The sequence below is a fragment of the Mucilaginibacter inviolabilis genome (assembly GCF_011089895.1).
GTDB lineage: Bacteria > Bacteroidota > Bacteroidia > Sphingobacteriales > Sphingobacteriaceae > Mucilaginibacter > Mucilaginibacter inviolabilis.
In genome coordinates, this window is the sequence record NZ_JAANAT010000001.1 from 3,516,659 (window position 1) to 3,574,329 (window position 57,671).

The 57,671-nt window shown below is 42.4% G+C and carries 47 protein-coding genes and 2 tRNA genes (2 of these 49 running past the window's edge); 25 read left to right on the forward strand and 24 right to left on the reverse strand.

The features are described 5' to 3' along the window. The 3 genes in view from G7092_RS14510 to G7092_RS14520 are tightly spaced (at most 47 nt apart) and all read left to right on the forward strand, a layout consistent with a single transcriptional unit that may run on beyond the window. Window positions 1–120, forward strand: partial view of a sensor histidine kinase gene (locus tag G7092_RS14510; RefSeq protein WP_166090491.1) — the 3' portion only. It extends 996 nt beyond the left edge of the window; the window shows 120 of its 1,116 coding nt (coding positions 997–1,116); the start codon falls outside the window, past its left edge; its stop codon occupies window positions 118–120. Beyond that, entirely contained in the window at window positions 117–848 is a 732-nt protein-coding gene (locus tag G7092_RS14515) for a LytR/AlgR family response regulator transcription factor (protein WP_166090492.1), read from the forward strand. The genes G7092_RS14510 and G7092_RS14515 overlap by 4 nt, the downstream gene beginning before the upstream one ends. A gap of 47 nt (window positions 849–895) precedes the next feature. Further along, the gene (locus G7092_RS14520) at window positions 896–1,813 is read left to right on the forward strand and encodes a helix-turn-helix domain-containing protein (RefSeq protein WP_166090493.1); all 918 of its coding nucleotides are present in this window, start codon (window positions 896–898) and stop codon (window positions 1,811–1,813) included. Between the two features lie 417 nt (window positions 1,814–2,230). On the opposite strand, the gene G7092_RS14525 is transcribed toward G7092_RS14520, so the two are convergent. Beyond that, entirely contained in the window at window positions 2,231–2,548 is a 318-nt protein-coding gene (locus G7092_RS14525) for a hypothetical protein (protein ID WP_166090494.1), read from the reverse strand. A 94-nt stretch (window positions 2,549–2,642) separates the two neighbouring features. Between G7092_RS14525 and G7092_RS14530 the strand changes: the two genes are divergently transcribed. Beyond that, window positions 2,643–4,379 (forward strand): thiamine pyrophosphate-dependent enzyme, encoded by a 1,737-nt coding sequence (locus tag G7092_RS14530; RefSeq protein WP_166090496.1) that lies wholly within the window; start codon window positions 2,643–2,645, stop codon window positions 4,377–4,379. Window positions 4,380–4,476: 97 nt separating this feature from the next. Here G7092_RS14530 and G7092_RS14535 read toward each other — a convergent pair whose 3' ends face one another. The 7 genes from G7092_RS14535 to G7092_RS14565 all read right to left on the reverse strand — a co-directional run bounded on the left by G7092_RS14535 (window position 4,477) and on the right by G7092_RS14565 (window position 12,206). Continuing rightward, entirely contained in the window at window positions 4,477–6,462 is a 1,986-nt protein-coding gene (locus G7092_RS14535; RefSeq protein WP_166090497.1) for a M1 family metallopeptidase, read from the reverse strand. 178 nt (window positions 6,463–6,640) lie between these two features. Further along, window positions 6,641–6,991: a Spx/MgsR family RNA polymerase-binding regulatory protein gene (locus tag G7092_RS14540; RefSeq protein WP_166090498.1), complete on the reverse strand. Its 351-nt coding sequence runs from the start codon at window positions 6,989–6,991 to the stop codon at window positions 6,641–6,643. Between the two features lie 62 nt (window positions 6,992–7,053). Beyond that, window positions 7,054–9,501, reverse strand: a complete 2,448-nt coding sequence (locus G7092_RS14545; protein WP_166090499.1) for a TonB-dependent receptor — start codon at window positions 9,499–9,501, stop codon at window positions 7,054–7,056. Between the two features lie 109 nt (window positions 9,502–9,610). Then, complete coding sequence (pth, locus tag G7092_RS14550) at window positions 9,611–10,171, reverse strand: aminoacyl-tRNA hydrolase (protein ID WP_166090500.1); 561 nt, start codon at window positions 10,169–10,171, stop codon at window positions 9,611–9,613. A 144-nt stretch (window positions 10,172–10,315) separates the two neighbouring features. Continuing rightward, entirely contained in the window at window positions 10,316–10,900 is a 585-nt protein-coding gene (locus G7092_RS14555; RefSeq protein WP_166090502.1) for a 50S ribosomal protein L25/general stress protein Ctc, read from the reverse strand. A gap of 138 nt (window positions 10,901–11,038) precedes the next feature. Further along, window positions 11,039–11,983, reverse strand: coding sequence for a ribose-phosphate pyrophosphokinase (locus G7092_RS14560; RefSeq protein ID WP_166090503.1), 945 nt, complete (start codon window positions 11,981–11,983; stop codon window positions 11,039–11,041). A 152-nt stretch (window positions 11,984–12,135) separates the two neighbouring features. Further along, window positions 12,136–12,206 (reverse strand) — tRNA-Gln (locus tag G7092_RS14565). 216 nt (window positions 12,207–12,422) lie between these two features. On the opposite strand from G7092_RS14565, the gene G7092_RS30655 reads away from it, so the two are divergent. Next, window positions 12,423–15,575, forward strand: a complete 3,153-nt coding sequence (locus tag G7092_RS30655) for a DUF2723 domain-containing protein (protein WP_235953828.1) — start codon at window positions 12,423–12,425, stop codon at window positions 15,573–15,575. 654 nt (window positions 15,576–16,229) lie between these two features. Here G7092_RS30655 and G7092_RS14575 read toward each other — a convergent pair. From G7092_RS14575 to kdpF, 9 genes are all read right to left on the reverse strand, one after another. Further along, window positions 16,230–17,186: an acetyl-CoA carboxylase carboxyltransferase subunit alpha gene (locus tag G7092_RS14575; RefSeq protein ID WP_166090504.1), complete on the reverse strand. Its 957-nt coding sequence runs from the start codon at window positions 17,184–17,186 to the stop codon at window positions 16,230–16,232. Between the two features lie 46 nt (window positions 17,187–17,232). Further along, the gene (locus G7092_RS14580) at window positions 17,233–17,739 is read right to left on the reverse strand and encodes a hypothetical protein (RefSeq protein ID WP_166090506.1); all 507 of its coding nucleotides are present in this window, start codon (window positions 17,737–17,739) and stop codon (window positions 17,233–17,235) included. A 545-nt stretch (window positions 17,740–18,284) separates the two neighbouring features. Further along, complete coding sequence (locus tag G7092_RS14585) at window positions 18,285–19,997, reverse strand: HAMP domain-containing sensor histidine kinase (protein ID WP_166090507.1); 1,713 nt, start codon at window positions 19,995–19,997, stop codon at window positions 18,285–18,287. Window position 19,998: 1 nt separating this feature from the next. After that, window positions 19,999–21,129, reverse strand: coding sequence for a sensor protein KdpD (locus tag G7092_RS14590; protein ID WP_166090508.1), 1,131 nt, complete (start codon window positions 21,127–21,129; stop codon window positions 19,999–20,001). A gap of 201 nt (window positions 21,130–21,330) precedes the next feature. Further along, complete coding sequence (locus G7092_RS14595) at window positions 21,331–22,665, reverse strand: outer membrane beta-barrel protein (RefSeq protein ID WP_166090510.1); 1,335 nt, start codon at window positions 22,663–22,665, stop codon at window positions 21,331–21,333. A gap of 304 nt (window positions 22,666–22,969) precedes the next feature. Next, window positions 22,970–23,536, reverse strand: coding sequence for a K(+)-transporting ATPase subunit C (locus G7092_RS14600; RefSeq protein WP_166090511.1), 567 nt, complete (start codon window positions 23,534–23,536; stop codon window positions 22,970–22,972). Window positions 23,537–23,673: 137 nt separating this feature from the next. Continuing rightward, window positions 23,674–25,704: a potassium-transporting ATPase subunit KdpB gene (kdpB, locus tag G7092_RS14605; protein WP_166090512.1), complete on the reverse strand. Its 2,031-nt coding sequence runs from the start codon at window positions 25,702–25,704 to the stop codon at window positions 23,674–23,676. 2 nt (window positions 25,705–25,706) lie between these two features. After that, window positions 25,707–27,422 carry a potassium-transporting ATPase subunit KdpA gene (gene kdpA / locus G7092_RS14610; RefSeq protein WP_166090514.1) on the reverse strand — a complete coding sequence of 572 codons (1,716 nt, stop codon included), beginning with the start codon at window positions 27,420–27,422 and terminating at the stop codon, window positions 25,707–25,709. Between the two features lie 11 nt (window positions 27,423–27,433). After that, on the reverse strand, window positions 27,434–27,511 hold the full coding sequence (gene kdpF, locus G7092_RS30975) for a K(+)-transporting ATPase subunit F (RefSeq protein WP_076377293.1): 78 nt from the start codon (window positions 27,509–27,511) through the stop codon (window positions 27,434–27,436). A 608-nt stretch (window positions 27,512–28,119) separates the two neighbouring features. Between kdpF and G7092_RS14620 the strand changes: the two genes are divergently transcribed. After that, complete coding sequence (locus tag G7092_RS14620; protein WP_166090515.1) at window positions 28,120–28,974, forward strand: helix-turn-helix domain-containing protein; 855 nt, start codon at window positions 28,120–28,122, stop codon at window positions 28,972–28,974. Window positions 28,975–29,049: 75 nt separating this feature from the next. Further along, window positions 29,050–29,760, forward strand: coding sequence for a ferredoxin reductase domain-containing protein (locus G7092_RS14625; RefSeq protein ID WP_166090516.1), 711 nt, complete (start codon window positions 29,050–29,052; stop codon window positions 29,758–29,760). Here G7092_RS14625 and G7092_RS14630 read toward each other — a convergent pair. Next, the gene (locus G7092_RS14630; protein WP_166090517.1) at window positions 29,735–30,118 is read right to left on the reverse strand and encodes a DoxX family protein; all 384 of its coding nucleotides are present in this window, start codon (window positions 30,116–30,118) and stop codon (window positions 29,735–29,737) included. The genes G7092_RS14625 and G7092_RS14630 overlap by 26 nt on opposite strands. Before the next feature lie 94 nt (window positions 30,119–30,212). Between G7092_RS14630 and G7092_RS14635 the strand changes: the two genes are divergently transcribed. The 5 genes from G7092_RS14635 (at window position 30,213) to G7092_RS14655 (ending at window position 37,772) form a co-directional block, all read left to right on the forward strand. Continuing rightward, window positions 30,213–30,611 (forward strand): winged helix-turn-helix transcriptional regulator, encoded by a 399-nt coding sequence (locus tag G7092_RS14635; protein ID WP_166090518.1) that lies wholly within the window; start codon window positions 30,213–30,215, stop codon window positions 30,609–30,611. 50 nt (window positions 30,612–30,661) lie between these two features. Next, window positions 30,662–31,231, forward strand: coding sequence for a Crp/Fnr family transcriptional regulator (locus tag G7092_RS14640; protein WP_166090519.1), 570 nt, complete (start codon window positions 30,662–30,664; stop codon window positions 31,229–31,231). A 368-nt stretch (window positions 31,232–31,599) separates the two neighbouring features. Continuing rightward, complete coding sequence (locus tag G7092_RS14645) at window positions 31,600–32,898, forward strand: glucosidase family protein (RefSeq protein ID WP_166090520.1); 1,299 nt, start codon at window positions 31,600–31,602, stop codon at window positions 32,896–32,898. 211 nt (window positions 32,899–33,109) lie between these two features. After that, window positions 33,110–36,184 carry a SusC/RagA family TonB-linked outer membrane protein gene (locus G7092_RS14650; protein ID WP_166090521.1) on the forward strand — a complete coding sequence of 1,025 codons (3,075 nt, stop codon included), beginning with the start codon at window positions 33,110–33,112 and terminating at the stop codon, window positions 36,182–36,184. Window positions 36,185–36,263: 79 nt separating this feature from the next. Further along, window positions 36,264–37,772 (forward strand): RagB/SusD family nutrient uptake outer membrane protein, encoded by a 1,509-nt coding sequence (locus G7092_RS14655; RefSeq protein ID WP_166090522.1) that lies wholly within the window; start codon window positions 36,264–36,266, stop codon window positions 37,770–37,772. 74 nt (window positions 37,773–37,846) lie between these two features. On the opposite strand, the gene G7092_RS14660 is transcribed toward G7092_RS14655, so the two are convergent. Beyond that, window positions 37,847–40,621 (reverse strand): ABC transporter permease, encoded by a 2,775-nt coding sequence (locus tag G7092_RS14660; protein ID WP_235953829.1) that lies wholly within the window; start codon window positions 40,619–40,621, stop codon window positions 37,847–37,849. A gap of 296 nt (window positions 40,622–40,917) precedes the next feature. Between G7092_RS14660 and G7092_RS14665 the strand changes: the two genes are divergently transcribed. The 5 genes from G7092_RS14665 to G7092_RS14685 all read left to right on the forward strand — a co-directional run bounded on the left by G7092_RS14665 (window position 40,918) and on the right by G7092_RS14685 (window position 44,808). Continuing rightward, a complete protein-coding gene (locus G7092_RS14665; RefSeq protein ID WP_166090523.1) occupies window positions 40,918–41,523 on the forward strand; it encodes a DUF998 domain-containing protein in 606 nt (201 codons plus the stop codon). Window positions 41,524–41,534: 11 nt separating this feature from the next. Further along, the gene (locus G7092_RS14670; RefSeq protein ID WP_166090524.1) at window positions 41,535–41,897 is read left to right on the forward strand and encodes a hypothetical protein; all 363 of its coding nucleotides are present in this window, start codon (window positions 41,535–41,537) and stop codon (window positions 41,895–41,897) included. A 235-nt stretch (window positions 41,898–42,132) separates the two neighbouring features. After that, the gene (locus tag G7092_RS14675; RefSeq protein ID WP_166090525.1) at window positions 42,133–42,519 is read left to right on the forward strand and encodes a chorismate mutase; all 387 of its coding nucleotides are present in this window, start codon (window positions 42,133–42,135) and stop codon (window positions 42,517–42,519) included. Continuing rightward, window positions 42,519–42,806 (forward strand): hypothetical protein, encoded by a 288-nt coding sequence (locus G7092_RS14680; RefSeq protein WP_166090526.1) that lies wholly within the window; start codon window positions 42,519–42,521, stop codon window positions 42,804–42,806. Before G7092_RS14675 ends, G7092_RS14680 begins: the two co-directional genes overlap by 1 nt. Before the next feature lie 541 nt (window positions 42,807–43,347). After that, complete coding sequence (locus G7092_RS14685; protein ID WP_166090527.1) at window positions 43,348–44,808, forward strand: glycoside hydrolase family 30 protein; 1,461 nt, start codon at window positions 43,348–43,350, stop codon at window positions 44,806–44,808. Between the two features lie 42 nt (window positions 44,809–44,850). Here G7092_RS14685 and G7092_RS14690 read toward each other — a convergent pair whose 3' ends face one another. Both G7092_RS14690 and purU read right to left on the reverse strand, forming a co-directional pair. Continuing rightward, window positions 44,851–45,732, reverse strand: coding sequence for an endonuclease/exonuclease/phosphatase family protein (locus tag G7092_RS14690; protein WP_166090528.1), 882 nt, complete (start codon window positions 45,730–45,732; stop codon window positions 44,851–44,853). Window positions 45,733–46,076: 344 nt separating this feature from the next. Beyond that, a complete protein-coding gene (purU, locus tag G7092_RS14695) occupies window positions 46,077–46,901 on the reverse strand; it encodes a formyltetrahydrofolate deformylase (protein ID WP_166090529.1) in 825 nt (274 codons plus the stop codon). 138 nt (window positions 46,902–47,039) lie between these two features. Here purU and G7092_RS14700 point away from each other — a divergent pair, with 138 nt between their 5' ends. After that, window positions 47,040–47,441 (forward strand): hypothetical protein, encoded by a 402-nt coding sequence (locus G7092_RS14700; protein WP_166090530.1) that lies wholly within the window; start codon window positions 47,040–47,042, stop codon window positions 47,439–47,441. A 17-nt stretch (window positions 47,442–47,458) separates the two neighbouring features. Here the strand turns inward: G7092_RS14700 and G7092_RS14705 are convergent, their stop codons facing one another. Beyond that, window positions 47,459–47,824: a cupin domain-containing protein gene (locus tag G7092_RS14705; protein WP_166090531.1), complete on the reverse strand. Its 366-nt coding sequence runs from the start codon at window positions 47,822–47,824 to the stop codon at window positions 47,459–47,461. A 262-nt stretch (window positions 47,825–48,086) separates the two neighbouring features. Between G7092_RS14705 and G7092_RS14710 the strand changes: the two genes are divergently transcribed. Continuing rightward, complete coding sequence (locus G7092_RS14710; protein ID WP_166090532.1) at window positions 48,087–48,620, forward strand: hypothetical protein; 534 nt, start codon at window positions 48,087–48,089, stop codon at window positions 48,618–48,620. A 76-nt stretch (window positions 48,621–48,696) separates the two neighbouring features. On the opposite strand, the gene tamL is transcribed toward G7092_RS14710, so the two are convergent. Then, entirely contained in the window at window positions 48,697–51,072 is a 2,376-nt protein-coding gene (tamL, locus tag G7092_RS14715; protein ID WP_166090533.1) for a translocation and assembly module lipoprotein TamL, read from the reverse strand. On the opposite strand from tamL, the gene G7092_RS14720 reads away from it, so the two are divergent. From G7092_RS14720 to G7092_RS14735, 4 genes are all read left to right on the forward strand, one after another. Further along, the gene (locus tag G7092_RS14720; protein ID WP_166090534.1) at window positions 51,063–51,812 is read left to right on the forward strand and encodes a TrmH family RNA methyltransferase; all 750 of its coding nucleotides are present in this window, start codon (window positions 51,063–51,065) and stop codon (window positions 51,810–51,812) included. The genes tamL and G7092_RS14720 overlap by 10 nt on opposite strands. A gap of 50 nt (window positions 51,813–51,862) precedes the next feature. After that, window positions 51,863–51,933: transfer RNA gene (locus G7092_RS14725), tRNA-Cys, on the forward strand. Between the two features lie 32 nt (window positions 51,934–51,965). Then, on the forward strand, window positions 51,966–52,142 hold the full coding sequence (locus G7092_RS14730; protein WP_166090535.1) for a spore protein: 177 nt from the start codon (window positions 51,966–51,968) through the stop codon (window positions 52,140–52,142). Window positions 52,143–52,717: 575 nt separating this feature from the next. After that, window positions 52,718–54,679, forward strand: coding sequence for a glycoside hydrolase family 30 protein (locus G7092_RS14735; RefSeq protein ID WP_166090536.1), 1,962 nt, complete (start codon window positions 52,718–52,720; stop codon window positions 54,677–54,679). 314 nt (window positions 54,680–54,993) lie between these two features. Here G7092_RS14735 and G7092_RS14740 read toward each other — a convergent pair whose 3' ends face one another. Continuing rightward, entirely contained in the window at window positions 54,994–56,034 is a 1,041-nt protein-coding gene (locus G7092_RS14740) for a quinone-dependent dihydroorotate dehydrogenase (RefSeq protein ID WP_166090538.1), read from the reverse strand. Between the two features lie 304 nt (window positions 56,035–56,338). On the opposite strand from G7092_RS14740, the gene G7092_RS14745 reads away from it, so the two are divergent. Both G7092_RS14745 and G7092_RS14750 read left to right on the forward strand, forming a co-directional pair. Continuing rightward, the gene (locus tag G7092_RS14745; RefSeq protein ID WP_166090539.1) at window positions 56,339–57,124 is read left to right on the forward strand and encodes an SGNH/GDSL hydrolase family protein; all 786 of its coding nucleotides are present in this window, start codon (window positions 56,339–56,341) and stop codon (window positions 57,122–57,124) included. 184 nt (window positions 57,125–57,308) lie between these two features. Continuing rightward, window positions 57,309–57,671, forward strand: partial view of an ABC-F family ATP-binding cassette domain-containing protein gene (locus G7092_RS14750; RefSeq protein WP_166090541.1) — the start only. Its footprint extends 1,560 nt past the window's final position; only the first 363 of its 1,923 coding nucleotides appear in the window; its start codon is at window positions 57,309–57,311; the stop codon falls past the right edge of the window.

The window sequence follows — 57,671 nt, forward strand, 5'->3', positions numbered from 1 at the left end:
TTGCTTTATCCAGCTACCTCAAAATTAAAGATCATGAATGAGGATGACACTTTTCTGATTGTATTTGATATGCAACTCAATGTGGTTAAACACACCGAAAAACAATTGGTAAACGCATGAAAATCCGTACACTGATAGTTGATGATGAACCCCATGCCATTGAGGTGTTGGAAAAATACATATCCCAGTTTAACCAAATGGAACTGGTGGGTAAATGCGGGGATGCTATACAGGCTTTTCAGGTGTTGCAACAAAAACCAGTCGACCTGATGTTTCTGGATATCAAAATGCCGGGCATCAAAGGTACCGACTTGCTCCGGAGCCTCAAAAACCCACCAAGGGTAATTTTCACCACCGCTTACAGCGAATACGCGTTGGAAGGTTTTGAACTAAACGCGGTTGATTACCTACTGAAACCCATTTCGTTCGAGCGTTTTTTGCGTGCCGTTGATAAAATTTACCAGTTAGCAGAAAGTAAACCCCGGCCAGTGATCACGCATGAAGCCCCGGTAAGCGACCATGAAACATTTATCTATCTTAAGGTTGAACGCAAAACCGTTAAAGTAAATGTGAATGACATTTTATGGATTGAAAGCCTGCGCGATTATGTAAAAGTAGTGATCAAAGATCAGGTGTATATTACCCGGCAAAAGATTAGCATGCTGGAAGAAATGTTACCCGAAAATAAGTTTGTACGGATTCATCGGTCGTTCATTGTGGCGTTGGGTAAAATTGATTCTTTTTATTCCTATAGTATCGAAATAGCGGGTCATGAATTACCCATAGGTCGTAACTATAAACAGGATGTCCAAAAAAAGCTAAAAGCCGAGCGACTGCAGTTTGATTAGCATCAACGAATCATAATTTTGCCTTATATTTGACTTACCATCCCCATATGAGTAATAAAGTAACTGTTTTTGATATTCCCTCAACGCTTAAACGCCACATCACCTCTCCCAATATTGCCAAACCCGATTTTGGTATTGTTAGCAACAATTGGAACCAGGACGATTTTGCCGTATTAAGTAATGAAACCGGTTTGCAGCATGGCTTGCCCATTAAAACAGATTATTACTCAGTTATTTTATGCCTTAGTGGTAGTTGTAAAAAAACTATCGGTCATTTTGTTTTTGAGGTTTATCCAAACTCTATTCACCTGGTATCGCCTGCATATATTACTTCTTTTGAAGATGCTTCAGACGATCTGTTATTATACCAGGTGTTGTTTAAGAAGGAGTTTTTATCCCATAATTTTTTGAAAGAAAATATCCTGGATAACCTGCTGGAGGTAAATCCTGATTATCCGCCTATTTATGGCTTACCAAAAAAGGGAGTAACATCCCTAAAAGCTTTGTACGAAAAAATAAGTGATGAGTGCCGGGATCAGGGAGCATTCCATTTGCAGATCTTGCGCCTGCTGCTAACCGACCTGTTATACGAAATGAACCGCGCCTGCGAAAGTTGTTTATTGAATTCAACCCGCCATTTAAGTAAACAGTATCAGCTGGTATATAAATTCAAAAAGCTGGTGGAAGAAAAATTTCTGACTTTGAAAACCGTACAGGAATATGCTGATGAACTCTTTATATCGGCTAAGTATTTAACCGAAATAGTTAAAAACGAAACGGGGCAAAATGCACTGTATGTTATCCATAACCGATTATACCTGGAGGCCCAGTATCTGCTATCATCATCGGGGCTTAGCATTAAAGAAATTGCCGAGCGGCTTAACTTTGATAACAGTTCTCATTTCAGTCGTTTTTTTAAACGCTTTGCCGGTTATAACCCTTCGGAGTTTAAGCAGCTGCAATAAAAGCCGATCACTTTTTCTGCGTAAAACACCTCTCATGACAGTCATTTGACGGAGAAACATCTCTATCGGAAAAATTGGTTCTTAAAACCGATTTATTGAGATTGATACGCCTTGCTAACCGCAGTACCTTTGTTATGTCAATAAGAAATAAAGGTCATGAAAAAACAAAACTTAAACTTAATAAAAGGCAGGTTGCTACAGCTCTACTGGGAAACCTATCAAATTTTAACCGTCATTTACAGATAATATTTTATCGCTGTAAATTCTATCATATATCATACATTACGTATTGATTGAGGAAACATTCATCCTTAATCAATACAAGAAATCAACAGCCGCTTAAGGCTTCTCTATATATTGACACAGAAAAACAGGCAGACTCTTTGAAGTCTGCCTGTTTTGTTTTAAAGTATGGGTTTAATCTACCGGTGTAAATTCGGCAAACATATTTGCCGTTTCGCTTAAACTATTCAAACTTACATAATCGCAAACATCGGCATACTCGGCCCACATTTCATGAACGGCTTTATTTTGATGGGCCTTATTAATGGCTTCGGTGCTTAACCATTCAAAAACTTCAATAATGGTTCCATTGGCGCTTTCCATGATAATAGGTTCACGATCGGTCACTAAACCTTCTGCCCTAAGCCGGGGTACATGAGCTTTTGTAAGCCGCTTTAAAGCGGCTGCGTTGCCCGGTTTTGGTTTATAAGCTACAATAACTATTCGCCCCATAATTGTCATATTTTACAGCAATTTACAATTTTTAAAACCCACGTCATATTCAATGGTTAGCTTTATAAATATCAAAACATAAATCAACCTAACCATGGCAAAAAACGTTGCAGACCAACTGGTAGAAATGCTGGCGAACGCTGGTGTAAAAAGAATATATGCCGTTACCGGCGATAGCCTTAACGAAGTAAATGATGCCGTAAGACGAGCAGGCAATATACAATGGGTACATGTTCGTCATGAAGAAGTTGGCGCCTACGCAGCTGGTGCCGAAGCGCAACTGAATGGCCTTGCCTGTTGTGCGGGCAGCAGCGGCCCGGGCCATGTACATTTGATTAACGGATTGTATGATGCTCACAGATCCGGCGCGCCGGTTATCGCCATTGCTTCAACCATAGCCACATTTGAATTCGGTACAGATTATTTCCAGGAAACCAATACCATAAAACTATTTGATGATTGCAGTTATTACAATCAGGTAGCCGCCACTCCCCGCCAATTGCCACGTATGCTACAGGCCGGGATACAAAGTGCCTTGCATCAGAAAGGCGTAGCCGTAATTGGTCTACCCGGCGATATTACCAGCATGGATGCAGTGGAAATCAACACATCCACTCAAAACTTTAATTCTGCCCCTGTGACCAGACCTTCAGATGCCGATCTGCAAAAGTTATCTGCCCTGATCAATCAGCATCAGAAGATCACCATTTTTTGTGGCATAGGCGCAGCCGAAGCGCATGATGAAGTAGTAGCCCTGTCCCAAAAACTTCATGCTACCGTGGCTTACTCCTTCCGGGCTAAAATGGACATTCAGTATGATAACCCTAATGAAGTGGGCATGACCGGCCTTTTAGGTTTACCATCGGCTTATCATAGCATGCACGAAAGCGATCTGTTGATATTGTTAGGTACTGATTTCCCGTACACGCCGTTTATGCCTACCGATTGCAAAATTGTGCAGGTAGATATTAAACCAGAGCGTATCGGTCGCCGGGCTAAAGTTGATGTGGGTTTATGCGGAAATATCAAAGATACACTAACAGCTTTGCTCCCCTTGATCGGTCAAAAACAGGATGACAGCTTTTTAAGGGCCCAACTAAAAGTATATGCCGATGTAAAAAGCAAAATGCAAACCTACGTTGACGACAGCGGCGAACAGGAAAAGATACACCCCGAATTTGTAGCCAGTGTATTAGACAAATTAGCTGCCGACGATGCCATATTTACGGTGGATACTGGCATGTCATGCGTATGGGGTTCCCGCTACATTAATGCCACAGGTAAACGAAAAATGATAGGGTCTTTTAACCATGGCTCTATGGCTAATGCTATGCCCCAGGCTATTGGCGCAGCGCTGGCCCGTCCGGGTCAGCAGGTAATAGCGCTTTGCGGTGATGGTGGTCTGTCGATGCTACTGGGCGATCTGGCGACCATTGTTCAATACAAATTGCCGGTTAAGGTCATCGTTTTTAACAATCGTTCCCTGGGCATGGTTAAGTTGGAAATGGAGGTTGCCGGGCTGCCCGATTGGCAAACCGACATGTATAATCCAGATTTCGCTTTAGTAGCTCAGGCTATGGGGATCAAGGGGATCAATGTCAAATACCCGCAGGATATTCAAGAGGCAATTACTGAAGCATTGGCTTTTGATGGCCCGGCATTGGTCAATGTATTTACCGACCCTAATGCGCTGGCTATGCCACCCAAAATTGAGTTTGAACAGGTAAAAGGCATGGCTGTATCGATGACCAAACTCATACTCAATGGTCATATGGACGAGGTACTGGATACCGTAAAATCAAACTACAAACATTTGAAGGATTTGTTGTAGGCTTCACTAAAGACTTACGAAGTTTTAAAAACTTCGTAAGTCTGAAAAAATACGCGATGTCATAATAAGAAAGGCCCGGTTAACCGGGCCTTTCTTATTATTTCTTCCAAACGTTATTGTCTGGATTATAATCTGGTAGTACCTTATCAGGGTCATAAGTAACCGATTCAATTTCTTCGGTTGATGGATACTTGAATGTAAATGAAGCAAAACGCTCCCAAATTTCAACCGGCAGCTTAACACGCTCGGCTTTACCACTTTTGGTTTTTATCTCCAGAATAACGGGCATTGTCATTTTACCCAGGTTATCCAGGGTGATCAATGCACCTTTTGAAGCATCGCCATCTACATATTTAACATCACTAACTGCAACATCCAGGCGCCAGTTGTTCAGGAACCAACCTCTCCAAAACCATTGCAGACTTTCGCCTGATGCATTCTCAATAGTACGGAAAAAATCATCAGGTGTTGGGTGTTTAAATGCCCATCTATTAATGTAGGTTTTAAAAGCAAAATCAAAACGCTCGGGACCTAATATCTGCTCACGCAATAAAACAAGACCCGCGCTTGGTTTTGCATACAGCAATGTACCTGTGTTTCTTTCTTTCAGGTTAGCTGGCTGGCTCATTATTGGCTCCAACTCTGGTTTGGTGAAAAAGTCGCCGGTACGGTGCATATCCATGGTACGGGTGCTTTTGTACTCACCGTTGTTAAAATTGGCAGTTGAAAGTGTATTGATAAAAGTATTAAAACCTTCGTCCATCCAGCCGTACATACGCTCATTTGAACCTACGATCATCGGGAACCAGGTGTGGCCGAATTCATGATCATTTACCCCCCAAAGTCCATTTTTCTTTGCAGTATATCCACAAAAAACAATACCAGGGTACTCCATACCACCCACTATACCCGCAACAGCGGTAGCCGCTGGATAAGGAAACTCAAACCATTTGGCAGAATTATATTCAATTGATTTTTTAACATACTCAGTAGAGCGGCCCCAGGCGTCATTGCCATCACTTTCAACCGGGTAAGCCGAAATAGCTATTGATTTTTTACCGCTTGGCAAATCCATTTTAGCAGCATCAACAATAAATGCAGCTGACGAAGCCCATGAAGCATCACGCGCATTTTTTATTTTGAAATGCCAGGTCAATTCTGTTTTTCCGCTCGGGCGCGATTTAGGGTCTTTAACCTCATCAGCAGTACGGATCATTACCGTTTTTTCGCTTTGCGCGGCTTCCGCCCAGCGTTTTTGCTGTTCCGGGGTGTAAACTTCCTGCGGGTTTTGCAGTTCGCCAGACGCTAATACAATATGATTTGCCGGAGCAGTAATACTCAGATCAAAATCGCCATATTCCAGGTAAAATTCACCCGGGCCTGTGTATGGCAGGGTATTCCACCCCATTACATCATCATATACGCACATACGTGGGTACCACTGAGCGATAGTATAAATTCTGCCATTCTTGGTATTAAGGTACCCCATACGATCAGATCCGTAATTTGGAGGAACAAATGAGTACTCGATTTTAAGTTTAACCTGCCCGCCATTGGCTGTTACCTCTTTAGGTAAAAAAACCTGCATACGGGTATCGCTGATCAGAAATTTAGCTTCTTCAAATTCACCTTTACCAACAGCATATTTTACTGATTTGATTTTGAAACCGGCATCAAATGCTTCACCACGGCCCCAGTTACGACTGCCTGTTGGCGGTACAATAGCAGTCCCGCGTGAATCTAATTTAAACAAGTTTTGGTCAAGCTGCATCCATAAGAAACCAAGGTTTTGGGGGCTATTATTGGTATAAGTTAAAACCTCAGAACCGGTGATCTCATTAGTTTGATCGTTTAATTTTGCAGCTAGTTGATAATCAGCCCGGTTTTGCCAGTATTTAGGTCCTGGTTCACCGCTTGCGGCACGGTATTCTGTACCATTTTTGGTATAAAAACCAGGTCCGAAAGTTTCATGGTAATTGTAATCGGAAGCAGGCGCATTAGTTGAAGCGGCCTGCTGAGCATCACTTACATTAACCGCCAACATAAAGGCCATGCTGAAACCGGCCATCAGTTTTAAATTCATTTCAATATTTTTTGTATGTATACAGCAAGTATACTACAAAAAAACGTTTTTGAACGTTCGGGTAAAACGATTGTTACCAGAATATTAATTACCGATTTAATAAAGACAAAGCCTATAAATCAGGTAGATATACGAGATTTATAGGCCTTAAATTGAATAATATGAAAATATTTGAGCCCTATTTGTTTAAAAAATGGGATTGGTAAACCTTTTCATCAAAACCAAAAAACAAAAAGTCGCCATCTTCAATAACCGGCCTTTTGATCATGCTGGTTTTTTGTTGTAACAGGGTAAGTGCATCGGCACTAGTTTTTACGCTTTCTTTTACCTGCGGATCAAGCTGCTTCCAGGTAAGGCCCTGCTTGTTTAAGAATTTCTCATAGCCAGCTTTGCTGTCCCACTCCTGCAATTTCTCGGTGCTTACACCCAGCTTTTTGAAATCCTGAAAATTATAATCTACCTTATTCTCTTTTAACCAGTCAAGCGCTTTCTTAACTGTGTTGCAATTGGTTATTCCGTAAACTTTCATGAGGCTAATTTATCCTTTTTGTGCCAAAAGTATGTCAGGTGTTTTTAATCTAATACACCATCTTACTGACTGGCCCCGCTACTTTTGCTACCGTTTTTGGTATCATCGTTATTGATACTGCGCTGGTTCTTTTTAATATCGCTGCTCAACTTACCAAATTTATAATTAACCCTGATAGCAAAGTGGCGGTATGGGTTTTCCCTGCTGATGGTTTGAGAAAAATCGGGTGTGTTGGTAGTATTGGTAAATGCCCTGTATTTACTATAAGGGTTATTAGCTACAAGGGTTACTGTGAATTTTTTCTTAAACAAATCCTTGGCAACGCTATAAGAGTTATAGATAAAGTTGCTTGATTTACCTTGCAGGGTTACATCACCACTAAAGAAACCGGCATTATAACCAAACCTGTAAGTATCGCCCAGTTTATAGGTAAAACTGGCAAATGCATTACCAATGTATCCTCCGTTTTTAAAGAACTGGTCGTTGTAAACACCTTTTAACCACACATGTGAAATTTGCCCGTTTAAACTAACAGTAAGAGGCTTGATGATAGAAAAATTGGTATTGACATTAAAACCCAGCGTACGGTTACTGCCCAGGTTTTGATAAGTAGTGTAGGTTACCGTATCGCGCAAACTGCTTATAGTTTGGATAGAGTTATTGGAGAACGCGTAACTTAAACCCACCGTAACAGATGCCTTTTTAAAATTACTATAAGTAAGATCAAAAGTATTATTTAATTCGGGGCGCAGATCCGGGTTACCGGTACTGATGAATTTAGGATTTGAATTATCAACGAAGGGGTTAAGCTGGTATATACCGGGACGTTGTATACGCTGCGTAAAACCGAAATTAATACTGCTGCTGTTAAGGCTGCGTTGTATGGATATAGATGGTATCAGGTTGTTATAGCCCTTATCAAGCGGCGTGCCTACAAAATCAGCCGTAACTTGGGTATGTTCAATACGTAAGCCTGCTTTTACTGTCCATTTAGTTAGTTTTAATTGATAGGAATTGTAAAAACTGGTCACATCCTGATGATAATCAAACGTACTGGTTTGCCCCGTGTTAACCACATATTGGTTTGTATTAGGATCCAAATCATCACGTCCGAAATCACTGAAGTTATTCCGTAAGATGGCTTTACCTCCAGCTTCGATACTCAATTTTTTAAGCGGATATACATAATCAAGCTGAATGGTATGCTCCCGGTTACCAGCATTATTACGTTGTCTGAAATCGGGATTATTCACTGCATCATAATTAAATCTGTCGGTAAATGCGTTTGAACTTGTTTGGTCACTTGGCGAATAGCTGTATTTGTAAGACAAGGTCAGCAGCTCATCCTTATGATTTTTGAAGTTTCGCTGGTAATTGATGGCGATGTCGGCTCCTTTATCTTTACTGTTACTGGTAGTAATATTACGATAAGCTTCATCAAGTGTGCCTACATTGTTAACCCGGTTTGACTGAAGGGAGCCACTTTGGTCAAAATGCCCCTGGAAGATTTCAAATGAACCTGTGATCAGATCAAGACTATCTATTTCATAACTTAATTCGGCATTAGCATATTTATACTTACCACCAAATGTCCTGCTACCGTCTTGGTTTAATATACTTGATAATGAATTATTTACAAATTGCGTTTGAATATTGTGCGTTGACCCGGTTACATCTTTTTGTGTACCAAAACCTGCATAACCAGAAAGACCAAACTTACCCTGTTTCACGGTAGCGTTAAGATTATACCCCGGTCCCCAAACAGAATTGTAGCGTGCATTAATACTTCCGTTATATCCCTGATCAGCGTTTTTCTTGGTAATGATGTTGATAATACCTGTTAAGCCTTCCGCATCGTATTTAGCAGGTGGTGTAGTGATCACCTCAATCTTTTCGATATTCGTTGCCGGCATCGCTTTCAATACATCCGACGGGCTTTTGGCCATCAATGCCGATTCTTTTCCGTTGATCAGGATTTTATAATTACCGCTTCCCTTCAGTTTGATATTGTCATCTCCGTCAACCGATAAAAGTGGCACTTTACGCATCATATCTAAAGCCGATACAGCTTTACTTTCAGGATCAGCTGTTACATCATAAGAGAGGCGGTCGACCTCTTGCTTAAGGGTTGGTCGCACTGCCGTTACAGTAACTTCTTTTAATTCTTTGTTAGATGGGGCTAGTAAAATTTTACCAGCGTTAAATTCATTACCAGTCAACTTTACAGGTAAAATCTTGGTAGCATAGCCGATAAAAGCAACTACCAGCTGATAAGTTTTACCATCAGGGGCTTTTAATTCAAAACTTCCGTCGTCTTTGGCAAGGGTACTTTTTACGGGGGTATGTGTAGCAGCATCTTGCAGCGCTACCGTAACATAGCCTAAGGGTTTGTTTAATGCCGAATCAATTACAGAGCCCTTAACAGTTATGTTTGTTGGCGAATTTTGTGTTTGGGCAAAGCATATCGCCGAAATATAACAGGAAAGCAGGGTCAGTAAAAATTGTTTCATAAGGATTTAGTGATAAGACGTCATTAGTTATTCAACTGTTGCATACAGCAAAAACTATTTAATAAATCTTAACTAAGCAATTAGTTTACACCTGAAACGAAGGGATGTATTATTTATTATACCGGGTCATGGTTAATTCTGTACCGATGGTAGCGAAGCCCTTGATCATTTCGATTGAGCGATCAATCAATGCAGGAAGCTCAGGCTTTTCATCGTCGTCAAAACCACTTAATACATAATCAACCTGGCGGCCTTTGGGGTAATTGTCGCCCACGCCAAACCGGAGGCGTGCATAGTTATTGTGACCAAGCGTAGTTTCGATATGTTTTAAACCATTGTGCCCAGCGGCGCTACCTTTAGGTTTTAAGCGTAGGGTGCCTAAGGGAAGAGCAATATCATCAACCAATACCAGTACATTTTCAACAGGTATTTTCAACTCCTTCATCCAATGATTCATGGCTTTGCCACTTAGGTTCATATAAGTAGTTGGTTTAATAAGATGCAGCGTACGGCCTTTGAACGACACTTCGCTGTAATAGGCCAGGCGCATGTGGTAAAACTTGGCGCCTTCTTGCTTAGCCAACTCATCCAGTATCATAAACCCTATATTATGCCTAGTATCAGCATATTCGGGTCCTATATTTCCTAAACCAACTATAAGATATTTCATGCCCCCTAGCCCCCTGAAGAGGGAATTTTTGATTTACTTAAATTAAAGTGCGAAGATATTATTTTTAAACAAAAACAGCGATAAGTTACCTTATCGCTGTTTTAATAGTTCCCCTTTTATTCCCTCTTCAGGGAATTAAGGAGCTTACTTTTTACCTGAAGCAGCTTCCTGCTCAGCCTGACGTAATGCACGTGAAGTAGTTACAGATACGATAGTATCTTCCTGAGCATTGGTGATAGTAAGGTTTGGCAATTTAATTTCACCAACTTTTACTGATTTACCAACTTCCAGAGCTTCAATGCTTACTTCAATAGCATCTAAATGATCTTTAGGCAATGCTTTGATGCGCAGTTTCCTTAATTTCTGAACTAATTTACCACCCACTTTAACACCTGGAGATGTACCGGTTAATTTAACAGGGATCTCGATAGTGATTGGCTTTTTCTCGTCAAGCAATAAAAAGTCAACGTGGATAATTTGTTCAGTTAAAGGATGAAACTGAATATCTTTAATGATAGCTTGTGATTTAACACCAGCAATTTCAAGATCGATGAAATGAACAACCGGAGTATAAACAACGGCTCTCAAATCAGCTGCGGACACTGCAAAGTGGGATTGTGTTGGCCCACCGTAAAGTACTGCAGGCACTAAGCCTTGATAACGCAGTTCTTTAGCGTCTCTTTTCCCTACGTTCTCTCTTGGAGAACCGCTAATAGCAATTGATTTCATTATTTGTATTTATTTATTTGTTAAGTTCATGGTTCATAGATCATTGTTCATGGCATCTAATCCGCACAAATATTTTTATTCTATTCAAAATCCATGTTTCCGGCTATGAACCATCAACCATGAACTATAAGCTTTCTATCAATCTACCCTAAACAACTGGCTGATAGAACCGTGCTCGTTTACATTACTGATAGCCTTTGCAAACAGTTCAGCAGTTGATAATACCTTTATTTTAGGGCTTGTTTGCTTTAACGGTATAGTATCAGTAACTATCAGTTCAGTTAAAGCCGAATTTTCGATAGTTTCATAAGCTTTGCCTGATAGTACCGGATGTGTACAAACCGCGCGTACGCTGCGTGCACCACGTTCCATAATCAATCCTGCTGCTTTAGCCAATGTACCGGCTGTATCACAGATATCATCAATCAGCACAATATCCTGATCGGTAACATCGCCAATAAGCGTCATGGACTCAATTTCATTAGCACGTTTACGACGTTTATCGCAAATTACAACCTCTGCATTAAAGAACTTCGCGAAACTGCGTGCCCTGTATGAACCACCCATATCCGGTGATGCAATGGTTAAATTTTCTAAACCCAGGCTTTTGATATAAGGTACAAAAATGATAGAAGCATCCAGGTGATCAACCGGTATATCAAAAAAGCCCTGTATCTGCGCAGCGTGCAGATCCATGGTCATGATGCGGTTAATACCTGCAGCAACCAACAAATTGGCTACCAGTTTAGCACTAATAGCCACACGAGGCTTATCTTTCCTGTCCTGACGGGCCAATCCAAAATACGGAATAACGGCACTTACATAATGTGATGAAGCACGACGGGCGGCATCAATCATCATCAGTAATTCCATCAGGTTATCAGTGGGCTGGTTGGTACTCTGGATCAGGAATACATCGCATCCCCTTACAGATTCATTAAAGTGTGGCTGAAATTCACCGTCACTAAAGCGTGAAAGCACCACGTCACCTAATTCGCGGCCATAAGCATCAGCAATTTTTTGCGCCAGCTCTTTAGAGCCTGATCCTGCAAATAACTTAACCGGATTAAATTGTAATGGCATCTTCTTGTTTTGGATTTGGGATCTTCGATTTAGGATTAGCCTTAATCTTAAATCACTTTACACTTACAACCTGTATAAAAAACAATTCGGATTTCAATTTTCTATCAGACCTAAATCCGAAATTGAAAATCAGAAATCCGAAATTTTCATTGTTGCCCGACCAGGATTCGAACCTAGACAAACGGTACCAAAAACCGTCGTACTACCATTATACTATCAGGCAATCTCCTTTGGTTTGTTTTTACTCCCCGAAAAGGAATGCAAATATAAGACGATTTTTTAACTCTCAAAAAGAATTTTAAAAAAGTATTTTCTATTGCCTTTTAACGTCTAAAACGGGCTAAAAAAGTGTTAATCCACCGCTTTTGATTTTAACATCATAATACTTTTACTAATTTCGGGCTGCATTCAACCCTTTTTTCTATCGTAAAATTCAGACATGGACTACAAAAAGATCAATAATATATTTGGCTGGGTAGCCTTTATCATTGCTTCGCTAACTTATATTTTAACTTTAGAGCCCTCTTCCAGCTTTTGGGATTGCGGCGAGTTTGTTGCCTGTATTTACCGTTTACAAGTGGCCCACCAACCCGGCGCCCCCCTGTTTACCATGATAGGAAAGGTGTTTACCTTACTTTCGATGGGTAATAATACCAAGGTAGCTTACTGGGCAAATATGGCTTCGGCGCTGGCCAGTGGAGCAACCATTATGTTCCTGTTTTGGACTATAACCGCCCTGGCTAAAAAACTATTGGTTAAAAAAGCCGAAGAAATAAATACTACAAACCTGATACTGATTATAGGTGCGGGTTTGGTTGGAGCCCTTGCTTACGCTTATTCGGATACTTTTTGGTTCTCGGCAGTAGAGTCTGAAGTTTACGCGCAATCATCCTTATGTACAGCTATCGTATTCTGGGCAATATTAAAATGGGATGCTCATGCCGATGAGCAACATGCTGATAAATGGATAGTATTTATTGCCTATGTGATGGGCTTATCTATAGGTATACACCTATTAAACCTGTTAGTAATACCCGCTATAGCGCTGGTGATATACTTCCGCAGAGCGAAAAACATCACTTCCAAAGGTACTTTCTGGGCATTTTTTGCTGGTATAGTGGCAGTAGCCTTTGTACTTTGGGGCGTTATTCAATATACCGTAAAAGGTGCGGCCTTTTCCGATCTGCTTTTTGTAAATACACTGGGCTTCGGCTTTGGCAGCGGGGCAGTAGTGTTTTTTGTTTTACTGATAGCCACCATCGTATCGGGTATATATTATACTATTAAACCCCTAAAACCGGCTATTATCGTAGCGGCGGTATGCTTTATACTGGCATTAGGTATCAGTGCAGGGATTATTGGTGTAGTGGTAGGCGCGGCAGTACTCGCATTGTTAGAATATGTGGTTAAAATACGCCAGAAACGTTTCGCTTTAAATACCTTTTTAATTTGCCTGCTGTTCATCCTTTTTGGTTACAGCTCATTTGTGATGATCGTGGTTAGGGCTAAAGCTAACCCGAACTTAAATAACAGCGATCCTGAAAACGCATTTGCGCTTAACAGCTATTTGAACCGCGACCAGTATGGTGATACACCTCTGCTTTATGGTCAATTTTTTGATTCAACACCAACCGAACAAACCGAAGGCGCCACTATTTACCGTCGCGGCGAAACCAAATATGAGGTGGCTGGTAAAAAACTAACCACTGTTTATGATCGCAATACCCCATTCCCGCGTATGTTTAGCGACAAGGCCGGTCACCCTGATTTTTACAGGGCTTGGAGTAAACTGGGCCAAAGCGAACACCCTACCTTTGCCACCAACCTGGGTTTTTTTGGCACCTGGCAGGTAAACCAAATGTACACCCGCTATTTTTTATGGAATTTTGTTGGTCGTGCCAATGATCTTGACGGTCAAACCGGTGCTATTGATGGCAAAGGCGGTATAGATGGTTCCTGGTTAAGCGGCTGGGATTTCAGCAAACCCCTGCCTTATGCTGTTACCGAAAGCAAAAGCTATAACCGTTTATTCTTTTTACCGTTGATCATTGGCCTTATCGGCTTATTCTTCCATTTTTGGCGCGATCAGCGAAATGCAGGTGTGGTATTGGTACTGTTCTTTTTTACAGGCCTCGCCATTGTGTTATACCTCAACCAGGACCCATTACAGCCACGTGAGCGTGATTACGCTTATGCAGGTTCGTTTTATGCCTTTGCCATTTGGATTGGTTTGGGCGTACTGGCTATCGCCGATTTTCTGTCTAAAAAGATCAACGCTAAAACAAGCGCTATTATAGCTACGCTGATTTGTTTACTGGCAGCGCCCGTGCTAATGGCCAACCAGGAATGGGACGATCACGACCGCTCTACCAAGCTTACACCGCACGATATGGCTTATAACTACCTCAACTCCTGCGCCCCAAATGCTATTCTATTCACCTACGGTGATAATGATACTTACCCGCTTTGGTATATACAGGAGGTTGAAAATGTACGCCCCGATGTACGTATTGTGAACTTAAGCTTACTGGGTACCGACTGGTACATCCGCGGTATGAAAAATAAAATGAACGAATCAGAGCCATTGCCTATCAGCATGTCTAATGACAAGTTTAAACCCGGTGTGCGTGATGTTATTTATTTTAACGACCAAAAATTGGTCGGTGCTACCGAACTGAAAGAGGTTTTTGATTTTATGACCTCTGATGATAAGTCAACCATGGTAGAGTATAACAATGGCGATGTGGCCAACTACCTGCCTACCAAAAACTTCAAATTGACTATTGACCCTAACCAGGTGGTACAAACCGGTACCGTTCCGGCTGCTGAGAAAGATAAGATAGTGCCCGAAATGGACTGGACCTTTAGTGGCCGCTATGTAACCAAAGATGTTTTGGCCATGATGGATATCCTATCGCACAATAACTGGAAACGCCCAATCTATTTCTCGGTAACCGTGCCTAACGATAATATGATAGGTCTGGACAAATATTTATACAACGAAGGCTTCGCTTATCGCTTAATGCCATTGAAACCAGATACCGCATCAAACGCGCTCGAAAACAGCAATACCCCAGTGATGTATCATAACATGATGACCAAGTTTAAGTGGGGTAATATGAAAACCGCGCGTTACCTTGACCACGAGTCCATGACCATGTTTTACCCGTTGATTACCAGGCTTTACTCTAACCTGTCTGATAACCTGATGAAAGAGGGGCATAACGACCTGGCCAAAAATACATTGAAGAAATATGACGAAGTAATGCCGGGCATTATCAATTCAACCGAGGTTGCTGTACGTAAATTTTATATGATTGAGAGTTCATATCGCCTGGGAGATATCCCACTGGCCAACAAGCTGTCCAACCAGGTTGACGATTATGTAAACAACCTGCTTAATTATAACTATGCGTTGTTACAACGTAATGAAATCAGTTTGGATAACAATCGCGATGTGCAATACTCCATACAAATTTTAAGCGGTCTGGTAGGCTTTACCAAAGAATTTAAACAGACGGAGTTAAACACCAAATTCAGTGCACAACTGAAGGGCTTTGAAGCGAAGTTTGGTATCAGCGCAAAGCGATAGAAAGAATAATTAATAAAGCAGGGCTGTCACCCTGAGCACCGTCGAAGGGTAGAGCGTAGAGGCCTGCCCACCATACTTCGACAAGCTCAGCATGACAGCCTTTTTTTGGTTAAAAAGTGGGTTTACATGGGTTTACACTTTTTACGGTTAACATGAGTTTATATATCTGAAAATCAATACATTATATAATTTTAGCGTAAAAAAGTGTAAACCCACTTTTTGTTTGTTTAAAAGCTCATTTACGCCGCCGCGAAGGGGATGTCACCCTGAGCTCCGTCGAAGGGTCGAGCGCAGAGGCCCCTGCACCATGCTTCGACGGAGCTCAGCATGACACCCGTTAAAAGAGCTGACGTAAGCTGGAAGCTTACCACATGCCACCCATGGGATACGCTACGCTAATCTCGCGGGAGCAAAACATCTCTCCATTATGTCATTGCAAGGTACGAAGCAATCTCCTCACGTTCTCATTGGTAAGAATAGCTACGAGATTGCTTCGTACCTCGCAATGACATATCTTTTATAAAACTGATGAGACCTTAATTAAACGCGTCATTTCACCCTTAGAGGCTCCTGATTTCACAACTCAGCATGATAGCCTTTATCGTTAAACAAAAAAAGCGGCATAAGCCGCTTTTTTATATAGATCAGAATTTTTTATCCTTCGTTTACAACGCCCATGTTGCAGAACTTATCAATACGTTCGGTAACCAGTTCATTGATATCGCGTTCGCCCAGTGTTTTCAAATCTTTTAGCAATTGCTTTTTCAGGATGGCAGCCATAGCCACGGGATCCTGATGTGCACCGCCAAGTGGTTCTTTGATTACACCGTCAATCAGCTTATTCTTATACATTTCTGTCGAAGTTAATTTCAATACTTCGGCAGCACGTTCTTTATTTTCCCAGGTTTTCCACAGGATGGTTGAGCAGTTTTCCGGAGATATTACCGAATACCAGGAATTATCCAGCATCAGTACCCTATCGCCAATACCTATACCCAATGCACCGCCAGACGCGCCTTCGCCTATGATCACACAAATTACCGGCACTTTCAACACAGCCATTTCCAGCAGGTTACGGGCAATAGCTTCGCCTTGTCCTCGCTCTTCAGCTTCCAGACCTGGAAATGCTCCCGGGGTATCTATCAGCGTAACTACAGGCTTATTGAATTTTTCGGCCATTTTCATCAGCCTTAATGCCTTGCGGTAACCTTCGGGATTAGCCATACCAAAGTTGCGGTATTGACGCTCTTTGGTATTACGCCCCTTCTGGTGACCGATGAACATCACGGTTTGCCCGTTCAATGTTCCAAAGCCACCAATGATGGCCTTATCATCGCCTACAGTCCTGTCGCCGTGCAATTCAATAAAATCATCGCACATTAACTCAATATATTGAAGCGTATAAGGCCTTTCAGGATGACGGGAAATCTGCACCTTTTGCCAGCCGGTAAGGTTTGAATATATCTCCTTTTTAGCAGCATCCAGCTTGGCTTCCAACTCGGCTACGGTTGCAGACATGTCGAGCTTATTTTTATCCTCCACCTGCTTTACCTTTTCAATCTGCTGTATCAGTTCAGCCAGTGGCTTTTCAAAATCAAAAGTAATCTTCATACTATTTATTTGGGCCGCTAAATTAAGTAAATCCTACGGTATATTATCAATTAGGGTTTTGTAAAGTTTCCAGCTTCTTGATTTGCTGCGGCGCCAGCAGGTCGCCGGTGCTTAAGCAAGCCTGTAAAATGGCGTTTCTGAGCTCGCCATAGTACAATCCGGAACGCGTGGCATAAAATATTACATCACCATTAGTTAAGCGCTGTTTACGAAAAAGTTCATCTAAAGTTTGTTCGTTCTTAATAATGAACGAACCCATCTCTACTCTTTTCCGGTGCAGTTCGGTGGCAATTGCGGTAATTTTTATCACCTGGTTCGGGCTCAATCCCAATTCTTTTTTAAACCTAATCGCCTGATCGGGCATGGGATAATGATTGATCTGGGCCGGTAATGCCATGTTATTATATATATCGTCGCCATTGAGCAAAGCGGTATATTGTTTATCGCTGAGTGTTTTTACCGTCGATTTTTTCAGCGTGCTATCCGCCTGCTGCGCCCTGAGGGTGCCGCAAAAGAGCAAAATAGCAATAAGTGAAAGTATTGATCTTAGCATGTGGCATTTTACGAAAAAACCTCAACTTTTATACCATGAGTTATTAAAAGTTAACCAAAATTTAATTCACTCCGCTTCCATAATTTTAGAAAAATTCAAACAACCCAGCACTTCTTAAACCTTTATTTTAACAATTTTATAGTCAGAAACAGGATAAAAACATTCAAAAATTCATGCAAAATCATCGGTTTTAACACGTTTAACAAATTGCAACACCGTTTTGAGCAATTTCAAAAACTTTAAAAAGTATTGATTAACTGATAGTCAAATAACGGCAGTGGGTGTTGCTTTGCAAAAAAGAGGGAGATAAAATTCAGAGGACATATGCGACAAGGCTCCCCTCTTGAGAGGGGGCGCGTGGGGCTGCGTGGTAGCAGGGGTGTGTTCGTGAAGCGGAAGAACACACCCCTGCCCCCTCTCAAGAGGGGAATCGCACGGCCTCCCAGTTATCATCCTGAACGAAGTGAAGGATCTATTTTGTGATGACGTTGTTTAATCATAGATGCTTCGTTCCTCAGCATGACAAATGGAAGAAAAGCAGCTCATCAAGCCACCCTTTTCAATGTAAAGGCAAACCTGCTGCCTGCGCCCAGTTCGCTATCGACTGCTATCTTGCCTGATTGCGCCTCGATAAAATCTTTGGCGATGGCCAGGCCCAGACCTGTACCGGTTTGATCGGCGGTGGCATTAGGCACTTTGAAATAGCGTTCGAAGAGGCGCGACAGGTATTGCTCTTCGATTCCCTTGCCATGATCCTGTACCGAAAATTCAATCTCGTCGGTATGGCGCTTTTTCACCACCAGCTCTACTGTCGATTTTTCGTGGCTGTATTTTATAGCGTTTGACAGCAGGTTGATGAGCACCCAGGTGGTTTTGTCCAGATCGGCATGCACATCGGGCAGGTTTTCATCACAATCAACCTTGATGGTCACCTGTTTTTGATCGGCTATAAATCTGATGGCCTTCACCGCGTAATCCACAATATTTTTAGGATGGGTTTTGCCAAAATTAAGCTGCAGCTTACCGGTTTCTACCTGGGCCATATCCAGTAATTCGCCGGTTATTTGCAGCAGGCGGCGGGCATCTTCCTCAATGTTTTCCAACAATTGCCTTTGCTCGGTATTTACATCGCCTATGCGCACATCCTCCAATAATTTGAGGCTCATTTTAATGGATGATATCGGGGTTTTCAGTTCGTGCGATATGGTGGCAATGAAATTGGTTTTTGCCTCATCCAGCTGTTGGTATTCGGTAATATTTTTCAGGATGATCACTTTGCCTATTACCCTGCCCTTACTGGTTACCGATAGTGATTCGCGCGAGTAAAAACTCTCCCGGTTATCGGCAAATATTTTGAGTTTGCTTTGGTCATTCACCAGCAGGTTGCGCAGCAGGTCGTTTTCGGTAGCTACATCAGGTGCATAGCGGCCATTCAACTGATCGGCCGTCATACCGATCAAGGAGCAGGCCACTTCGTTGGCAAATATGATGATCATTTTTTCGTCAAGCCCCACAATGGCATCATGCATGGAGTTGATGATGGTTTCGATCCGTTTTTTCTCAAAAAGGAGATTGGCGAGGTTGCTGTTCTCAAATTCGTCAAGCTTGCGGGTCATGTTGTTAAAGGCCCGACCCAGTTCACCAAATTCGTCATCTGACTTAAAATCAATCTGTTGATGGTAATTACGATTGGATACCTCTTTGATGCGGGCGGTAAGTTCCCTAAGCGGATTAGCGATATAACCCGGAAAATTAACCGCGAAACTAAAGGCCACCAGGAATAAAAAGGCACCGCAGAAAGCAACCAGTATGGTAGCGCGGCTGGCTGTACCTTTGGCAATGTCATTTTTATGCGAAATAGCCGTCATGTTGAGCTGCATAAACTTGTAAACCAATTGTCTGGCCTGTACACGTAATGGCGATAGCTGGCCGGCATCATTATTTACCAGTTTAATTTTTTCGAAAACAGCACGCAGTGAAGCAGCCGCTTCACCTTCGCCGGGTTCGGTAATGTTATGCTCTTCCAGTACCAGGTTGGTTTCAATTGTTTTTAACTGCGCCGGGTTAAGCGGCCCTCCATTAGCATCAACCGCCGACAGGATCTGCTGGCCGTACTGTAATGATTTATAGTTATCTTTTAAAATAGCACCCGCATCGGCCGACAGGCGGTTGAGGAAATACACCGACAACCCGCAGCAGATGAATGACAGTACAAACAAAAACCCGATGCCTGTACGTAGTTTATTTTTAATGGTCATGTTATGATAGTATTACAAGGTCAATATCTGTTTTAGACATTTTATTCAACAATTGGGTAAACACTGCCGTTTTCATGATCACCTGGTAAAATTTAAACCTCGGTTTACCAATACAAATGGTAGTGATATCATATTTTTCGGCCGTTTCCCAGATGGCCTTTGCTATTTGATCATTTTTTACTTTGAGTACCTCGCCCCCCAGCTGTGTAGCCAGTTTCATATTGTTGATGAGGTGGCGCTGCGATGCCAGATTTATTTTATCGCTGCTCTCGCGCGAGGTTTGTACATACAGCACATACCATTTAGACCGATAGTAGGACGACAGCCGGGCCGTTTTGCGTATAATTATTTTGGCCGATTCGTCATTGGTACTAATGCAGGCCAAAAACAGTTCGGGCCGCAGCTTGATATTTTTAGGTATCTCGATATCAATTTTCCGTTCTACCTGGTGGGCCACTTCGCGCAGGGCCAGTTCCCGCAGCTGCAATATCCGCTCGGCCTGGAAAAAGTTATTGAGCGCCAGCGGTACTTTCTTTTCGTCATATATCTTTCCCTCCTTTAAACGGTCAATCAATTCATCGGCAGTCAAATCTATATTCACTACTTCATCGGCCATTTGCAAAACTTTATCCGGGATGCGCTCCGTAATGGTTGCCCCTGTGATGCGCTGCACTTCCTCATTCAGGCTTTCCATATGTTGAATATTTACTGCACTGATCACATTGATGCCTGCGTTCAATATCTGCATCACATCCTGCCAGCGTTTTTCGTTGCTGCTGCCCTCGATATTGGTGTGGGCCAGCTCATCTACTATCACCACTTCGGGGCGCAGGCTGATGATGGCTTTCAGATCCATCTCTTCCAACTCCTTGCCTTTATAAAACAATTTACGACGGGGTATTACGGGCAAGCCTTCCAATTGCGCCACGGTTTCTTTACGACCGTGGGTTTCAACGTAGCCTATTTTAACATCAATACCATTACGCATCAGGGCTTGGGCTTCCAGCAGCATGCGGTAGGTTTTACCCACACCGGCGCTCATGCCTATGTAAACCTTAAATTTACCCCTCCTGGAACGTTTGATGAGTTCCAGGAAATGCTCAACCGACTGCTCTTTATTTTCTTCGCTCATTTAAGTTTCTGTTATAAAGCACCCTCGCTTAAACTTAACATTTTCATCACTAATATTTTTTTATAAAACTAATAAAAGGAGATTCCGAAAAATCCCCTTTTATAGTATGAATGTTCGTCAACCAAACTTATAATTAACAACCAAACATTAATTATAAAAAACAATCATACATTCTCTTACACTTATATTCTATTCCTTTTTTCAGAAGCGTGCAATTATATCCACTGCTGCTGAGTATTGATCTTTTTTTGTTCCGTTATCATAAGGAGTGACACCGTTTGCATAAGCACGCTCGTACCTTATTTCGGGACGTATGCGTATGTAATTATTAAAGTGATGTACAAACCCTATGGTATGATCGGTATAGCTTGATGCAAAACCTGTTCTGTTACCCTGCGGATCGCTCAGATAACCGTTGCGTATAGATATGTAATCATGTGTTGACAACTTGATCTGAAAATAGTTAACCGCGCCAACTGCCTGCGCTGCCCCTGGTATAGGATTACCTGCACCAACATTGGTATAAAAAGGTCTCGGAGGGCCGTCAATCACAGTACCGCCAACTAAGGCGTCATGTTGCCACATATAATAAACTTCGGTCATCATGTGCAATGTTTCGTTAAACTTATGGCCCCATGTGGCTACTACCATTTGCAAATCATCATGATTATCTTTGTATTTACCCGCTCCCAGGGCGTTTATACCGCCATAAATGGAATCGTCATTATCGTTTGATACCCATCTGGCCATAAGTAAACCATTTACGCTTGCCGCCTTGCTCCATACGGCAACATCATTACCGCCATGTATACCTATTTCCAGCTGCCAGTGTGAGCCCAGTTTAAAAGTTGCCTGCGCACCGGTAAATGTATAAGGGTCGACCGTAAACATGAGCGAGTGGGTATACAAGTAATTATCCGTGGCCCATTGCGCTTCAATATCAGCCGGAGATATAAATCGCCCTACTTTTACCAATAAGCCATCGGCTACTTTTGGAAAATATAAAAGCCCATAAATCTCGGCCGGATCAACGCCATATTTGTTATTGTGCTTCAGCAGCTGATCACTAAAATAACCCTTGCCGGTAGTGTATCGATAATCGGTTCCAAATATGGTGGTTGATAAAAATCCATAATCAAAATGATCTGTTTGAACCGTGTTTGGCTGTTTATCAAACTTTAAACCTACCTGGTCAAGAAACACCGAATTAGGAATAATATCATAGGAAGTTGGGGCATTTGAATGTTTTGACGAACTGATATCGCCGCCAACATCAATCCATCCATAAATTTTTACTTTACTTTTTGTTATCCCTAATGCCTTTTGCAAAGGGTAATCGGGCGCGGTAGCATCCACCCCAATTAAAGGGGCCCCATCCCAATCCGAAACCGGAAACGGAAGTGAAGAAATTGGGGATGGTAGCGAGCGTGCCACGGTATCTTTTTTAATGGTCTTAACTTTTATTGTATCTTTTTGAGCGTGCGCCTGTAAGCTGATAACCGCTGCGGCAATTATTATTAGGGGTATTCTTTTCATTACTGTTTATTAATACTTCTGTGAGATTTATTTTATTTCAAACCCGGAGCTTTGTATTTATTCCCCTTCGGTTCCTTTAGCTAAAAAGGAGTCATGGATTTAATTTAGTTACTCAATTAATCAATAAGCAGGTTGAATTAAAGGAGCCGCGATTTTTTTATTTTTCCAGCCGTTGTTGTTGTCACCAGCAACTTTATCTTTTATACCGCTGTTCTGATTTGCCTGCCTGGTGGTTGTTAGTGACAACAACGGCAAGCAGGGGTGTGTTACTCATCTGTTCCACACCCCATTCACATTGTCCCGGTTATTTTTTAAGCTCGTTTAAAGCTATATTCAGTTTAAGCACATTTACTTTTGATGGACCAAACAGGCCCCACATAGGTTTTTCGGTATGTTCATCAACCAGTTTGGTTAACTGGTCGGCAGATAAACCGCGTACTTTAGCAATGCGGGCTACCTGTACCTGCGCACCGGCAGGTGAAATATCCGGATCCAAACCACTGCCTGATGCGGTAACCATTTCGGCAGGGATCTGCGCACGGGTTACACCAGGGTTGTGTTTTAAGAAATCCTCGATACGTTTTTCAACGTCTTTCAGGTAATCAGGATTTGAGGGACCTTTGTTTGAACCGCCTGATCCGGCAGCGTTATAATCAACTGCCGATGGGCGGCCCCAGAAGTATTCGTCCTTTGTAAATTTCTGACCTTCCAACGCATAGCCAACCACATGGCCTTTATAGCTTAATGTTTCGCCATCACCATGGCCGGGAGTTAATTTACCTACACCGGCAATAGCCAGTGGATATATGCCTGCAGTTATCACGATCATGATGAGCGTTAACTTTAATGAGGGCAACAAATATGTTTTCATTTTTTTAATTATTGATTTAGTGAATTAGTGAATTCTGTTGTCTGAACTCGAATTTTTAGAATTTAAGAATTAACAGAATTCTATTATTTATTTAAATCCGAAATCGAACGTCCGAAATCCGAAATCATATCTCACATTTATAAAAATATTCCTACCGCCAGGTCAATCAGTTTGATACCTATAAATGGTATCAGTACACCGCCTAAGCCGTATATCAACAGGTTGCGGCGCAACAGGGCGCTGGCTCCTATCGGTTTGTATTCCACACCTCTTAGTGCCAATGGTATGAGCAATGGTATAATGATGGCGTTAAATATTACGGCCGATAATATGGCCGACTCCGGACTGTGCAGATCCATGATGTTGAGCGCTTTTAATGATGGTATAGATACCATGAACAGCGCCGGCACAATGGCGAAATACTTGGCCACGTCATTAGCTATACTGAAAGTGGTAAGCGTACCGCGGGTCATCAACAACTGTTTACCTATTTCCACAATCTCAATCAGTTTGGTGGGATCGTTATCCAGGTCCACCATGTTACCGGCTTCTTTAGCAGCCTGGGTACCGCTGTTCATGGCCACGCCTACGTCGGCCTGTGCCAGTGCCGGGGCATCATTGGTACCGTCGCCCATCATGGCTACCAGTTTACCGCCCTGCTGTTCTTTTTTAATGTAGTTCATTTTATCTTCGGGCTTAGCCTCGGCAATAAAATCATCCACACCGGCTTTTTCGGCAATAAACTTGGCAGTAAGCGGATTGTCACCGGTTACCATTACGGTTTTAACACCCATTTTACGCAGGCGCTCAAAACGTTCGGCAATACCGGTTTTGATGATATCCTGCAGCTCGATAACCCCCATGATCTGTTCATTTTGCGATACCACTAATGGGGTACCACCGTTTGAAGAGATCTTTTTAACATTGTCTTCCACTTCTGTTGGGAACTGGTGACCGGCCTTCAAGGCTATGTTACGGATAGAATCAAATGCTCCTTTACGGATGCGCAAACCTTCGGGAGTATCCAAACCGCTGGAACGGGTTTCGGCAGTAAACTTGATAAATACCGAGTCTTTAGGAGCAACAACTTTTGGCATGGCTTTATCCTCATGCGCCAGTTCCACTATCGATTTACCTTCGGGAGTTTCATCCGCCAGGGAGCTTAGTACGCAGGCGGCAACAAAGTTTTCACGGGTGATGCCTGTAGCGGGGTAAAAGTTGGTTGCTTTACGGTTACCTATGGTGATGGTACCGGTTTTATCCAGTAACAAAGTGTCCAGGTCACCGGCAGTTTCCACTGCTTTACCAGATTTGGTAATCACATTGGCCCGTAAAGCCCTGTCCATCCCCGCAATACCGATGGCTGATAACAGACCACCGATAGTTGTAGGGATTAAACACACGAACAGGGATATAAAAGCAGCTATAGTTATAGGGGTATTTGCATAATCTCCAAATGGTTTCAGAGTAACACACACAATCACGAAGATGAGCGTGAAGCCTGACAGCAGAATAGTTAAAGCTATTTCATTGGGTGTTTTCTGGCGCGATGCACCTTCAACCAGGGCAATCATCTTATCCAGGAAGCTTTCGCCGGGCTGAGTAGTAACCATTACCTTGATTCGGTCTGACAGTACTTTGGTACCACCGGTAACGGATGATTTATCGCCGCCTGATTCGCGGATAACCGGGGCAGATTCGCCGGTAATGGCCGATTCATCAATGGTAGCGATACCTTCAATGATCTCGCCATCGGTAGGGATGTTATCTCCTGTTTCGCAGATAAACACATCGCCTTTTTTAAGCTGAGACGACATCACCATTTGTTCTTTGCCGTTTACCAGCAGGCGGGCGGGTGTTTCTTCGCGGGTTTTGCGCAGGCTTTCGGCTTGTGCTTTACCACGGGCTTCGGCAATAGCTTCGGCGAAGTTGGCAAACAGCACGGTTAAAAATAATACAACAAATACGGTAAAGTTATAAGCAAAACTACCCTGACCTTTATTGGCAAAAGAGTAAATGCTTACGATGAGCATCACCACTGTACCAATCTCTACAGTGAACATCACCGGGTTGCGGAACAGGATGCGTGGGTTTAGTTTGATGAATGATTGCTTGAAAGCCTCTTTCATCTGGTCGCCCTGGAATAATGTATTTTGATTTGAGTTCATGACTATTTTAATGAAAAGTGTTCGGCAATTGGGCCTAATGCTAATGATGGGAAGAATGACAAGGCAGCAATGATGATGATTACCGCGAAGATCATGACCCCAAAGGTTGATGTATCACTTTTTAATGTACCGGCCGATTCAGGAATGAATTTTTTATTGGCCAGTAAACCGGCAATAGCCAGCGGCCCAATAATGGGCAGGAACCTGCCCAGTATCATCACGATACCTGTGGTAACGTTCCAGAAAATATTACCATCTCCCAAACCTTCAAAGCCCGAACCGTTGTTGGCTGCTGATGAAGTGTACTCATACAACATTTCGGAAAAACCATGGTTGCCCGGGTTATTTAACCAGGTTGATGGCTTAACGGCCCAGTCGGCGCCAGCCATGTTTACCACCACATAGGATGATATGGCCAAACCTACCAGGATAATAAAAGGGTGCAGCAAAGCAATCAGCGAAGCGATCTTCATTTCGCGGGCCTCTATCTTACGGCCAAAAAACTCCGGTGTTCGTCCTACCATCAACCCGGATATAAATACCGCGATGATGATAAAGATGTAAAAGTTGAGGATACCCACACCGCAACCGCCATAAAAGCAGTTCACCATCATACCCAGCAACATCATGTTACCAGACATTGGCATAGCGCTATCATGCATGGAGTTTACCGAACCGGTAGATATAATGGTGGTGATTACACTCCAGTAGGCCGAGTTAGCCGGGCCAAACCGTACTTCCTTACCTTCCATAGCGCCGGTTGTTTGACTGACACCCATGTGGGCAATAGCCGGGTTACCATTCAGTTCGGCATTCATGGTTGGTATCAGGAACAGGAGCATGCCTATCGTCATCACGCCAAACACCACGTAAGAAAATTTCTTTTTATTCAGATAAAAGCCTAAAGCAAATACCAGGGCTATAGGAATCAGGGTTTGTGCTACCAGTTCGGTAGTGTTGGTTAAGTAGTTAGGGTTTTCAATAGGATGAGCAGAGTTGGCGCCGAACCAGCCGCCGCCGTTTGTACCTAAATGCTTAATAGCAACTAAGGCAGCAACCGGTCCGCGGGATACGTGCACGGTATCGCCCTGCATACTAATAAAAGTATCTTTACCGGCATAGCTGGTGGTCATGCCGTTGAAGGCTAAAATAACAGCTATTACAAATGATATAGGTAATAATACACGGGTAATGGTTTTTACAAAGTAATCCCAAAAGTTACCCAGTTTATCGGTCACTTTATCTTTCATGGCCCTGAATACCACGATGAGCGCGGCAATACCTGTAGCTGCGGATACAAAGTGCAGGAACATGAATACAAAGTGCTGTGTAAAATAAGTAGCGCCGCTTTCGCCGGAGTAGTGCTGTAAGTTACAGTTCACTAAAAAGCTGATAGCGGTATTGAAAGCAGTATCAGGTGACTGACCAGGGTTAGCATCCGGATTGAGTGGCAGATGGCCCTGTGCCATTAAACAAACAAAAGCATATATGAGCCATACACTATTAATAGTAAGCAGGGCAAATAAATGCTGTTTCCAGTTCATTTCTTTTTTGGCGTCGATGCCGCTGAAGCGGAAAATAAAACGTTCCAACGGGGCCAGAAAGTCGAGCCAGGTTTTCTCGCCTTTAAAAACACGGGCGATGTATCGGCCAAGGGGTATAGCCAGCGCGAGCGTGAGGAGGTAGGTAAATATTACACCTGAGATTTCAGTGTTCATGGTTTAAATAATTAAAATTTTTCGGGTTTAAGCAGCACGTACACCATGTATACAAACACGGCTATAGCCACAATGAATAATGCGATCATGGTGATTAGATTTTTTCGAAGTAATTAACTGATTTAAAAAAGATCCAGAAGATGGCTGCGAAGACCACCACATAAATAATAACCTGTAAAACATCCATAGTATTAAATATTTTAAGAGTCCCTTTACCAAGCAAATGCCAATAAATAAAATATACAAGTAAATAACTGTACTACAGCCATTTATTTAGTTCATTAAAACTACCTGGCGGGTTTCTGATCAAAATAAACCTATCAAAATGATAGGCTAAATATCAAAGTGGGAGTTGGATAAGGATTGTTTGGGCTTGCGGAACGTGCTACAGACAATTCACCCGTTTACGTTTTGCCGGCCATCACATAAAAAACGCGTCATTGCGAGGTACGAAGCAATCTCTACATAGGCAGCTCAGCCATTCGGGTTAACTTGCTCTGTACAGCATAAAGATTGCTTCGTACAGCAATGACGTGTGGATAGATTTCTTCCCCTCTTTTCGCCGTAGGCGAAGAGAGGGACATCCAGCGAAGCGTAGACTGGGTGAGTCGGTTCTGCTCCATTCCTAATAAATTTTGACATTTAAACAGCCTTTCTTCTGCCCAAATAGCCATATATTGGCCCTGATAACAAAAAAATGAGAGATATTCCGTTCCATCAACTCAGAGAGCGCGCCTCCACGGGCCTCGAGATCAGGCGTTTTGTTGCCGGGGATGTACCTACCGATGAAGCTGATACCCTGGGTGCGCATCGGGATGATCATTATATATTTTTTGTTATTGAAGAAGGTACGGCATCCCTCATGATCGATTTTCAGGAACTCAGGTTCGGTGCATCTTCCTTGTATTATATATTGCCAGGTCAGGTACATCACCGTATCCGCAATGAGATAGCTTATGGATGGTTCATCGCTATCGACGCTCTGCTGATTGCGCCCGACTACCGGAATGTTTTTGAAAGCCAGCTGGTATTACAACAGCCTTTTACACTTACTGAGGTCCAATTTCGCCAATGCACCGATCTGTTAGCCCTGATGCAGGAAAAATACCTGGAAGAAAAACCAGGTCCGTTTTATTTGCAGGTGGTACATTCCCTGGTACAATCATTTGTAGGGATTGCGGCATGTTGCTTCAGCGGATTTTGCAACCCGCAGTTTGCCTTGTCAAGACCCGTACAATTAGCCCAGGAATTTAAAAAACTACTGGCCGACAATATCCGGCAGGTTAAAAGCCCATCAGCCTATGCCTCTATGCTCCATGTTTCAGAAACTTATTTGAATGAGGCGCTGAAAAAAGTAACCGGACTTTCGGTAAGTTACTGGATACAACAGGAGGTGCTGCTTGAAGCTAAACGCTTACTGTATTACAGCGAGATGAACGTAAAAGAAATTGCCCACGCACTTGGTTACACCGATCATACTTATTTTTCAAGACTGTTTAAAAAGGCCGAAAACATCACCCCGCTTTTATTCCGCAAACATTACCGTAAATAGTCCAATCATTACCTCAAGCTGGCCATTGATTTAGGGATCATTACGCAGTTTCTTTGTATAACTAAAGAACTACCCATGGAAACATCCACTTTTCAAAAAATCAGAAGAAAAGCCGGAAAGCTGTTTGAAAACAGGTTACAATCCGGCCGGGTGCTTGAAGTGCGGCATTGGGAGCCGTCAACCCTTATTGAAATTGACTTGCACCTTCCTTTTGCCGATATAGCACAATGGAACGAAATACCATACATAAAATTCAGAGTCGATGATTTTACCTTCCGCGATTATACCCCATCCGGTTGGGATGCAGAAACCAGTACCTGTACCATTTATGTTGATGCGGCACACAACGGGCCAGGCAGCAGATGGGCCCAGCAACTCAAACAAGACGATATAGTAAGCTATCTTAAAATAGGCTCAACCTATCATAGTCCTGTAGCCACCTCGGCCGTTGTTGCCCTGGGCGACGAAAGCAGCATGGGCCATTTACTGGCTTTGCAAAAAATGGTATTGCCCCATACCCGTTTTTCGGGAGGCCTGGTGATTGGTAACGAGCATCACCGCAAGCTTTTTCACGAATACTTTTGGTCGCCTTTACAACCGGTAGCACGCAAAGATATTTTTGGACATCACAGCCTGATAGAGTGGGTGCTTGATCAGCAATACAGCCTCGAAAACACCGTATTTTACCTGGCAGGTAATAATACCATGGTTGCACAATTGCGCAAACTGCTCAAAAACCAAGGCTATCCGTCGGGTCAGATTAAAGTGCAGGGCTTTTGGTCGTAGCTTGTTTTACCTTGTGATAAGTAATATAAGAAACAGCCAGGAACACCAGGAAAATGACTGGCATGATGCGATAATTTACCGGATCGCCGGATGCGCTGTGGGCTATAAAAGCCGAGATAAAAGTGAAAGTAAAACCTGCGTAAACCCATTCTTTAATAAGCGATTTTAGGGGAATCAATAATAAAACAGCGCCGGCCAGTTTAGCCAAAGCCAGTTCCATCCTGAAATAGCCCGGATAACCCAGGTGATGAAAAGCCTGTAACATGGCAGGCTGTGTTAAATAGGCATAAGCCGAGTAGGTCATCATTAAAGCTACTATAGCCGTGGTTACCCAATAAGTGATCTTGATTGCTTTCATTTCTTTTTTTCAGCAAACTTAGTTACCTTTACTATTAAAAAGATACTACTATACCAAAGGATAGTGGTATCTTTTAGGATAGCAATTATTGTTTATGGAAGGTCAACTGAAAAAAAAAGATCATAGTTCGACAGAGTGTAAGGCCGCCGCGAGCTCGATCAGGGATGCGTTGTATGTGCTCAACGGAAAATGGAAATTGCCGCTTATTGTTACGCTTGTTGATGGACCGCTGCGTTTTAATGATATTCAAAGAGCCTTGAGCGGAATCACTCCTAAAATATTGTCAAAAGAACTCAAAGAACTGGAGCTGAATGAGTTTGTGAAACGGAACGTTTTTTTAACTACCCCGGTTACCGTAACTTATGAGGCCACCCCCTACAGCCAAACCTTAGGACCGGTATTAGATGAGTTGCAAAAATGGGGAACACAGCACCGGGAACGTATAGTTGCCAGTCGGCGTCAGCATGCAGAAACAGTAACTATGGGAGAATAAGCTATAAACGCCTGCCAGCAGCTCCTGCAAACCCGATTTATACCTACACAATGGAATTATTAATCAGTACGATTAAGCAACTGATCCCTCTTTCTTCCAAAGAGGAAACTATTGTTAAAACCCTCTTTAGCGAATTAAACCTCAAGTCTGGCGAATATCTGCTCCGGGACGGGCAGGTGTGTAAGCATGTGGCTTTTATTAATAAAGGACTCGTCAGGTATTTTATCAATAACGATGGCGACGAACGAACTATGTTTTTTAATAAAGAGGGCGAGTTTGTTTGCAATTATATCAGCTTTTTACCGCAGCTACCTTCCGACAAAAACATCCAGGCGCTGGAAGCAACACAGCTATATGTGATCAGTTATGAAAAGCTACAGCGTTTTTACCAGGAGATAAACAGCGGCGAGAAGTTTGGCCGGGTGGCAATTGAACAGGTCTTTTTATCGGCTATACAACAGTTAGATTCTTTATACACCGATTCTCCCGAAGTTCGGTATCAGCAGTTCCTCAATCATTACCCCGATCTTACACAAAGAATTCCACAATACCATATTGCTTCTTATGTGGGTATAAAACCCCAATCATTATCACGCATCCGCAAACGAATTTTCAGCTAATAACCTGTGAACCAAATCCATCAGCATTACTTAATGGTTAACATTGAATTAAATATGTATTTTCATATAAAATTATGAAAGTACATATCCCCCGGCTACAGGGCAGAATTATTAGTTAAATCTAAACTTCTTAATCGATTAAGTTTAAATCTTTATGGCAACTTTTGTAACAAATAGTTTACCTTTAGCCGCCGATTAAGATTTAATAATTACAAAACACCCAAAGATTAACCATTTTATAATACAAAAAATTTGGAAATGAATTTAATGTACGTATGTTTGTACATATAATATAACCAATTTCACACTGTGTGTTTTGCCTTTTCAAAATGCACTTTTAACCATATTACATCCTTAACGATCCCTGCATGAAGATACGTTTACTAGGTGTGCATATATTCCTGTGTTTATTTTATCTGCGTGGTAACGCGCAAGTAAAAGATAAATCTGCTTTGGCCGGTTCTATACTGACAGATAACCGCCTGGATACTATACAGGCACGGGGCTTAAAATTACTTTCCGGTTTCTCTGCCGGCACCTCCTATAACGAAGTATGGATCAGGGATTTTAATACTTTCATTAAAGGATCTTTAAAGGTACATCCCAAAGAAAAGGTAAAAGAAATGCTCCTGATGTTTTTTAAAATTCAGGGCGATGACGGCAACATTGTTGACGGTGTGGTTGACAGCGCAAAAGCTGGTGTAGGTTACCAATACCGCTACTCGGCATTATTACCTGGCTGGGCCGCACATAAAAACACCGTAGAAACCGACCAGGAATCCTCCCTTATTCAGGCTGTAAAAAAATATATAGACGTAACCGGCGACAAATCAATACTTTCTGAAACAATAGGTGCTAAAACGGTTCTGCAACGCATGGAAGATGCATTTGCTTATATCCGGAAAAACAGGTGGTCGGCCCAATACGGTTTAGTTACCGGAGCCACCACCATTGACTGGGGCGATGTGCAACCCGAAACCGGCTGGGGCGTAGCCATTAACGATAAAACTAAATGGGCTATTGATATTTATGATAATGCCATGTTTGTGATGGCTATTCATGATTTTATGGCGATGAAACCCCGGGGCTATCAAACCAAACAAAACTGGACCGCCATAGCCAACTCTATCAAAACAAATGTTCGTAAACACTTGTGGATGCCTGCGGCGCAGAAATACCGCCCGCATATTTATCTGAACGGCAGTCCATTCTCTAAAGATTTTAATGAAGACGAGATTCTGTATAGTGGAGGGTCTATCTGCGCTATACTGGCCGGGTTTAATACACCGGCAGAGGTTAAAGAAATAAACAGACAGTTACTGGCCGCCGCAGCTGTGGATAAATATTCCACGATTGGTAAAACGGTTTATCCAGCCTATCCGGCAGCGCAGTTCCCTAATATGCACCCATACATTTATCAGAATGCCGGCGACTGGACCTGGTTTGGCGGACGGATGATAGCCGCCCTGCTTGCAAACGGTCAGGCAAAAGAAGCATACAATGAATTAATACCAATGGTTGACAGGGCCATTGCCCACAAAGGCTTTTATGAATGGTATGATGTGCAAACCGGTGCCCCAAAAGGCTCTGGCGATTTCAGGGGCGAAGCCGGTGTTTTGTTTGACGCCATTACCGTTTTAAAACAATGGGCTATTAAAAATAAATAAACTACTGATTAGCGTACAACTTTAGAAACCACTTATTAAAATAAATTTCATGAAAAAAAATAATACCATAAAGGTAGCGTGGATTGTTTTGCCCTTTTTTAAGGGTTCCCTTCCCGCATACCATCAGCCCCCTTAATCGTGAGCCGTCCTTTTATATCCATAGGGATATTCCTCCCCTAAAGAATCAATTCTTAAATTATTAATTAACGTTATGAAGAAAAGCCTTATTTACTCGATCCTGTTCACCCTGCTTTCCCTGCAGGCCATGGCACAGATAAAAATTAGCGGAAAGGTTACCAGTGCGCAAGACAACTCGCCTTTACCTGCTGTAAGCATAAAAATAAAAGGTACATCAAGCGGTACCGTAACCGATGTTAGTGGAAACTACAGCATCTCCTTACCAAATGCTAATGCTGTTTTAATATTCTCCTATACCGGTTTTGCCAGCCAGGAAGTAGGTGCCGATGGCAGAAGCACCATTAATATTCAACTAAAAGAAATAGCCAGCGGCCTGAATGAGGTAGTGGTTATTGGTTATGGTACGGCAAAAAAATCTGACCTTACCGGTGCCGTAACTACTATTAAAGCCGATCAATTGCTTGACAAACCAGTACCTAACTTAACCCAGGCTTTACAGGGTAAAGTGGCCGGTGTTGACGTAAGCGTTAACAGCAATGCACCAGGTGCGGGAGCAAAAGTACGTATCAGGGGTATCGGTTCCATCAACTCCAATATCGACCCGGTTTACGTGGTAGACGGTGTGGTAGGTGTTGATCCTAACTCTATCAACCCTAATGACATCGCTTCTATTGAAGTTTTAAAAGATGCATCATCAACAGCTATTTATGGTGTGCGTGGTGCTAATGGTATTATCATGGTAACCACCAAACGTGGTAAAAAAGGCCCTGCTACCATTAGCTACGATGCCAACGCAAACATCAGCGAGCTTTACCGTCACGTACCAACACTTAACTCTAAAGAATTCATAGACATTTACAACCAATCATTTGCAAACGGGGCCAAATTTGATCCTACCGGCGCGGTACAAACACCGGCAAAAGCATTAAACTACGCCAATTTCCCGCTGCTGTTTAATCCAGACAATACACCTAAGTATGATACCAACTGGGAAAAAGAAACCTACAAACCTTCTTTTTCACAAAGCCACCAATTGAATATTCAGGGCGGTAGCGAAAAATCAGTTTACAGCTTATCATTAGGGTATCTTAACCAACACGGCTTAACACCTACATCGGCCTTTAAACGCTATTCCATTAAAATGACTATGGATAACGATGTTAAAGACTGGTTAAAAATTGGTGGTAGCATTAACCTTATCAGCAGCCGTCAGCGTTTGGTAACCGATGGTAACGGAAGTTTGAACGTACCCCGTGCAGTTACCGAAGAAGTACCTATTGTACCTATAAAATATCCTAATGGAAACTGGGCGGGTAATTTTGATATAGCCGGCCTTGAAGGCGCGCCAAACCCTATCCAAATTGCCAATGAGCGTTATACGCTTAACAATAACATGCAAATGTTGGGTAACGTATACTTCCAGTTTAAGATATCAAAAGAGCTTGATTTTAAAACAGATTTCGGTTACAACCTGAGCTCACAAAAAAACAATTTCTACTCATCATTAGCCCTGCAGCACTTATCTGCCGATCAGGGTGGTGTTGCTAATATCAATGCTTACCAAAACTATTTCTGGCAAACAGAAAACTACCTTACCTGGAACAAAAAGATCAATGATCACCAAAGGTTCACTGCCTTGGCGGGTATCTCTTTTAACAGAAACGGGTATGAAAGGGTAAGATCAGAAACGCAAAACTTTATTGATGATTTTTTCCAGTATCATTATCAACAAGCAGGTTCTGTAAAAAGCGCCAATGAATCACAGGATGAAAGCAATTCATTAAACTCCTACTACGGCCGTATCAGTTATAACATTGATGAAAAATACCTGTTCACCGCAACAGGTCGTTATGACGGATCATCCAGGTTCAGTACAAAAAACAAATTCTCATTCTTCCCTTCAGTGGGTGCGGCATGGCGCGTATCTCAGGAAGATTTCCTGAAAAACAGCAAATCTGTTTCTAACTTAAAGCTAAGGGCTAGCTACGGTATAACTGGTAACCAGGAAATTGGTAACTATCGTTCACTTGCACAATACGGAACAGGTCAAACTGTTTTGAATGGTGCCGCACAGATATCTTTATTACCAGCCTATTTGGGCAACCCCGATTTGAAATGGGAAAGAACCAAAATGGTAGATGGTGGTGTGGAACTGGGATTGTTTAACGACAGGATAAACCTGAATGCTGATTTCTACATCAAAAACACCAGCGACCTGTTGTTACAGACACCTATTCCATGGTCTGCAGGTTTTACCACTGCAAACGTTTACAAAAACGTTGGTTCGGTTAGAAACACCGGTATTGAGCTTGCGCTGAACACCGTGAACGTTAGAACCTCTGATTTTGAATGGACAACCAATTTCATATTTGCATCCAACAAAAACAAAGTAACCAAATTGAATGATGGTGGTGCCGATATATTCCCTGGCCCTAACTTCCTGGGTCAAAACTATGTGATCCGTGTGGGTCAGCCATTGGGTTCTTTCTACGGTATGACCCGTGTGGGTACTTATAGCGATTCGCCTGCCGATATTGCCGAAGCCGCCAAACATGGTTTAAAAGCCGGCGACAGAAAGTATATCTACAACGCCGATGGCAGTAACTATTACAGCATCATTGGTCGTGCTTATCCAAAATGGACAGGTACTTTCAGCAGCAGTTTCAGGTACAAACATTGGGATTTCTCTTTCGACATCCGCTTTGTTGAAGGCGTAAATACCGCAGCTAACTTCAAACACTCATCCGAAGACAGGCAAACCATTTCAAACAGCTTAAAAACTGTATTAAATGGCTGGACTCCAAACAACCAGAATACCATGATATCACAGGTGCGTAATTACAAATATGCACAGGATTCGCACTTTGATACCTGGTGGGTAGAGGATGGTTCATTCATACGCGGTCAAAACTTTGTATTAGGTTATACCTTCCCAACTGCTATGTTACAACGTGTGCACATGAGCCGCTTACGCATCTATGCAAGCGTTCAAAACGCGTTCGTGATCACTAAATATACCGGCTACGATCCTGAGGTTGATACATTTAACCAGGGATATGGTTCAAACTCGGCATTTTCACAAAATATAGATTTCTTCGCTAACCCACGTCCGCGTATATGGAACCTTGGCGTACAGGTAGGATTCTAAAAATTGGCGATATGATCAAAACAGACAGAATAATAGCAATGAAGGGTATAATAGAAATCATCTAATAAATCGCATTAAAATGAAAACATTAAAAAATATATTAATCGTATCGTGCATGTTGCTTTCATGCTCATGCAAAAAGTTCCTGGAAGAAAAGCCTACCTCTTTTTTAGGTCCAAATTCTGATCTTTCGAGCGCGAAAGTAGCCCGGGCCTTTGCCAACGCGGGTTATCAAAACCTTGGAGGTTTACTTACCGGGCAATCCGGCTCATACGGTGGTAACACCTGGAACCTGATGGAGTTTATGACTGGTAAGGCAAACAGCGACCTGGGCCAAACCGGGTTTGTAAGTTTCCAAACGCTTACTTACAGCAATACCTCATTTTATTTTGATACCTGGTGGCAACAAATGTATCTGGGTATTGGTGCATGTAACCTGGCTATACAAAAAATACCAACCATTAACGCCTCTGGTTTAGCCGATGCTGATAAAACAAATATGGTAGCCGAGGTGCGCACCCTACGTGCCCTGTATTACTTTTACCTGGTACGTATGTATGGTGCTGTGGTTAAAGTAACCGAACCACCTAAGGATCTGAATTTGAATTTGCCGCGCACACCAGCTAAGCAAATTTATGATGAAATCATTATTCCGGATTTGCTTGCCGCCGAAAAATCAACCTTGCCATGGAAAGATCCATCAGGTAAAGTAACTATGGCTGCTATAAAATCATTGCTGGCCGATGTTTATTTAACTTACGCCGGAGCTGCTATAAACGGTGGCGCCGCAAATTATGCAGAATCGGCAAAACGTTCATTGGATGTAATTCAGAATGGCGGATACACCCTGTTCCCGAATTATACCGATATGATTGTTCCGAGCAATAAAAACAGTCAGGAGTTTATTTTTCAGGTACAGTATGCGGCTTCGGTTCCTACAACCAACCCACTTACTGCACTTACCATCCCTAACTTCTCAGGTATTTCTAAATACTCTGATGAGTATGGTTCAGTTTGGCCTACAGATCAGTTTATTGCTTCATTTGCTGCAGGTGATAAACGTGCTGCCGAAAAGCAGTTCTTTTACACCAGCTACCCAAGCGCTAAAACCGGACAAACCATCACCTTTAAAAATCATTACATCTACAAATGGTTTGATGTAAATGCGGTTACCAACACCATCAAGTCAGATCTGAACTATACCATTTACCGTTTGGCCGATGTGATGTTAATGTATGCCGAAGCATCAAACCGTGCCGAAGGCTCACCAAATGCCAATGCTGTTCAGTATGTAAACCAGATCCGTGCAAGGGCTACCCTGGCTCCGATTGGTGCATTGTCACAAGACGCGTTTGAGAAAGAAGTATGGCTGCAGCGTTATTTTGAGCTTTGCTTTGAAAATAAAATGTGGTTTGATATGATCCGCACCCGCAAAATACATAACGATGTTACCGGTAACTGGGATAATTTTGTAGGTCACAAAACCGTATTCAACGCTACATATTCAGAAAAACAATTATTGTTCCCTTTACCAAAACAGGAAACAGATGTTAATCCAAAATTATTGCCTAATAACCCGGGCTTTTAATCAGCATTAACAAATAAAAACAGAACAGCCCCGATAAAAATCGGGGCTGTTTTTTTATGACAGGCTAAGATGGGCTATTCGCTTCTGAGGCTTTTAACGGGATTAGCGATTGCTGCCTTGATAGATTGAAAACTCACTGTTAATAATGCGATACCGATGGCAACTGTCCCGGCAAATACAAATACCCCCCAGCCAATAGGAATGCGGTAGGTAAAATCCTGCAACCACTTGGTCATGGCCCACCAGGCTATGGGCGATGCGATGATAATGGCAATAAATACCAGCTTTATAAAATTGAGGGACAACAGCGTAGTGATATTGCCAATACTAGCACCCAGCACCTTGCGAATACCGATCTCCTTGCTCCGTTGTTCGGCCATATAGGCAGCCAGGGCAAACAGGCCCAAGCAGGCTATAATAATAGCCAGTATGGCAAAACTGGTAAATATGCGCCCCATGCGTTGTACATCGGCGTACATGTTGGCAAAACGCTCATCCATAAAAGTGTAACGTATAGGTTGATTAGGCGAAAAGCTTTTCCAGGTTCTGGTGATTTCTGCCAGCGTATTTTTCATATCGCCGGTTTTTACTTTTACCGATACAATGGAATTGCTGTTACTTAAATGCATTACCAAAGGCTCTATTCCATCCCGTAACGATTCAAAATTAAAATCCTGAACCACGCCTATGATTGCCTTAGGAGCGCCATAATTCACAATCCGTTTACCTATCGGATTCTTGAGGTTGAGCTTTTTGGCCATGGTTTGATTAATGATCACAGCCTGTGAATCGGTTTTCATGCCGGGGTTAAAATTCCTGCCGGCCACCAGCTTCATACCAAAAGTTTTGATATAATCTTCATCAATATCCCAAAACTGGCCGCCAACTCCGGCATCTATTTTAACCCTGCCTTCATTAAAAAATTCGTTTCCATTACGTTTTGTACCGGCTACCGGTAAAAAATCACTAACGGATACGCTTTTTACTGCCTGCAGCTTCAATAACTCATCTTTAAAATTCTTCACCTCATTATCCAGGGTATTGGTACCTTGAATCATCACCACCTGATCTTTCTCGAACCCCACTTTTTTATTGAGGATGAATTGCATCTGGTTGTAGATAATAAACGTACTGATGATTAAGATAATAGATGTAGTAAATTGGAAAACTACCAGCCCGTTACGTAAGCCAGAACTTTTACTGCCCGAACTTAGTTTGCCTTTCAATACTTCGGCGGGTTTAAAGCCGGATAGATAAAATGCCGGATAAATTCCCGCAACTATTCCAATAATAACAGCTGATACCAATACGGTGGGCAACAACCACCACTGCTGCCAGGGTATAGTTAATGATTTGGAGGCAAGCATATTAAAATAAGGCAATAATATAATCGCCAGTACTAAACCCAAGGCAAAAGAAAAAAAGCTGTATAATAATGATTCGGTAAGGAACTGGCTGATAAGACCACTGCGTTGTGAGCCAACCACCTTACGTAAACCAACCTCTTTAGCGCGATTGGCCGATTTGGCGGTAGAAAGATTGATAAAATTGATACAGGCTATAACTAATATAAAACCAGCCACAGCACCAAACAACCAAATAAAGCGGATATCGCCATGTGACATCCCATCATGAATATCATATGATCGCAGGTTGATATCTTCAATATTCTGGGCACGCATGCTTAACGCATTTTTAATTTTCGAAGCGTTTTTATCCCCGTTCTTGATCATATCAGGGATATAATAATTATTAATTATCCCATCGGTTACCTTTTGGTTAAACCGGGCAACATTAGTCCCTGGTTTTAGGGTAACATAAATGTGATAATTACTGGCCTGCCAGGTAGTCTGTTCGCCGTTCCAAAACTCAACACCGGCAAGCGTCAATAAAAAATCAAATTGATGCAAGTGTGACGTCACCGGGATATCCTGCATTACCGCGCCAATTTTGTACGGTTTACTCTTATTATTATTAAGGTACATGACCTTGCCAACAGGGTTTTGACCCGGAAAATATTTATCAGCCTTACTTTTTGATAGCACCATGGTTAGGGGCTCGGTAAGCGCGTGCGCAGCGTCGCCATAAGCCATAGGCAGTTTCAATATATCAAGCAGCGACTGATCGGCATAGGCGAAACCCTCCTCATGTGTATTTTCGGCTGCATCGCTCCGTTTCAATTCATTGCTGCCCGCACCCCAGAAAAGCGAATTTGGCATCAACCTGCCAAACTGTTCTATCTCGGGAAAATCAGATTTCATTGTTTTGCCCATCACGGCCGGCCAATCAACTCCTTTTTCATGAATATTATCAAAATTGTATTGCCCTACAATCCTGTAAATACGATTGGCATCCGGATAGCTTTTATCAAAGCTCAATTCTTCACGTATATACAGGGCAATAAGCAAACAGGCAGCAATGCTCAGCGCAAAGCCCCCAACTTTGATAGCCGCGTACATTTTTTGTTTGAGCAACTGTCTTACCGCAATTTTTAAATAATTCTTTATCATAGTAATATGGCTTACGAAATAATTAATTGGATCGCTTGGTACTTTTTTTTTAAAACCCAGCTCACGACTGCCGGTCTCTGTTTCTTTATGGGGCTTAGTTATCGAAGATTTCGCTTCAACTTCTCTAATCCGGCTTAGGATCTTTTTAAAAAGAAAATAGCTGTGTTCCTCTTCCGTATGATCCGTTTCGGGTTGCCACCATTTGAGCATGAGTTTTACGCTGCCATTAATCTCCGGGTTTTCTTTAAGCAGTTCATCTAACTCCTGTAGCTCCTGTTCAGATGCTTCATGAGTTAGCTTTTTTATCACCAGGTGCCAGATATGGTCTTCCATGTTCATTTGACAACAGCTTAATTAATTAGGTAGAGCTTATTTTATAATAAAACGCATGCCACTATCATAAAAATTTGATTTTCAGCAAATTAACAACATCTAGCAAATATTAACCTGTTCGGATTCGTACAGGCCGTCCGCTTTTGAGCCATTTACGCTATTCATTTAGTATACACGCAGTTATATGACCCACATTTACACCATTAGGTTGCATCATAATTAACAAAAAAATATACAGTACTATGCATTGTATAGTACCATGTTTTATATATATTTGTTTCGATTTTAACCTCACTACTATCATGAACATCAAAATGTTACTATACACCGGCATTATTATTCCCATAGTTTTTTGGGTATCAACCCTCCTTTGCGGTTTTATTCATGGAAATTATAACCATCTGAGCGACACCATCAGCGAACTTGGTGCCACGGGTACCCGGTCTGAACCTTTAATGGCTACCCTTACTATGTTCAGCGCCATTTTAAGTATGTTTTTTATAATGGGCGTATACGGAGCTTGCAAACAACTAGGGCTTAACCTACTACCAGTATTTACTTTGCCAGCATTCACTTTTATGATGGGATGGGCTGCCATGTATCATGCAGGAAATCATCTGCATTCGGCTTCCGGCCCGGTTTTTTTATTGTTTTATGTAGGCACACTGCTGGTAGTCATTTTATGGCGGGGAAGGCGGGAGCTGGTATCTGTACGGTTAACATCTGTAATAAGCCTGGCGCTGATGATGCTGATATTTTTACGTTTTGTGCCCGCATTTCAGAATACCTACCCAGGCCTTATTCAACGATTTGTGCATTTGGGCTGGTCAGTATGGTTCGTAGGTTTAAGCGTCGGGCTCATCAGGCTAGTGTCTTTACAGGAAAATCAACAACTTTTAAATCATTAAAAATTTATATTATGAAAAAACTACAATTAATCGCAGCTATTGGTATCCTTTTATCAGTAACCGCCTGCAGGTTTGGAAAGAGGCATACCACTATCATGGAAAATGGCAATGGTACCACCGTAAAAATAGAATATGTAGGGCAAACCTTTTTCACCGCCGATGGTACCGGTATTCAAAGCATTTCGCCTAACGGCTATGTAAAATATTCGCGGGATGGCAAGCAACTCATTGCCGAGAGCGATCACTACGGAAAAATCACCTACGAAGTAAACGATGGCGGGAAACAAACCATGCTTAATGATGGAGATAAGGAATTTTTAGCCCAGGCAGTTAAAGACATGATTAAACACGGGCACAACGCCGATGGGCGATGAGGCATAAAAGCTAAAAAAACGCACGTCATGCCGAATTTATTTCGGCATCCCACAGGATATTCACGCTTGTTAGATCTAAGATTTCTCTGTTGCAGACCTATCATGTGTTTACCTACACGTGAGATGCCGAAATAAATTCGGCATGACGTCTGCTTTTAAAATCCAATTGCCCATGTCATTTTATGCATAATTGAAAACATTGATAATAATTAGCGGGTTTATAGGTTAAAAAGACATGAAAATAAAATTGTACAGCCGCGCATTTGGCTTATTATTAGTATCCCTGTTCAGTTATAGTTTAGTTAGCGCACAAACAGCACCAATGAAAACTTCCAAAGGCAACGACCAAACCCTGCAGGTAAGCCGCAAAAAAATAGATTCGCTTGATAAAGCACTGATAGCTTTACTGGGCGAACGCGAAAGAGTGGTAAAAGAAATTGGTGTTTACAAAGCACAAAACAATATCCCCGCATTGCAGGCCGATCGTTTTAAACAGGTGATTGAAAAAAGTATTGAAGCCGGTAAAAAAGAAGGCTTATCAGAAACTTTTGTAACGGAACTGATGAATGCCATCCATAAAGAAAGCCTGCGGATAGAGGAAGAGATTAAGGCTAAAAAATAATGAATACAGAAATCCCGAGCACTAACGGTCATATCATCGAGTTTTTTTTGTGGGAAGATGACGATCTTCTGGAAATTCAATTAGAACCCGAAGCAATCATATTTATGGTTGAGCCCGGGAATTCGATCAAATTTATAGCTATTAATTGCGTGATGGAATTTTCATGGGTAGTAAGAATTTCAGGCAAAGAAAATGGTCTGCAATTATTTCCTGAAAGCAAGGGAGATCATGATATAGAAATATATGAGAATGGTGCTTTACTTGACAACTGGTACAAATACATGTGATCCCTTTTACAAAAGTAATAGCCCATGATTAGACAAGAGACAAGAATTGAACGCGGTATCAACTCACCCCGACATCGCTGCGCTCGTCACCCCTCTCTTCGCCTGCGGCGGAAAGAGGGGATTTCCCTTTCTTATTTTCTTAACCCTCTTTGCGGCGAAGCCGGAGAGAGGGTCGCACGCGAAGCGTAGCGGGGTGAGTCGACTATGCTTCATGTTATTGCTCACTAAGGCTTGGGCTTGATGTCATATGATAGACTATTACGCTATAAAAAGGCCTAATTTAATTGCAATCAAAATTTGTATCTAAGCGCATCAAAATTTAATTCAGAGCCGACAGCCCCGATCGGAACAGCCTGATTATGAGATTTTTTACCGCTAAACAGGCTCGGTATTAAAGCGTATCAATTTCATATCAAGTGATTATAAATCAATTATTTATACAAGTCTTTTTGCTTTATTGTCATTAACTTTAATAAATTTGGATTGCCGGAAACGTCCATTTTCAGCGTTATTCAAACCCGGTATTCTATTATATAAATCCATGAAGAAAAAATTTTTAATTGCCTGTTTTATTGCAGGCGGCCTTGTAAAAGCTGGCTCTGTAAATGCCCAGGGTACAGCTCCGTTTTCTGTAAGCAATAAATCGGTAAAGGTAATTGTATCTGAAAAAGAAGCGGGCTATAAGCTTACCCCAACCGAAACTCTTCAGTTTACCGATAAACCACAGCCTGCCGAAACCGAGGTTTCTGTTTTTGTTGATCCCGCTAAAACATTCCAAACCATGCTGGGCGTGGGTGGCGCCTTAACCGATGCATCGGCCGAGGTGTTTGCCAAGCTGCCAAAAGATAAACAAAAGGAATTTTTAACCGCTTATTACGATAAAGACAAAGGCATTGGTTATACTGTGGCCCGTACCAATATTCAAAGTTGCGATTTTTCGAGCGCGAGTTATAGCTACGTAAAAGAAGGTGACGCCGACCTGAAAACGTTCGACATCAGTCATGATAAAACTTACCGTATCCCTTTTATCAAAGCGGCTATGGCTGCAGCAGGCGGTAAATTAACCCTGTTTGTTTCGCCATGGAGTCCTCCGGCTTTTATGAAAGATAATAACGACGTATTGCATGGCGGCAAATTAAAACCAGAATTCGATCAAAGTTGGGCTAATTTCTTTGTGAAGTTTATCAAAGCCTACGAAAAAGAAGGCATCCCGGTGTGGGGCCTTTCGGTACAGAACGAACCTATGGCTAAACAAAGCTGGGAGTCGTGCATGTTTACTGCCGATGAAGAACGCGATTTTGTAAAGAACTTCCTGGGTCCAACCCTGCACAAACAAGGCATGGCCGATAAAAAACTGATTGTTTGGGATCATAACCGCGATTTGCTTTATCAGCGTGCCAGCACCATTTTAGAGGACCCGGAAGCAGCCAAATACATTTGGGGTATAGGTTTCCACTGGTATGAAACCTGGACCGGTGCCGGTCAGCAATTCGAAAGTACCCGCCGCGTACATGAATCATTCCCTGATAAAAACCTGATCTTTACAGAAGGCTGTATAGAAAAGTATGATTTTGCCAAAATTAACGACTGGGCACTGGGCGAAAGATATGGCCTATCCATGATTAATGATTTTAACGCAGGCACCGTAGCCTGGACCGACTGGAACATCTTACTTGATGAAAAAGGCGGACCAAACCACGTAGGCAACTATTGCTTTGCTCCTGTACATGCCGATACGCAAAGTGGTAACCTCATTTACACCAGCTCCTACTATTACCTGGGCCAATTCTCTAAATTTATCCGCCCAGGTGCCAAACGCGTAAGCGCGGTAGCCAGCAGGGATAAACTATTAACTACCGCTTACCTGAATACCGATGGTAAACTGGCAGTTGTGGTCATGAATAAAACCGACGAAAAAATTGAATACTATTTATGGATAAAAGGCAAAGCCGCTAAAACAACCAGCTTGCCGCACTCCATCGCTACGCTTGTAGTAGAATAAAAAGCCTTATACTAATCAACTATATCTCTCTGGTGTGGTGGGTCATTTATGATCCACCACTATCATTACCGGGAAATGGTCAGACGGCAATTTGGCCTCGTATTGATCTCCCCCTTTTGTTTTTCCTCTATAACTATCAGTCAATATCCCGTACCTTTTTACGGTAAAATCTTTAGTTAAAAATATATGGTCGATACGTGATGTAGTTTTGGTATTGGCGTTAAAATCATTGAACGTACCATTTTCGGCATATTTAACAGGCGACAACTCATATGCATCCTTTAAAGTTCCCGATGTATTGATCACCGCATAACTATCAGAAGTTTGATCCACATTAAAATCTCCCGAAAATATAACCGGTGCCGTACCGGCGATGGCCTTGATCTTGGTTAAAACCAGTTTAGCGCTCTCCCTGCGGGCCACTACGCCAATATGATCCATATGCAGGTTAAAGTAATAGAATTTGTATCCTGTTTTGATTTCCTGGAACGAGCCCCACGAACAGATACGCGGCAGAGCGGCATCCCAACCCTTGTTGGGTTTGTCGGTAACAGGAGCCAGCCAAAAATCGCCATGAGCCAACAGCTTAAATTTGGTGGTTTTATAAAAAATAGCCGAAAATTCTCCTTCTGTTTTACCGTCGTCCCTGCCTATGCCGGTATATGCATAATTGGGCATACTGGCTTTAAGACCTTTTAGCTGGTGAATAAGACACTCCTGTGTGCCGAATATATCAAAGTCATGAAATTGTATCAGCTTTACAATCACGGGTAGGCGCTGTTTCCAGCCATTGCCGCGTACAGAATCGTCATTGCTGGCATTATCATTACGCATGTTGTAAGTAGCCACCGTAAATTGTTGGGCAAAGCCGGTAGTGCAGATGGCAACAGACAGGACTAAAAGAAGAAGAAGGATTTTTTTCATGATAGTTTTAACAAATATGTAGACGGTAAAAATAAAGCCTGCGTATTAAAAAGAGGTTAACGAGAGGGAAATTTCCTCTAAAAATTATTCGGCTAAAGCCACTTTTCAAGCTTACCGTTTCCGCCCCATAAATGGGACGGCAATGAATTTTACCAACTTTCAGGGTGATGTTACTTTTTATTCATTGCCGTTTGGCTTTAGCCAACGGTTAAATGTTAAACCCTAAGATGGCTTCAGCCCAAATTTTCAAAGCTGAACGTTGAGAAGGTCAGACTTACGAAGTTTTTAAAAACTTCGTAAGTATTAAGAGACGCTTGTGCTGCGCCTCTACAATAATTTGATCATCACCCAAAAACAACCGTCTTGTTCCCGTAAACAAAAACGCGGTCTTCAATAACCAGTTTCAGGGCATTGGCCAGTACTGCTGTTTCAATTTCCTGACCGGCTTTTACCATGGTAGCGGCCGTAAATGAATGATTTACCGGGATGATCTGCTGGGCAATGATAGGACCTTCGTCCAACTCATTGGATACAAAATGGGCTGTAGCACCAATCAATTTCACTCCGCGTTCAAAGGCCTGTTTATAAGGATTGGCACCGATAAATGCCGGTAAAAACGAATGGTGTATATTGATGATCCGCATAGGGAAGCGGGCCACAAATGCCGGCGACAGGATACGCATAAACTTGGCCAGCACAATATAATCAGGGGCATATTGTTGTATCACATCGGCCATTTGTTGCTCCAGCTCTTCCCGGCCATATTGCTCATGCGACAGGTGGTAAAAAGGCATATCAAAACGTTCGCAAATCTTCTGCAGGGTGGCATGGTTGCCAATGACACATTGTACCGTTGCGCCCAGGGTGTTAAAATAATTACGTATCAATATATCGGCCAGGCAATGATACTCTTTGGTTACCATTACCACTATTTTTTTATGTGGGGTAGGATTTACCGATATAATGGCGCCGGCAGGTAATACCTCTTTCAATGTATCCTCCAAACCATTTGTATCCCCATCCTCCACTTCCAGGCGTACAAAAAAGATATTTTCGGCCTTATCTACGTGCTCGCGCATGGAAACTATATTGAGCTGGTGTTGGGCCAATATGGTAGCTATGGAGCCAACCAAACCAACCTGGTCTTTACATTGAATAACAATAATCATGGTATCAGAGTGTACAAAAATATTTTGTGTGTAATTTACAAACAGGTATCATTTATACAAATAATTATATGGTTTAAAATCAGCCGCGTGTATCGTTTAAGCAATCCTCATCGTAATTTGTGATATAAACCTTACAGTATGAAACATTTTCTTTTAATGCTGGTGGCGCTGGCATTATGCAGCGCAAGCTCCTGCAATAAGGGCAAACTCCCGGCATCAACTTCCATCATGGGGCAATGGCGATGGGTTAAATCAACAGGTGGTATAGGCGGATTTACTTCAACACCGCAAAGTACCGGTTTTACCCAGCGATATCAATTTAGTACCGATAGCACTTTTCATTTCTTCAGAAAAGATACCGTGGCTATGCAGGGCAAATTCTCCATTGTCAGGAATTATAAATACGGTAACAGCATTATTGATGTATTCAAAACGGGCAATTCTTATGACCAGTCTCTATTGATCAGAAATGATACCTTGTTCCTGTATGATATATCTATCAGCGACGGGTATAGTAATACTTATGTGAGGGTGAAATAGTTTTAAGTTCTTAGCACTTACGACTCAGCATCGGATATAAAGTTCACCTGGTTTTCCTGTTCAAATGTTACATAAACGCGGCGCCAGGGTTCGTCATTAATCAGCCGCCATTTGTGGGCCGTGCCGGTAGTGTCGGTAGCTATCAGTATTTCTCCTGGTTTCAATATAAAGGTTTCGCCGGTACGGGTTTCAAACTCCAATGTACCTAGCAGGGTAATCACATATTGATTGGTAGGCGCATTATGCCAATCGAAGAATGAGTGTGGCGGCGATTCCTGAAACCGGATAGCCGAGGCCTCGTTAAACTGGGCTTCGGTTACGCTACCTGTTTGTACGTGCGAATTACCGTCGGTCCCGGTATATAATTTATATGCTTTGATCATTTTTACTAAGCGCTATTTACAATGGCCGCTAAGCTAAGCTATTTTAATATTTTAGTGGTAAAGCCTGCATAACGGCATTGTAAATTATTAACGCAATTAAACGTTCAACAAAATGGGCTCACCGCTGTTACGATCTTATCTGTTTTGGTTAGGTTTTACTATGGCATTAAATGCAAGTATATATTTCTTGAACCGACAGCTTTAAAACACTATTTTTATTGCGGACATTTTTATACGGTAACATAACCGGCCAATTAAAAAAATGAAGAAACTATTCCTTTTATTAAGCCTTATTGCAGCCGCTCATAGCTTTAGCTTCGCAAAATCGATAGCGATAAATCACTTTGTGATAAAAGAAAACCCTTTTGCTGTTGATGAGGTAGCCGTGGTTGCTACCGATACCGCAGGTGTGATACAGGAGGATGTAAACGGTGTATTTACCTTTGTGATGAACGGTTTCCAGGAACAGCTGAAATTTGAAAAAGGGACCGCCTTTTATCGTCACAAACTCGATCGCTCGGCCTTTTTATATGCCAAACACATGAACGACAGTGGTACACACGCCATCCTGTACTACATTTATAAACATGATACTAAACTAAGTCCGCTCCATATCAGCTGGATACTGCTGGTAGCCATTCCGCTGGCATTGGTGTTGCTGGCCTATATGTTTAAGCGATTTATTATTATAGCGGTAGTCATATTTTGTATATTCCTATACTTTAACTATCACAATGGCTTAAGCATGCCTACCTTTTTTGAAAGCATTATTGACGGCTTGAAGGGAATGTTTTAGGTAAGCTGAAAGCAGAAGGCAAAAAGCAGTTATCGGAACAATCAATAATTCAATAACTCAGTAATTCAATAATTAATTAAAACGGCAGCCCTACACCAAAGTTCAGCTGCATAAAGTTATAGCTGTCGCCTTTTGTAACTTTACCATTGCTATCCTTGGCAGTTGCATTGTTTTGATAATAAGCCTTTTTAAACGGCCCGTCACTAAATAACTCCCCAAAGTGTTTAACAAGCACCCATTGATCGGAACCGTTAAACTGCGGATCTTTAAACTTAAATGCCGCATCGAGCCTGAAGATAAAGAAACCGAGATCAAACCGCAGACCTGTACCAATACCCACAGCTGTGGATTGCAGCAGGTTGTCAAACCTGAACTCCCCGTCGGGATTTTCGGCCTTTTTGCCCAGACGCCACACGTTACCGGCATCCATAAATATAGCTCCCTTTAATTTGGCTCCCCAGAAGTTATTAGCAAGGGTGTACCTGTATTCGGCATTACCTATTATTTTTATTTCCCCAAACTGATCGAGGTATTGCAGGCCTGCGCGGGTATTGTAATCATTACCATAAAAAGTACCACGATTAAACTGTCCCGGGCCTAATGTGCGCGGCAGCCAGGCTCGGATATCGTTGGCACCACCGGTGTAAAAGTTTTTTTCGAATATCAACTGGGTACTGTTACCATATGGGATACCAATACCCGGATTTATACGGAATATAAACTGCCGCTCATCTCCCAATGATTTGTAAATACGCAGATCCAGTTCTGTTTTGGCATATTGCGAAAAAGTATAACCAAAAATTTTACGCTCATTATCCGCATCTCTGGGTGTATTGAACACGCTGCTAGCCAGGTTCAGGAAATTACCCCCAATATCCAAACTACCCCGGAAATACGTAAAGCTTTTATAAGAGTTTAACTCCAGCGCGTTATACTGAAATGTATATTGGCTGCCCGTTGTAAAGGTGGTACGACCAATTAATTTTACATAGGAAAGCCTGTTTTGTTTAATAAATGTATCCCTGGCTGCCGGATCGAGTATGCCTCGTGAAAATTCAATACTGATAGGCGTAATGGTATGTTGCTTACGTCCGGTTTCAAAAAAGTCATAGCTAATGGAGTTAATGAAGCTTTCGCGCCTAACCAGGTCTTTTTGATAAAACAGGGAATAGTTACTGGAGAAGGTGGTATGCGGCACACCAAATTTACCTAACAGCGGAAAATCAAAAGGTGTTAAAATACGTGGATAAATGAGGCTAACCCCCGCTCTCAACTCCTGGTTTTGGATACTGTGTCCGTTATCAAATAAAATACTCCAGTTTAATTTTACCTGTAATATAGCGGCTTGTTTAAACAGATTACGATTAGTAAAAGTAGTACCTACGTTATAACCAAAACGGCCTCCGCTAAACAGCACCTCGCCTTCTACCCGGTCAGACATTTTTTTGAGCGGCACAATATCAATTTTGGTATTGAGCCGGTGTGAACTGTCGGGCAGTTTTTCGTAAGTAGGGTTAGGTACGTTACGGAACACGCTTAATTCCGAAAGCCTGGTAGTTGTAAGCGTTTGGTTATCGGCATTGTAAAGATCGCCTTTACGCTGAAAGGTGTAATCTTTTACCACGCGTGGCTTAAAGCGCCCTGAGAAATCAACAAACCTGAACTGCGAATCAACCTGTATGGTATCGGCTTTACCCGGGGTACGCCCGTTACTGCGCGAAATGGTGATCAGTGTATTATTGATGGTGTAAACCGGGTGTTCCTTTTTACCGGCCGGGTTATCAATATTCATTTTAACATCAACCACACTGCTGTTAAAGGTGGAGTCGTAATCAAAACTGATGTATTGCCTGTAAAAATCAAAGTAGCCGTTCCGTTTCATCAGTGCGTAAAGCTCATCCCGGTCATGGGCCAGGCTATCGGTATCAAAACGCGCCCCGGGCGAAATATGGGATATTTTGTTACGGTTGGCGTTGTATAAATTCTTTATGTTTTTATCGGCAATGCTATCCGTTACCTTACGAATCCTGAACATAGGACCCTCATGCGCGGTAAAAACCAGCTCGGCTTTTTGTTTTTTTACAACAATGCTATCCTTTACCTTGGCTTTCAGATAGCCGCGGTTCTGGATGTATTTTTCTATCTGGAAACGGGAAAACTCAACCAGGTTACTATCCAGGATAGATGGGGCTTCGCCAAAATTACGCTTGCCATTTTTACTAAAGGTATAATAAAATTGCAGGTTAAGCCAGTTATTGGGTTGCTGTTCCTTATCTACATAATTTACAGCAGCTTCGGCAAATTCTTTATCGATGCCTTTAATGGTAATTTTGCGTACAATTACCTGGTCTTTTTTCAAACCACGGGTACTGCTGCAGCCCGATCCGATAATGAGCAGCAAAATACTTAATATTGTAAGGCGGAAAACAGCAGGGTTTATATATGCTTTCAAAATCACAAATCAGTTTATTATCATCCTTACAACATAAAAAGTTTCGCAGGGAACATGGTTTATTTATGGTTGAGGGTTACAAATCGGTTACGGAATTTATAAACTCTGCTTACCAGGTTGATATTGTTTACCATACCCCTGCAATTGCTCCAAAATTGCTGAATTTATCCCGAAAAATAAACTTTCAGGAAATTTCATTAAATGAAATCCAAAAAATCAGTTCCCTGAAAACACCGCAAGAGGTAATTGGTTTGGTCAAGATACCAATATGGCCGGTATTAAATTATAAAGCGCTCGAAAAAAAGTTTTCGCTGGTGCTGGATAACATACAGGATCCGGGCAATATGGGTACCATTATCCGTACGGCCGATTGGTTTGGCATACAGGATATTATCTGCTCGGAAGATACCGTTGATGTGTATAATCCCAAAGTAGTGCAGGCTACCATGGGCTCCCTGGCGCGTGTTAACGTACATTATGCCGATCTGTTAACGGTGCTGCCGCAGATTAAACTGCCCATATTTGGCGCTATGCTCAACGGACAAAACATGTACAATACTAATTTTGGTACCGAAGGACTGCTGGTGATGGGCAACGAAGGCAACGGCATAAGCGCCCCGGTTGAGCAATTGATAACCAGCGCCGTAACCATTCCCAGGGCCGGAAATGCCGAATCATTAAACGTGGCCATTGCCACCGCGATACTCTGTTCTGAAATAAAAAGAAATTCAATGAAATAAATGTTGGCTTTCCAAAAAATAAATTACTATTTTTGCAGTCCTTAAAAAATGGTCGGGTGGCCGAGTGGCTAGGCAGAGGTCTGCAAAACCTTTTACAGCGGTTCGAATCCGCTCCCGACCTCAAGGGTTTAAAAAAATTAAAATATCAACACCATGGGCGTTACTCGTTTAAAAAGAAAAGATAGAAAAAACAAAACCACTTCACGTTTAGAAGTTCAGTTTTTGAAACTGGCTACTAACCTGGAGTACGGAAGCCGTTCTGCAGAGTCAAAACACAGCCAGATTGCTAAAAACAACGAAGTTTTAGCAAAAGCTGCTGCTGCAAAATAATTTTTTCTGTTTTTAAGCGCTTAGCGGTGCTTGAAAAGATCTTACAAATCCCGTCCGTTTCAGAAACCGGCGGGATTTTTTTATGGGATGTTATTTTGTCAGAATCAGAATTAACTTCGTTGAGGGCTTTGCCGTTTACAGAATTAAAGAATTCTCAGAATTATAACTCTTTCGTCATCGTCCGGCTCCTGCCTACAAGTGTTAGGATGATTGCTTTTAGGCTAAAGCCATGAAATATTACGATTATCCGTCCCATAAATGGGACGGCAATGAATAAAAACCCGTTGATTGATTTTTCATTGCCGTTGGTTTCAACCAACGGACTCTAATTAAACATATAGTTTGAGGCTTTAGCCAAAATCTTGTCCCATTTTTATTTTATATCTTCTCAACACTTGTGAGCAAGAGTCGAGCGATTGTAGAAGAAATCAAGAGATAGTCCATTCTTTTCATCAAAATATCCATTGATTCGCCGTTATTAATTATCAACTTTTGATAATAGGGAAATCCAACCAATATCTAACTTAATATATTTAATCTCCTGTTAACTATATTATTAACCAAACATCATTCCTATGTCACTATCTTTTATAAAGCTTAATTCCAATTGGCTCAAGATGCTGTTGCTGTTTTTAGTTGTGCCGGTTCTTACGGTCAAAGCTCAGGCTCAAACCATATCGCTTAGCGCCACTGATAAAGGAAGAGTTTTTGAAGGTATAGGTGCGGTGAGTGCGGGAGCTTCCAGCCGAAATCTGGCAGATTATCCGGAAAAGCAGCGTTCCGAAGTATTGGATTATCTTTTCAAACCAAAATTTGGTGCCGGTTTCCAACATCTTAAAGTTGAAATTGGCAGTGGCGAAAACTCTACTTGTGGCAGCGAACCATCACATATTATAACCCGTGATGAGCTAAAAAACCCAATTCCCCGCGGCTACGAATTTTGGCTGATGGCTGAAGCCCGTAAAAGAAACCGGAATGTGATGCTGGATTGTTTACCCTGGGCCTATCCGCGCTGGGTGGGCACCCGTTTTTCACAGGAATCTGCCGACTGGATCGTTTCGTTTTTAGAAACAGCCCGTAAACATTATGGATTAGATATTAACTGGATATCCGCCGCTCAAAACGAGATGGGTACCGACCTTAACTGGGTGGCTAATAACTTGCGGCCGACCCTGGATGCACACGGTTTTTCAAAGGTTAAACTTCAGGCTCCGGATGACGACAGCGAGTTCTGGCAAATATTTGACAAACTCGAAAAAGATCCAAAACTCGATAAACTGATTAACGCGGTAGGCTATCATTACGTGGATGGCCGAGAGCCCTGGGAAATCGACCAAAAGACGTCACATCGGGCCACAGAAAAAGCTAAAGCATCGGGCAAGCCCTTATGGGCCAGTGAAGAATGGAGCCAGTCGGGACAAGAATGGGGTGGCAAAGGTGCCTTATACCTTGCGCGTGTGATGAATAAGCTTTACGCTATAGACCGGGTAACCAAATTCGAGATCTGGTGCCCCGTGGATGGCATTTATGACCAGATCATTTGGGGCAATACCGGCGCCTTACAGGCAGATGCGCCCTGGAGCGGTCATTACACCGTATGGCCATCTGTTTGGGCCATTGCGCATACCACACAGTTTGCAGAACCAGGCTGGGTTTATATGGATAGCGCCTGCGGGCAGTTTTCGGCCGATACCTGGCGCGGTAGTCATGTGGCCTTGCGTAATCCGCAAACCGGCGACTGGTCGGTAATTATCGTAACGGGTGATAAACGTAAGGTGCAATTATTTATCGGCGATGGACTCAAAAAAGGCACTGTACATGTGTGGAAATCAGATGCAAAAGAGCAATTCATTGAACAGAAAACCCGGAGTTTGGTAAAAAACTATCTAGAGCTGGAAGTTGAACCTGATGCCATCTACACCATTACCAACACCACCGGCCAGCAAAAAGGTTCTTTTGGTACTATACCGCCAGAAAAGCCTTTCCCATTCCCTTATCAGGAGGATTTTGACGCCTATAAATTACACGAAACACCAAAGTATTTTTCTGATCAGAAAGGAACATTCGAAACGGTTTCCTCACCAAAAGGTGGTACCTGCCTGGCACAGGTAGTTCCAGACGAAGGTATATTATGGTATGATAACTGGTTGTTGAAGCCTCATTCTTTGTTCGGAGATTCCCATTGGAAGGATTATTCTATTGAAGGAGACGTATTGTTAACTGGTGGTGATGTAGAAATTGGTGGCCGCTATGCCGACCGCGATAAGCTGGGTTTCCGCTGGATTTTAACCCGCGACGGACGCTGGCAATTAAACTGGCAATATACAACCCTGGCTTCGGGGCAGATACGCAATTTTGTCCCATCTGAATGGCATCATCTACGTTTGGAATTAAAGAATAACCAGATAACAGGCCTGATAGACGGTAAGCAACTGGCAACCGTGACCGCGGAAGGCAGCACAAAGGGAATGGCATTTATTGCAAGCACCTATGATCGCAATTTATTTGATAATATTCATGTAGGGCCAGTAAACTAAATACTGTAACATACCAAACTGCTTAGGTAAAGAGTGCTTCTCGCCGTCGCTCGGCTCCTGCCTAGTGTTGGAAAGCCCCCCAAAAGCTGTCATTTAGATGAGCAGGGGCTGGGGCTTGTGATGGAGGGCGAAGAGAAATCTTATACAATTTGCGTATCCGGCGTATAAGATTTCTCCTCGTGCCTCGTCGAAATGACAACTTTTTCTTTTTCCCAACACCGCTCGGCTCTTGCCGAGTGTTTGCGAAAGATTTATAATTCTGAAAATTCTTTAATTCTGAAAACGACGCAGCCCTCAACGAAGTTAATCCTAGTTCAAGACATCAACTTCTTATTAATCCTCCCTATCAATCCCGGGCCTTCATAAATAAAGCCGGTATACAGTTGCACCAGCGATGCGCCGGCCTGTAGCTTCTCCACCGCATCATCGGCGGAGTGTATGCCGCCTACACCAATGATGGGGAACGATCCATTTGATTTTTGATGCAGGTAACGAATCACTTCGGTTGAGCGCTTGGTTAATGGTTTGCCACTCAAGCCACCCATTTCATTTTTTAAGCTTTCGGCAGCAGTTAAATTTTCACGACTGATGGTAGTATTGGTAGCGATAATACCTGCTATACCGGTTTGCTGTACAATATCCACAATATCATCCAACTGTGAGTCGGTGAGGTCCGGAGCTATTTTTAACAAGATAGGCCGACTGATACCATTTTTTGAATTACGTTGTTGCAGGGTATTCAGCAACAGCATCAACGGTTCTTTCTCCTGCAGTTCGCGCAGGCCGGGTGTATTGGGCGAGCTTACGTTCACCACAAAATAATCCACCACATCAAACAGGCGGTCAAAACATTTGATATAATCGTTAACAGCTTCCTCGTTAGGCGTAACCTTATTTTTGCCAATGTTACCGCCAATGATGAGATCCTTTTGCGCACCCTTCGCATTTCTGCGAAAAGTAGCTATACGCTCGGCCGCCACATCCACACCAAAGTTATTAAAACCCATACGGTTGATAAGCGCGCCATCAGATGGCAAACGGAACATGCGTGTTTTAGGGTTACCGGGTTGCGGCAGTGGTGTAACGGTACCTATCTCTACAAAACCAAAACCCATGTTAGCCATTTCGCCCATGAGTTCGGCATTTTTATCAAAACCGGCTGCCAGTCCTACCGGGTTTTTGAACCGCAAACCAAACACTTCTTTTTCCAGCCGCGGGTTGTTTACATCCCAAATAGCTCTGCTCAAGGCAGCGCCACCCGGAAAACGGTTAAACCGTTTTAAGTTGCGGGTTACAAAATAATGTACTTTTTCGGGATCGAACTGGAACAGGATGGGTTTTAATAAAAAATACATGCCGCGAAGTTAACACATTCCTTTAGGTGTGTAAACCAGAATTTTAGGATTTTTTGATTTGGGTGGCGGCTACCCGCGGCTACCGCGAGTTTAGCGGCAGGTGCAAAGTTTTCCATGTATATTATTGCGAGGAGGAACGACGAAACAATCTCGTAGCTATTCCTATTCGACACGCGACGAGATTGCCACGCTGCGCTCGCAATGACATAATTTAGTTAAACTCAATCCCGGCAGTACTTTTATTACTTAAAAACACACCACAAATCTGTATTTTCGAAAATCAGTTATCCCTAAAACAACCCAAATGATCAGGAAAATATTAAGTAATACTTTTAAACAAGGTCGACGTAATTTTTTGAAAACCACAGCTGTTGGCAGTATAGCTGCGGTGGCTATCCCGCAAATTGTATCGGCAGCACTAGCTACCGAAAAAAATGCGCCTAAATTAAAATTCAATACTGGTGATGTAATCCTATTCCAGGGTGATTCCATTACCGATTGGGGCCGCGATCATTCAAAAACAGAACCCAATACTACCAGCGCCCTGGGCTCGGGCTATGCTCTGATTACAGCCTCAAAGTTATTGCTTGATCATGCCAGCAAAGACCTGAAAATATACAACAAAGGCATTAGCGGCAATAAGGTTTATCAACTGGCCGAACGCTGGACCAGTGATTGCCTGGATCTAAAACCTAATATCCTGAGTATCCACATTGGCGTGAATGATTTTTGGCATACCCTTACCGGCAGTTATACCGGCACTATTGACACCTACATTACCGATTATAAGAAACTGCTTACGCTCACCAAGCAAACCCTACCTGATGTTAAACTAGTGATATGCGAACCTTTTGCTACCAAAGGAGTACGGGCAGTTGACGATAAATGGTACCCTACGTTTGATTTGTTCCGCAAAGCCGCGCGAGATATCGCTGCCGAATTCGGAGCCGTTTTTGTGCCCTACCAGTCCGCGTTTGACAAAGCACTGGAAGTAGCGCCCGCCCCTTACTGGAGCATGGACGGCGTGCATCCCAGCGTACCCGGCGAGGCACTGATGGCGCAAACATGGCTTAAAGCAGTTGTGGGATAACGAATTGAAAACTAAGGATAAAAGATTTAATATCGAATAATGAATGCTGAATTTCGAATGTTGAAGTAAGAATCATACATTATTTTGTTATTCATCATCTGAAACTCATGATTCGATATTACTCTTTCAGCCTTAAGCTTTAAGCCTTCCGCTTTAAGCTCAAAAATCGTATCTTTGCGCGCAAATGATTGCTATAAATAACCTTACGTTTGAGATTGGTGCGCGGGCCCTTTACGATGAAGCCAACTGGCATATAAAACCCGGTGAAAAAATTGGTTTAATAGGTGCCAATGGAACCGGGAAAACTACCCTTCTGAAAATTATTGTAGGCGACTATAAACCTACGTCGGGTACTATATCCATGGCAAAGGACCTTACTATGGGTTACCTTAACCAGGATTTGCTGTCATACTCCTCTGATAAAACTATTGTGCACGTGGCAATGGAGGCTTTTGAGCGCCAGAACCAGTTGCACGACGAGATCGAGAACCTGCTTAAAAAGCTGGAAACCGATTATACCGAAGATCTTTTACACAAGCTAAGCGAT

Bases quoted from the DNA above. Each gene is read 5' to 3' on its own strand.
- G7092_RS14645 (WP_166090520.1), top strand. From the start codon at position 31,600: ATGAAGATACGTTTACTAGGTGTGCATATATTCCTGTGTTTATTTTAT.
- G7092_RS14515 (WP_166090492.1), top strand. From the start codon at position 117: ATGAAAATCCGTACACTGATAGTTGATGATGAACCCCATGCCATTGAG.
- G7092_RS14690 (WP_166090528.1), bottom strand. From the start codon at position 45,732: ATGAAAAAAATCCTTCTTCTTCTTTTAGTCCTGTCTGTTGCCATCTGC.
- G7092_RS14635 (WP_166090518.1), top strand. From the start codon at position 30,213: ATGGAAGGTCAACTGAAAAAAAAAGATCATAGTTCGACAGAGTGTAAG.
- kdpB (WP_166090512.1), bottom strand. From the start codon at position 25,704: ATGAACTCAAATCAAAATACATTATTCCAGGGCGACCAGATGAAAGAG.
- G7092_RS14525 (WP_166090494.1), bottom strand. From the start codon at position 2,548: ATGGGGCGAATAGTTATTGTAGCTTATAAACCAAAACCGGGCAACGCA.
- G7092_RS30655 (WP_235953828.1), top strand. From the start codon at position 12,423: ATGGACTACAAAAAGATCAATAATATATTTGGCTGGGTAGCCTTTATC.
- G7092_RS14625 (WP_166090516.1), top strand. From the start codon at position 29,050: ATGGAAACATCCACTTTTCAAAAAATCAGAAGAAAAGCCGGAAAGCTG.
- G7092_RS14735 (WP_166090536.1), top strand. From the start codon at position 52,718: ATGTCACTATCTTTTATAAAGCTTAATTCCAATTGGCTCAAGATGCTG.
- G7092_RS14720 (WP_166090534.1), top strand. From the start codon at position 51,063: ATGCTTTCAAAATCACAAATCAGTTTATTATCATCCTTACAACATAAA.
- G7092_RS14590 (WP_166090508.1), bottom strand. From the start codon at position 21,129: ATGAGCGAAGAAAATAAAGAGCAGTCGGTTGAGCATTTCCTGGAACTC.
- G7092_RS14705 (WP_166090531.1), bottom strand. From the start codon at position 47,824: ATGATCAAAGCATATAAATTATATACCGGGACCGACGGTAATTCGCAC.
- G7092_RS14595 (WP_166090510.1), bottom strand. From the start codon at position 22,665: ATGAAAAGAATACCCCTAATAATAATTGCCGCAGCGGTTATCAGCTTA.
- G7092_RS14545 (WP_166090499.1), bottom strand. From the start codon at position 9,501: ATGAAACAATTTTTACTGACCCTGCTTTCCTGTTATATTTCGGCGATA.
- G7092_RS14585 (WP_166090507.1), bottom strand. From the start codon at position 19,997: ATGACCATTAAAAATAAACTACGTACAGGCATCGGGTTTTTGTTTGTA.
- G7092_RS14620 (WP_166090515.1), top strand. From the start codon at position 28,120: ATGAGAGATATTCCGTTCCATCAACTCAGAGAGCGCGCCTCCACGGGC.
- G7092_RS14530 (WP_166090496.1), top strand. From the start codon at position 2,643: ATGGCAAAAAACGTTGCAGACCAACTGGTAGAAATGCTGGCGAACGCT.
- G7092_RS14650 (WP_166090521.1), top strand. From the start codon at position 33,110: ATGAAGAAAAGCCTTATTTACTCGATCCTGTTCACCCTGCTTTCCCTG.
- G7092_RS14630 (WP_166090517.1), bottom strand. From the start codon at position 30,118: ATGAAAGCAATCAAGATCACTTATTGGGTAACCACGGCTATAGTAGCT.
- pth (WP_166090500.1), bottom strand. From the start codon at position 10,171: ATGAAATATCTTATAGTTGGTTTAGGAAATATAGGACCCGAATATGCT.
- kdpF (WP_076377293.1), bottom strand. From the start codon at position 27,511: ATGATCGCATTATTCATTGTGGCTATAGCCGTGTTTGTATACATGGTG.
- G7092_RS14520 (WP_166090493.1), top strand. From the start codon at position 896: ATGAGTAATAAAGTAACTGTTTTTGATATTCCCTCAACGCTTAAACGC.
- G7092_RS14580 (WP_166090506.1), bottom strand. From the start codon at position 17,739: ATGCTAAGATCAATACTTTCACTTATTGCTATTTTGCTCTTTTGCGGC.
- kdpA (WP_166090514.1), bottom strand. From the start codon at position 27,422: ATGAACACTGAAATCTCAGGTGTAATATTTACCTACCTCCTCACGCTC.
- G7092_RS14640 (WP_166090519.1), top strand. From the start codon at position 30,662: ATGGAATTATTAATCAGTACGATTAAGCAACTGATCCCTCTTTCTTCC.
- G7092_RS14740 (WP_166090538.1), bottom strand. From the start codon at position 56,034: ATGTATTTTTTATTAAAACCCATCCTGTTCCAGTTCGATCCCGAAAAA.
- G7092_RS14655 (WP_166090522.1), top strand. From the start codon at position 36,264: ATGAAAACATTAAAAAATATATTAATCGTATCGTGCATGTTGCTTTCA.
- G7092_RS14675 (WP_166090525.1), top strand. From the start codon at position 42,133: ATGAAAATAAAATTGTACAGCCGCGCATTTGGCTTATTATTAGTATCC.
- G7092_RS14670 (WP_166090524.1), top strand. From the start codon at position 41,535: ATGAAAAAACTACAATTAATCGCAGCTATTGGTATCCTTTTATCAGTA.
- G7092_RS14710 (WP_166090532.1), top strand. From the start codon at position 48,087: ATGAAGAAACTATTCCTTTTATTAAGCCTTATTGCAGCCGCTCATAGC.
- purU (WP_166090529.1), bottom strand. From the start codon at position 46,901: ATGATTATTGTTATTCAATGTAAAGACCAGGTTGGTTTGGTTGGCTCC.
- G7092_RS14665 (WP_166090523.1), top strand. From the start codon at position 40,918: ATGAACATCAAAATGTTACTATACACCGGCATTATTATTCCCATAGTT.
- G7092_RS14700 (WP_166090530.1), top strand. From the start codon at position 47,040: ATGAAACATTTTCTTTTAATGCTGGTGGCGCTGGCATTATGCAGCGCA.
- G7092_RS14685 (WP_166090527.1), top strand. From the start codon at position 43,348: ATGAAGAAAAAATTTTTAATTGCCTGTTTTATTGCAGGCGGCCTTGTA.
- G7092_RS14660 (WP_235953829.1), bottom strand. From the start codon at position 40,621: ATGAACATGGAAGACCATATCTGGCACCTGGTGATAAAAAAGCTAACT.
- G7092_RS14560 (WP_166090503.1), bottom strand. From the start codon at position 11,983: ATGCCATTACAATTTAATCCGGTTAAGTTATTTGCAGGATCAGGCTCT.
- G7092_RS14745 (WP_166090539.1), top strand. From the start codon at position 56,339: ATGATCAGGAAAATATTAAGTAATACTTTTAAACAAGGTCGACGTAAT.
- G7092_RS14680 (WP_166090526.1), top strand. From the start codon at position 42,519: ATGAATACAGAAATCCCGAGCACTAACGGTCATATCATCGAGTTTTTT.
- G7092_RS14535 (WP_166090497.1), bottom strand. From the start codon at position 6,462: ATGAATTTAAAACTGATGGCCGGTTTCAGCATGGCCTTTATGTTGGCG.
- G7092_RS14575 (WP_166090504.1), bottom strand. From the start codon at position 17,186: ATGAAGATTACTTTTGATTTTGAAAAGCCACTGGCTGAACTGATACAG.
- G7092_RS14555 (WP_166090502.1), bottom strand. From the start codon at position 10,900: ATGAAATCAATTGCTATTAGCGGTTCTCCAAGAGAGAACGTAGGGAAA.
- G7092_RS14730 (WP_166090535.1), top strand. From the start codon at position 51,966: ATGGGCGTTACTCGTTTAAAAAGAAAAGATAGAAAAAACAAAACCACT.
- G7092_RS14540 (WP_166090498.1), bottom strand. From the start codon at position 6,991: ATGAAAGTTTACGGAATAACCAATTGCAACACAGTTAAGAAAGCGCTT.
- G7092_RS14600 (WP_166090511.1), bottom strand. From the start codon at position 23,536: ATGAAAACATATTTGTTGCCCTCATTAAAGTTAACGCTCATCATGATC.